The following is a 53,664-nucleotide window of genomic DNA, read 5'->3' on the forward strand; positions in this document are numbered from 1 at the left end:
TGCAAGCCGGGTTCTGTGAAGCCGCACAAGAAGTTCATGGCCGAAGCGTACATCCTGACGAAGGAAGAAGGCGGCCGTCATACGCCGTTCTTCACGAACTACCGTCCGCAGTTCTACTTCCGCACGACGGATGTCACCGGCATTGTGACGCTTCCGGAAGGCACGGAAATGGTCATGCCGGGCGACAACGTCACGGTTGCCGTTGAGCTGATCGTGCCGATCGCGATGGAAGAAAAGCTGCGTTTCGCCATCCGCGAAGGCGGCCGTACCGTCGGCGCAGGCATCGTCGCATCCATCGTCGAATAATAAAGCAGGCGGCTGGGCCAAGGCCCGCAAATGAGTGATGGGGACGCCGGTGAATTCGGTGTCCCTCTCGATCTTTGAAACCGGTGGCCCGCCTCAGGTAACTAAAGCTAAAGACGTGTCTTTTAGAGAGACGCGCAGATAACAAACACAAGGATAAAGTCGAATGAACGGCCAGAATATCCGCATCCGCCTTAAGGCGTTCGATCATCGGATTCTCGACGCTTCCACGCGCGAGATCGTATCGACGGCTAAGCGCACCGGTGCCAGCGTCCGGGGCCCCGTTCCGCTTCCGACCCGTATCGAGAAGTTCACGGTTAACCGGTCCCCGCACATCGACAAGAAGAGCCGCGAGCAGTTCGAGATGCGCACGCACAAGCGCCTTCTCGACATCGTTGACCCGACCCCGCAGACGGTAGATGCGCTGATGAAGCTCGATCTCGCCGCCGGTGTCGATGTTGAGATCAAGCTCTGAGACCTTGGGTTCTCGAGCTGAATGAGAAGGATTGAACCGATGCGTTCAGGTGTGATTGCACAGAAGGTGGGAATGACGCGCGTCTACAATGACGCCGGCGAGCACGTCCCGGTTACCGTATTGCGTATGGAAAGCTGCCAGGTCGTGGCCCAGCGCACAGTTGAAAAGAATGGCTACACCGCAGTACAGCTCGGTGCCGGCCAGGCGAAAGTTAAGAACACGACGAAGGCCCTGCGCGGTCATTTCGCCGTCGCAAGTGTAGAGCCAAAGGCCAAGCTCGCAGAATTCCGTGTCACGGAAGACAATCTGCTCGACGTTGGCACCGAGCTCAGCGCGGGTCACTTCACGGCGGGTCAGCTCGTCGACGTGACCGGCACGACGGTCGGTAAGGGCTTTGCCGGCGCCATCAAGCGCCACGGTTTCGGCGGTCTGCGTGCCACGCACGGTGTGTCGGTTTCGCACCGCTCGCACGGTTCGACCGGCTCGCGCCAGGATCCGGGCAAGGTGTTCAAGAACAAGAAGATGGCTGGTCACATGGGCCAGACGCGCGTGACGACGCAGAACCTTGAAGTGGTATCGACCGATGAAGATCGCGGTCTGATCCTCGTCAAGGGCGCGGTTCCCGGCTCCAAGGGTGCCTGGATCATCGTGCGCGACGCCGTCAAGTCGGCATCGAAGTAAGGGAGCCAAACCAATGGAATTGAACGTCAAGACCCTCGAGGGCAAAGACGCTGGGAAGGTTTCCCTTTCTGATGCGATTTTCGGCCTCGAACCGCGTGAAGATATCATCGCACGCGTCATTCGCTGGCAGCTTGCCAAGAAGCGCCAGGGCACGCACAAGGCTAAGGGCCGCGCAGAAGTGTGGCGCACAGGCGCCAAGATGTACAAGCAGAAGGGTACGGGCCGCGCTCGTCACCATTCGGCTCGTGCTCCGCAGTTCCGCGGCGGTGGTAAGGCTCACGGCCCGGTCGTGCGCAGCCATGAACATGACCTGCCGAAGAAGGTTCGCGCCCTCGGCTTGCGTCTTGCTCTCTCCGCTAAGTTCAAGGCCGAGGATGTTATCATTCTCGACAGCCTCGTTGCAGCTGATGCCAAGACCAAGGTTCTGGCCGGCGCTTTCGAGACGCTGGGCCTGACCAATGCGCTCTTCATCGGTGGTGCCGAGCTCGACAGCAACTTCAAGCTCGCAGCCGCCAACATCCCGAATATCGATGTTCTGCCGGTTCAGGGCATCAATGTTTATGACATCCTGCGCCGCGGCAAGCTCGTCCTGTCCAAGGCTGCAGTTGAAGCTCTAGAGGAGCGATTCAAGTGACGGATCTTCGCCATTACGATGTGATCGTTTCTCCTGCGATCACCGAAAAGTCCACGCTGCTGTCGGACAATAACCAGGTTGTTTTCAACGTTGCCAAGACTGCGACGAAGCCAGAAATCAAGGCTGCCGTCGAAGCGCTGTTCGGCGTCAAGGTTACGGCCGTCAACACTCTGCTGCGCCTGGGCAAGACCAAGCGGTTTAAAGGTCTCGTCGGCAAGCAGAAGGACGTGAAGAAGGCTATCGTGACGCTCGCCGAAGGCCAGTCGATCGACGTCTCCACCGGTCTCTGAGGAATAAGAAAATGGCATTGAAAACATTCAATCCGACGACCCCGAGCCAGCGTCAGCTGGTCATCGTCGACCGGTCTTCGCTCTACAAGGGCAAGCCGGTCAAGGCCCTGACCGAAGGCCTGTCCTCCAAGGGCGGCCGCAACAACCTGGGCCGCATCACCGTGCGTTTCCAGGGCGGTGGTCACAAGCGCACCTATCGTCTGGTCGACTTCAAGCGTCGCAAGTTCGACGTCGAGGGCACGGTTGAGCGTATCGAATACGATCCGAACCGTACCGCTTACATCGCTCTGGTGAAGTACACGGACAGCGAACTGGCCTATATCATCGCTCCGCAGCGTCTCGCTGCCGGCGACAAGGTCATCGCTTCCGAGAAGGCCGTGGACGTGAAGCCGGGCAACACCATGCCGCTTCAGTTCATCCCGGTCGGCTCCATCATCCACAACGTGGAAATGAAGCCGGGCAAGGGCGGTCAGATCGCTCGCTCCGCCGGTTCCTACGCCCAGCTCGTTGGTCGTGACCAGGGCATGGCGATCCTTCGCCTGAACTCTGGCGAGCAGCGCCTGGTGCATGGCACTTGCCTTGCAACGATCGGCGCGGTTTCGAACCCGGACCACGGCAACATCAACGACGGCAAGGCCGGTCGTTCGCGTTGGCGCGGTAAGAAGCCGCACGTCCGCGGTGTCGTCATGAACCCGGTCGACCATCCGCACGGCGGCGGTGAAGGCCGCACCTCCGGTGGTCGCCATCCGGTGACCCCATGGGGTAAGCCGACCAAGGGCAAGCGTACGCGGTCGAACAAGTCGACCGACAAGATGATCATGCGCTCGCGCCATCAGCGCAAGAAGTAAGAGAGGAAGTCTCAAGTGGCTCGTTCAGTATGGAAAGGTCCGTTTGTTGACGGCTATCTTCTCAAGAAGGCTGAGAAGGTGCGTGAAGGCGGACGTAACGAAGTGATCAAGATGTGGAGCCGTCGCTCCACCATCATGCCGCAGTTCGTTGGTCTCACCTTTGGTGTTTACAACGGCAGCAAGCATATTCCGGTCAGCGTCAATGAAGACATGGTCGGACACAAGTTCGGCGAGTTCGCCCCGACCCGTACCTATTATGGTCACGGTGCGGACAAGAAGGCGAAGAGGAAGTAACAATGGGCAAGGCAAAAACCGAACGCCGGCTGAAGGACAACGAGGCGCAGGCAATTGCGCGTACGCTCCGTGTCAGCCCGCAGAAGCTCAACCTGGTCGCGGCTTCGATCCGTGGCAAGAAGGTTGATCGCGCGCTCGCAGAGCTGGAATTCTCCCGCAAGCGTATCGCAGGCGCCGTCAAGAAGACGCTTGAATCTGCGATCGCCAATGCAGAGAACAACCACGATCTCGACGTTGACTCGCTCGTCGTAGCGGAAGCTTACGTCGGCAAGTCGATCGTCATGAAGCGTTTCCACGCTCGTGGCCGTGGCCGCGCGTCTCGCATCGAGCGTCCGTTCGCGCATCTGACGATTGTCGTTCGTGAAGTGGAAGCTCAAGGGGAGGTCGCATAATGGGTCAGAAAATCAATCCAATCGGTTTTCGTCTTGGCATCAACCGTACCTGGGATAGCCGCTGGTTTGCGGACAATGCCGAGTATGGCCAGCTTCTCCACGAAGACCTGAAGATGCGCAAGTTCGTCATGAACGAACTGAAGCAGGCTGGTATCTCCAAGGTGGTCATCGAGCGTCCGCACAAGAAGTGCCGCGTCACGATCCACTCGGCTCGTCCGGGCCTGATCATCGGCAAGAAGGGCGCTGACATCGACAAGCTCCGCAAGAAGCTGTCGGACATGACGAATTCCGAAACGCACCTCAACATCGTTGAAGTGCGCAAGCCGGAAATCGACGCGACGCTGGTTGCTCAGTCGATCGCTCAGCAGCTCGAGCGCCGTGTTGCTTTCCGTCGCGCCATGAAGCGCGCCGTTCAGTCCGCGATGCGTCTTGGCGCCGAAGGCATCAAGATCACCTGCGCCGGCCGTCTCGGCGGTGCTGAAATCGCTCGTACGGAATGGTACCGCGAAGGTCGCGTGCCGCTGCATACGCTGCGCGCCGACATCGACTACGGTACGGCTGAAGCAGAAACCGCTTTCGGCATCTGCGGCATCAAGGTTTGGATCTTCAAGGGCGAAATCCTTGAGCATGATCCGATGGCCTCCGAACGCCGTGCGATGGAAGGCGACGCCCAGGGTCCGGCTAGCCGTGATCGCGATAGAGACCGTCGCCGCGACAACGCTTGATAGCGTGCGTGGCAGATAAGTTCGGAGAATAGGAAAATGTTGCAGCCAAAGCGTACGAAGTACCGCAAGCAATTCAAGGGCCGCATCAAGGGCGTTGCCAAGGGTGGTTCTGATCTGGCGTTCGGCGAATTCGGCCTGAAGTCGCAGGAGCCTAACCGCGTCAACGCTCGTGAGATCGAAGCGGCTCGCCGCGCGATCACCCGTCATATGAAGCGTGCCGGTCGTGTATGGATCCGCGTGTTCCCGGATGTTCCGGTAACCAAGAAGCCGACCGAAGTCCGTATGGGTAAGGGTAAGGGCTCCGTCGAATACTGGGCATGCAAGGTCAAGCCCGGCCGTATGATGTTCGAGATCGATGGTGTGAGCGAAGAAATCGCTCGTGAGGCTCTGCGCCTTGGTTCCGCCAAGCTCTCGGTCAAGACGCGCTTCGTGCAGCGCATTGCAGAGTAAGGAAGAAGCTCATGAAAGCCGCAGATGTTCGCGCCCTGAGCGCCGACCAACTCAAGGACGAGCTTGCCAAGCTGAAGAAGGAGCAGTTCAACCTGCGCTTTCAGAAGGCGACCGGCCAGCTTGAGAAGTCCTCGCGCATCAACGAAGTCCGCAAGGACATCGCTCGCGCAAAAACCATTGCCCGCCAGAAGGCGGCAGAAGCAAAGGCCTAAAGGAAAAATAACATGCCGAAGCGCATTCTGCAGGGCGTCGTGGTCAGCGACAAGAACGAGAAGACGGTAGTAGTCCGCGTTGAGCGTCGTTTCGCTCACCCGCTGCTCCAGAAGACTGTTCGTCGTTCCAAGAAGTACAAGGCTCACGACGAGAACAATCAGTACAAAATCGGTGACACCGTTTCCATCGAGGAATGCGCGCCGATCTCCAAGGACAAGACCTGGACGGTCGTTTCCGCCCAGGCCAAGTAACAGAATTTCGCTCAGGCCCTTGCGCTTGGGCGAAATATCTGTATGAAGCACGAGCTTGGAAGCAGGACGCTCGAGTACGAGCGTTCTTTTGCTTTATTGATGGCCGGCGAAGATGACCCTGGTGGTCCCGAGCGCTGGAGAAATCAGACAAGAGACTAGTCCATAAGCCGGGGTAGGGGGTCGTTAGGCCCAACCATTCCGGTAACAACAAGAAGGCGACCTGACATGATTCAGATGCAAACAAACCTCGACGTGGCGGATAATTCCGGCGCACGTCGTGTCATGTGCATCAAGGTGCTGGGCGGCTCGAAGCGCAAGTATGCCTCGATCGGCGACGTCATCGTCGTTTCGATCAAGGAAGCTATTCCGCGCGGCCGTGTGAAGAAGGGTGACGTGATGAAGGCGGTTGTCGTTCGCACCGCCAAGGACATCCGTCGTCCGGATGGCAGCGTCATCCGCTTCGATACCAACGCAGCAGTCCTCATCGACAACAAGAAAGAGCCGATCGGCACCCGTATCTTCGGACCGGTTCCGCGCGAACTTCGCGCCAAGAACCACATGAAGATCATCTCGCTGGCTCCAGAAGTACTGTAAGGAGCGGAGCGATGCAAAAGATCCGTAAAGGCGACAAGGTTGTCGTATTGGCCGGCAAGGACAAGGGCCGCACCGGCGAAGTCATTCAAGTAATGCCGAAGGAAGACCGTGCGGTCGTCCGTGGCGTCAACGTCATCAAGCGCCACCAGCGCCAGACGCAGACCCAGGAAGCTGGCATTATCAGCAAGGAAGCCTCGCTTCACCTGTCCAACCTGGCGATCGTCGACAAGGACGGTAAGCCGACCCGCGTCGGTTTCAAGGTTGTAGAAGGCAAGAAGGTCCGTGTGGCCAAGACCTCGGGAGAAGTGATCGATGGCTGAGGTAAAATACGAGCCGCGGCTCAAGAAGGAATACGGCACCCGCATCCGCGCGGCCATGCAGGAGAAGTTCTCCTACGCCAACGAGATGCAGATCCCGAAGCTTGATAAGATCGTGATCAACATGGGCGTGGGTGAGGCAACGGCTGATTCGAAGAAGCCGACCGTTGCTGCTGCCGACCTCGCGGCGATCGCCGGTCAGAAGCCGGTCATCACGCACGCGCGCAATTCCATCGCTGGCTTCAAGGTCCGCGAGAATATGCCGATCGGCGCCAAGGTGACGCTGCGCGGCGCCCGCATGTATGAGTTCCTGGATCGCCTGGTCAACATCGCGCTTCCGCGCGTTCGCGACTTCCGCGGCCTGAACCCGAAGAGCTTTGACGGTCGTGGCAATTTTGCCATGGGCATCAAGGAACACATTGTGTTCCCTGAGATCAACTACGACAAGGTTGATCAGATGTGGGGCATGGACATCATCGTTTGCACGACGGCGAACACGGACGACGAAGCGCGGGCTCTTTTGACAGAGTTCAACTTCCCGTTCCGTCAATAACCGTAACGACGAGCGTAGAAAAGGAACCCTGATATGGCGAAGACAAGCGCAGTTGAAAAGAACAAGCGCCGCCGCAATACGGTTGCCACCCAGGCCGCGAAGCGTGCTGCACTGAAGGCAATCATCATGAACCAGTCTCTTTCGATCGAAGACCGGTTCAAGGCCACACTGAAGCTGGCATCGCTCCCGCGCGATGGATCGAAGACCCGTATTCGCAATCGCTGCGAAGTGTCGGGCCGTCCGCGCGCCTACTACCGCAAACTGCGCATGTCGCGTATCGCGCTGCGTGAACTCGGCAATTTCGGCAAGGTGCCGGGCATTGTCAAGTCGAGCTGGTAAGGAGCAGATTAGATGACTATGACTGATCCTTTGGGCGATATGCTCACCCGCATCCGCAATGGCGCTTCGCGTCGCAAGTCGTCGGTTTCGACGCCTGCGTCCAAGCTCCGTGCACGCGTTCTCGATGTTCTGCAGGCTGAAGGCTACATCCGTGGCTACTCTGTCGTCGATTTCGGCAACGGCAAGTCTGAGCTCAGCATCGAGCTGAAATACTACGAAGGCACATCGGTGATCCGTGAGATCGGCCGTGTGTCCAAGCCGGGCCGCCGAGTTTATGTCTCGGTTAAGTCCATTCCGCAGGTCGCGAACGGTCTCGGCATCACCATCCTTTCGACTCCGAAGGGTGTGATGGCCGATCACCAGGCTCGTGAACAGAATGTTGGTGGCGAGGTTCTCTGCTCGGTCTTCTAAGATCGGACAGAGATCTCCTTCGAAACAGACAGGTTTGAACAAATGTCTCGTATCGGTAAAAAGCCCGTTCAGGTGCCTGCAGGGATCACGGCCTCGGTTGATGGCCAAAAAGTGACTGCCAAGGGCCCCAAGGGTGAGCTGTTTTTCGTCGCTAACGACGAAATCGGTCTCAAGCTGGAAAACAATGCAATCGTCGTAACGCCGATTAACGACTCGAAGGATGCTCGCGCAAAGTGGGGCATGTCCCGCACGATGATCGAGAACATCTTCAAGGGTGTTAAGGACGGCTACGAGCGCAAGCTCGAAATCAACGGCGTCGGCTACCGTGCCTCCATGCAGGGCAAGAACCTGCAGCTCGCGCTCGGCTTCAGCCACGACGTGGTTTATGAGCCGCCGCAGGGTATTTCGATCGCTGTGCCGAAGCCGACGGAAATCGTCGTCACCGGCATCAACAAGCAGCAGGTCGGCCAGGTTGCCGCAGAAATCCGCGAATACCGCGGTCCTGAGCCCTACAAGGGCAAGGGTGTTAAGTACGCTGACGAGCGGATCGTCCGCAAAGAAGGCAAGAAGAAGTAAGGATCACGCGAAATGGCTAGCAGGAAAGAAGCACTTGCGCGTCGCGCCAACCGCGTGCGCCGTCAAATCAAGGCGGTGGCCAATGGTCGTCCGCGCCTGTCGGTTCATCGCTCGTCAAAGAACATCTACGCCCAGGTCATCGATGACGCGGCTGGCAAGACCCTTGCGGCTGCCTCCACGCTCGACAAGGATCTGCGCGGTTCTCTGAAGACCGGTGCCGATACCGCCGCCGCAGCCCTGGTTGGCAAGCTCGTTGCCGAGCGCGCCTCCAAGGCCGGCGTGAAGGAAGTCGTGTTCGATCGCGGCGCCTTCATCTATCACGGCCGCATCAAGGCTCTCGCCGATGCGGCTCGCGAAGGCGGCCTGACCTTCTAATCAAGTTTCCGGCCGGTAGCCGATAGGGCGCCGGCCGGATTTCACCGGACCGCAAATCTCCGTTTGGAGGTTGATGCGGTCTTTGTTGTTTGCCGATTGCACCCGGAAAAGAAAAAGGAAGAGGACAATGGCACAGGAAAAGAGGGGCTCGCGGGATGACCGTCAGAGCCGTGACGAGCGCGATAGCGAATTCGTCGACAAGCTGGTCGCGATCAACCGCGTCGCCAAGGTTGTAAAGGGTGGCCGCCGCTTCGGTTTCGCCGCTCTCGTCGTCGTCGGTGACCAGAAGGGCCGCGTTGGCTTCGGTCATGGCAAGGCACGCGAAGTGCCGGAAGCCATCCGCAAGGCCACCGAAAGCGCCAAGCGCGACCTGATCTTCGTACCGCTGCGCGACGGTCGTACGCTGCATCACGACGTCCATGGCCGTCATGGCGCCGGCAAGGTTCTGCTGCGCTCGGCCAAGGTCGGTACCGGTATCATCGCCGGCGGTCCGATGCGCGCCGTTTTCGAAACGCTCGGCGTTCATGACGTCGTTGCCAAGTCGACCGGTTCGTCGAACCCGTACAACATGGTTCGCGCCACGTTCGACGCCCTGAAGCACCAGGTTCACCCGAAGGACATCGCAGCTCAGCGCGGCATCAAGTATGCCACCCTGCAGGCTCGTCGTACCGCTTCGGGCAACGCCTCCGAAGAATAAGGGAGTTTGACCTATGGCCAAGACGACCAAGAAGGCTGAAGCCAAGACCGTTACGGTCGAGCAGGTTGGCAGCCCGATCCGCCGTCCGGACGTTCAGCAGAAGACGCTGATCGGTCTCGGACTGAACAAGATGCACCGTCGCCGCACGCTGGAAGATACCCCGGCCGTTCGTGGCATGATCCGTGCTGTCCAGCATCTCGTTCGCGTTGTCGACGAGAAGTGAGCCGGAGGTAATTCGCTATGAAATTGAATGAGATCAAGGATAACGAAGGCTCGACCCACAGCCGCAAGCGCCTCGGCCGCGGCATCGGCTCCGGCTCCGGCAAGACCGGCGGTCGTGGTGTGAAGGGTCAGAAGTCCCGTTCGGGCGTTGCGATCAACGGCTTCGAAGGTGGTCAGATGCCCATCTATCGTCGCCTGCCGAAGCGCGGCTTCACCAACATCTTCGCCGCCGATTACGTTGTCGTATCGCTGGCTCGCATCCAGGCTGCCGTCGATGCCGGCAAGCTCGATGCCAAGAAGACCGTTGATGCCGCTGCCCTCAAGGCTGCGGGCGTGATTCGCCGCGTCAAGGATGGCGTTCGCGTTCTCTCGGACGGCGAGCTGAAGGCGAAGATTACGCTTGAAGTTGCAGGCGCTTCCAAGCCGGCGGTCGAAAAGATCGAAAAGGCTGGTGGCTCCATCAAGCTGCTCGCTTCTGCCGCAGAATAATATTATCAATAATCGCCCGGGGTGCTTCACTTCGGGCGATTTTGCTCCCATATGTGAGCCTCACGAACCTGAACGATGCGCCAGTATCTTTCCGGGGAATAACGGGAACCAAGGGTGAGGCGCCCGATTGCAATGCAATCCGTCCGAAGCCCGGCTTTTGAACAATTTACATACTGATTCCGGGCCCGGCCGATTATGCCGGAATTGGTAGTGCGGAGATTTGCATGGCTTCTGCAGCGGAACAATTGGCGTCCAATCTCAATTTTTCGACCTTCGCCAAAGCCGAGGATCTCAAGAAACGCTTGTGGTTCACGCTTGGCGCTCTTCTCGTCTACCGACTCGGCACCCACATTCCGCTTCCCGGCCTCAATCCTGCCGCTTACGCCCAGGCTTTCCAGAATCAGTCGGGCGGTATCCTTGGCCTGTTCAACATGTTCTCGGGCGGTGCCGTGCAGCGCATGGCGATCTTTGCGCTCGGCATCATGCCTTATATTTCGGCCTCGATCATCGTTCAGCTGATGACGTCGGTCGTGCCTTCGCTTGAGAACCTGAAGAAGGAAGGCGAACAGGGCCGTAAGATCATCAACCAGTACACCCGCTACGGTACGGTGCTGCTCGGCGCGTTGCAGGCTTATGGTATTGCGATCGGCCTTGAGCACGGCAACGGCGTCGTCATAGATCCAGGCTGGTTCTTCCGTCTTTCGACCGTCGTCACGCTGCTCGGCGGCACGATGTTCCTGATGTGGCTCGGCGAGCAGGTTACCTCGCGCGGCATCGGCAACGGTATTTCGCTGATCATCTTCGCGGGCATCGCAGCCGGTCTGCCGACGGCACTTGCCGGTACGCTCGAACTCGGCCGAACCGGCGCTCTGTCGACCGGTCTCATTCTCGCCGTGCTCGTCGTCGCCGTTCTGGTCATTGCGCTCATCGTTTTCGTCGAGCGTGCGCAGCGTCGTCTGCTGATCCAGTATCCGAAGCGACAGGTCGGCACGCGCATGTTCCAGGGCGATACGTCGCACCTGCCGCTGAAGCTGAACACATCTGGTGTTATCCCGGCGATCTTTGCCTCGTCGCTGCTGCTTTTGCCGGCAACCATCGCCGGTCTCGGCAACAACACGGCGCTGCCGACCTGGGTCACCTCGATCGTCGCGGCCCTCGGTCACGGCCAGCCGCTTTACATGGTGCTCTATGCCGGCCTGATCGCCTTCTTCGCCTTCTTCTATACCGCACTGGTCTTCAACCCGAAGGACACGGCGGACAACTTGAAGAAGCATGGTGGCTTCATTCCCGGAATTCGTCCGGGCGAGCGCACCGCCGAATATATCGATTACGTGCTGACCCGTATCACGGTCATCGGCGCGATCTACCTCGTCTTCGTCTGCATTCTGCCCGAAATTCTCGTGTCCCAGACCGGTATTCCCTTGTCGCTGGGTGGCACTTCGCTTCTGATCGTGGTTAGCGTAACGCTGGATACGGTGGCGCAGATTCAGGGTCACCTGATTGCACAGCAATATGAAGGCCTGATCAAGAAATCGAAGTTGCGTGGAGGAAAGAGGGGGCGATGAGACTCATACTTTTAGGGCCGCCGGGAGCAGGTAAGGGGACCCAGGCCCAGCGTATCGTGGAAAAGCACGGTATTCCGCAGCTTTCCACAGGCGATATGCTGCGGGCTGCGGTGGCGGCTGAGACTGAAGTTGGCAAGCGTGCCAAGGCCGTCATGGACGCCGGCAAGCTTGTTTCCGACGAGATTGTCAATGCCATCGTTTCCGAGCGCATCGATCAACCGGATTGCGCCAGGGGTTTCATTCTTGACGGTTTCCCGCGCACTCTGGTGCAAGCGGACGCCACCGAGCGGATGCTGCAGGCCAAGGGTCTGGAACTTTCCGTTGTCATCGAGCTCAAGGTTGATGATGCCGAACTGATTCGCCGCGTCTCCGGCCGTTATTCTTGCTCGAACTGCGGCAGTGTCTATCATGACACCGACAAGGTTCCGGCGACGGCTGGTGTCTGCGACAAATGCGGCTCGACGCATTTCAAGCGCCGGCCGGATGACAATGCCGAGACCATGGCAACCCGTCTCCAAGTCTACTACAAGGAGACCTCGCCGCTGATCGGCTACTACTACGCCAAGGGCAAGCTGCAGAGCATCGACGGCATGGCCGATATCGAGCATGTGACTGATAGCATCGAAGGTATCCTGGCTAAGCTTTAGATAGCTTAAAATAAACTTGCCGGAGCGGTTGCTTTTTTGCGCTGATTCCGCTAAACACCGCGCCAACTCGCGACATGCTATGCGATCGGCGCGGATTTCCATCGGGAAGTCCGGGTACGGTCGTTTTGACATGTTGCGGACTCAATCGAACAAGCAGCTCCCGGGCTGCATAACAAGACCCTTTGCCCTAAGGCAAAAGGAATGCAAGGAGAACAGGCGTGGCTCGTATCGCTGGCGTCAACATCCCGACTGCAAAGCGCGTAGTTATTGCGCTTCGTTACATTCACGGGATCGGACCGAAGTTTGCACAGGAAATCTGCGAGAAGGTCGGTATTCCGGCCGAGCGTCGCGTCAATCAGTTGACGGATGCTGAAGTTCTGCAGATCCGCGAAACCATCGACCGTGACTATCAGGTCGAAGGTGACCTGCGTCGCGACACCGCGATGAACATCAAGCGTCTGATGGACCTGGGCAGCTACCGCGGCCTGCGTCATCGTCGCGGCTTGCCGGTTCGCGGCCAGCGCACGCACACCAATGCTCGTACCCGTAAGGGTCCGGCAAAGGCGATTGCTGGTAAGAAGAAGTAATTTCCGGGCAACCGGATGTGGGAGGCTGGCGGTCCGCCGGCCTCTTTTGAGTTTGGAGCGGCGCCCCACGGGTGTCGCTTCGGTGTAGCCGCTGGGATTACGGCGGTGCAGAGATCCAAGAAAGGACTAACATGGCCAAGGAAGCCGTCCGCGTTCGCCGTCGCGAGCGCAAGAATATTTCGTCGGGCGTCGCACACGTCAACTCGACCTTCAACAACACGATGATCACCATCACCGACGCACAGGGCAACGCGATTGCCTGGTCGTCTGCTGGTGCCAAGGGCTTCAAGGGTTCGCGCAAGTCGACCCCGTTCGCTGCCCAGATCGCTGCTGAAGACTGCGCCAAGAAGGCTCAGGAACATGGCATGAAGTCGCTGGAAGTTGAAGTTTGCGGCCCGGGCTCCGGTCGTGAATCTGCTCTGCGCGCGCTCCAGGCTGCCGGTTTCATGATCACGTCCATCCGCGACGTGACCCCGATCCCGCACAATGGTTGCCGCCCGCGCAAGAAGCGTCGCGTCTGATCATCGCCACTCTCGACACCGGCCGGGGCAGATGCGCCCGGCCTGGTGTTTCTCAAGCTCGGTTGCCACGATTGGATGGTGGCAACGAACGGAAGGCAAAAACATGATTCAGAAAAACTGGCAGGAACTGATCAAGCCGAACAAGGTCGAGTTCACCTCGAGCGGCCGCACTAAGGCAACGCTCGTGGCCGAACCGCTGGAGCGTGGCTTCGGTCTCACCCTCGGCAACGCGCTTCGTCGCGTTCTGCTGTCCTCTCTGCGTGGCGCCGCTGTGACGGCCGTGCAGATCGACGGCGTGCTGCATGAGTTCTCCTCTATCCCGGGCGTCCGGGAAGACGTGACGGACATCGTGCTGAACATCAAGGAAATCGCCATCAAGATGGATGGCGATGATGCCAAGCGCATGGTCGTCCGCAAGCAGGGCCCAGGCGTAGTAACGGCTGGCGACATCCAGACGGTCGGCGATATCGAAATCCTCAACCCCGAGCATGTCATCTGCACGCTCGACGAGGGCGCCGAAATCCGCATGGAATTCACCGTCAACAACGGCAAGGGCTATGTCCCGGCCGAGCGCAATCGTGCGGAAGATGCTCCGATTGGTCTCATCCCGGTCGACAGCCTCTATTCGCCGGTCAAGAAGGTGTCCTACAAGGTTGAAAACACCCGTGAAGGACAGGTTCTCGACTACGACAAGCTGAGCATGTCGCTCGAAACCGATGGTTCGATCAGCGGTGAAGATGCTGTCGCTTTCGCGGCTCGCATCCTGCAGGATCAGCTTGGCGTGTTCGTCAACTTCGACGAGCCGCAGAAGGAAACCGAAGAGGAAGCAGTTACCGAACTCGCTTTCAACCCGGCTCTCCTCAAGAAGGTGGACGAACTGGAACTGTCCGTTCGCTCGGCAAATTGCCTGAAGAACGACAACATCGTCTATATCGGCGACCTCATTCAGAAGACCGAAGCAGAAATGCTCCGCACGCCGAATTTTGGTCGCAAGTCGCTGAACGAAATCAAGGAAGTTCTCGCTTCCATGGGTCTGCACCTCGGCATGGAAGTGCCGGCATGGCCGCCTGAGAACATCGAAGATCTCGCCAAGCGATACGAAGACCAATACTAAGGCCGCAAGCGCTCCTTGGAGCGCTTTAAGCTGGCCTTAGCATCTTTAAACAGCGCATGCACCTTTCGCTCCGCCGGGAATTGGAGCGGGGCATGCGCCCAACAAACTGCAGGTGAACGATGCCTGCAAGTGAAGGAGAATAGCAATGCGCCACGGTAAAGCCGGCCGCAAGCTGAACAGAACCGCTAGCCACCGTAAGGCGATGTTCGCCAACATGGCAGCTTCGCTCATCACCCATGAGCAGATCGTCACCACGCTTCCGAAGGCGAAGGAAATTCGTCCGATCGTTGAGAAGCTGGTTACCCTCGGCAAGCGCGGCGACCTGCACGCTCGTCGTCAGGCCATCTCGCAGATCCGCGACGCCGTTGTCGTCGCCAAGCTGTTCGATGCGATCGCAACGCGCTACGCCACCCGCAACGGCGGCTACCTGCGTATCATGAAGGCCGGCTTCCGCCAGGGCGACAATGCCGCTCTCGCAGTCGTCGAATTCGTCGATCGTGACACCTCTGCCAAGGGCGCAGCCGACAAGGCTCGCGTTGCTGCCGAGGAAGAAGCTGCAGCCGCTTAAGGCAAGCTTCGAATAAAAGATCGAGGGCCGGATGAGCGATCATCCGGCCTTTTGGCGTTTGGAGTTTTACCGGAAGCTGCGTCGCCCGACGGCTCATGCTCTTCAGCTGCAGGGATGACAATTCGACATGCGGCGGCAATTCATGCGCAGAAGGATTTCGCTGCTTCTGGCCCTGTTGCTGACAATCGCCAGCGGCCTTGCGCTCCGGCGATTTGGATATGCGGCCAATCTTCCCTTTGCCGTCGTCAAATATGGCGGTTCGATATTGTGGGGAGCGATGGTCTACTGGCTGCTGGCCACGATATTCGTCTCCAGCAGGCCATTCAGGATTGCCGCTGTGGCATTGATCCTGGCGGTGGCAGGCGAACTCTTCAGGCTCTGGCATACGCCCACACTTGACGCGTTTCGGTTGACCACTGCGGGGGCCCTGTTGCTGGGAAGGGTGTTCTCGCTTTGGAATATCGCGGCCTATGCCACGGGGATAGCGGCGGCTCTGGCGCTTGATCGCATCCTGTCGGCGTCGAAACGCACGATCTGATATTTTTGGCAAAACCTGACAACAGCGCGCGGCATCGCTGAGGCTGGATGAGCGATCATCCGGCGGTTTGCCGTTTGCCGCATGCGCGGAAGTTCAGGAGCGCAGCAGCTTCCGCTATTCCGCGGCCACGGTTTGTCGCCGCGAGGGTTCGCTGCGGTGAAGATAGACGGCGAATGTGTCCCAAGGTGGCGAGATGGAGAGCTGCGTCAGCAGCCGGCCAATCTCGCCCCTGTGATACCCTCCGTGAATGACGACCTGGGTGAGCATTTCCTGACGCGACATGCAGCCCCTATCTCCGTCGGTGAATACGAACGGCAGAGATTCTGCCAGCAGGTCGGAACTGACCGTTTCGAGATATCGCAGATACCATTGATCCGATGCAACGACTGCGGCGCGAAGTTCCGCCAGGGACGGCGTGTCGGGCGTATTATCAGCCGTGAAGCCATGCTCTTGCCCGGTGAGATGCGCCGCGAATATCCGGCCGACGACATGGGAATGGTTCATCAACCGTAACGCCATGTGGCGCTCCTTGCCATGCTGTACGGGATCGAGATGACCGATACTGTCGAGCAGTTCCTCATTCGCCCAGGCCTGATAGCTGAAAAGAGTGCTTAGCAACGACAGTTCGCTCATGATGAATCTACCCTTTGGTTGTCCCGGAAAATGCGAGTAATGTGTGCATATTTTCCGAGAGCAGGGCGTACATGTCTACTCGCATTAAAAAGCCGGGATCGCCGATGCGAAAAGAGCCGAGCCAGGCGCGTTCCCGGGCGACGGTCGAAGCAATCATCGAAGCAGGTGCTCGCGTTTTGGGCGACCGCGGATGGGCGGGGTTCACGACCAATACCGTCGCAGTGATCGCCGGGATAAGCATCGGCTCGCTCTACCAGTATTTTCCCGACAAGCTTTCTTTGGTCGAGGCCATTCGTCGTCACCACTTCGATGAGGTTCTGGCTGTCATGCGGAGGGCGACAGCTGGTGCACTGCCGTTGGCAGAGAGTGCCGAAGGACTCGTTCAAGGCATGATCGATGCTCATAACGTCAATCCCGAGCTTCACAGGGTGCTCCTGGATGAAGCGCCGGGGCATGATGGTTCGAGGTTGGCCCATGACGCCTTCCTGACGGAGTATCACAGTCATTACAGGAGTTTTGTCGCCGTGCATCGTAACGGCCACGGCGGTCCAGCCAACGATGTTCTTGCGCAGCTGCTGTCCGGTGCGGTCGAGGGTGTGATCCATAGTGCGGCCCGAAAGCGTGCGCTTGGGTCGCCGGAGCTGAAGCAGGAGTTGATCAGGATGATCTGTTCCTATCTGCGCAGCGCCGACTAGCCGCAGTATGATCCGCCCGTCGCTGCGCGCATAGCTGCGTTTCGCATTTGAGATGGCAATATGCGCCCATATGCTTTGAATACTAATTAGTTCAGTGCTAATAGATTGCTATGAAATCGTTTAGCGCCCTGCAACGCATCTTCACCGCAAACCTGCTGTCAACCGGCCGCCAATGGCGTCGGGTCGTCGACCTCGCGCTGAGTTCCTACGGCTTGTCGGAGGCCGCGGCGGCACCACTGTTGTGGATCGGCCGTCTGGGAGGAGGTATCCGGCAGGTGGTTCTCGCCACCTATGTCGGCATCGAGGGTCCGTCCTTGGTTCGGCTGCTTGATCAGCTCGAAAGCATGGGCCTCGTCATCCGCAAGGATGATCCGACGGATCGCCGCGCGAAAGGTCTGTGGCTGACAGCGGAAGGCGAGGCGCTTGCCTCCCGCATGGAGGACGCGCTCGACGAACTGCGTGGCAGAATCCTCGCCAATGTCGACCGGGCCGATATCGAAGCTGCCATCCGCGTCCTGAAGGCCTTCGAGGAGTTCGAGGCGCCGCGGACTGTCGATGCCGAGCAGGAGCGGGAGAAGGTCTTATGAGCATTCCATCCTGGCGGGACTGGCTATTTTCGGTCAAGGCGTTCATCGCGGCCATCATGGCGCTATTCATTGCGTTGTCGCTGGACCTTCCGCGCCCTTACTGGGCCATGGCTGCCGTCTACGTCGTTGCCAATCCTCTTGCGGGAGCAACGAGCTCGAAGGCGCTCTATCGCGCTCTAGGCACGCTTATCGGCGCCTGTGCCTCGGTGATCTTCGTTCCGCTCCTGGTCAATGCGCCGGAATTGCTCTCCGTCGTCGTGGCGCTCTGGACCGGGATCCTGTTGTTCATCGCGATGCTCGACCGTACGTCGCGCAGTTATGTCTTCATGCTCGCCGCCTATTCGCTGCCGCTGATCGCGCTGCCGACCGTCGGTTCGCCCGAAACCGTATTTGATGTAGCGCTTGCCCGCTCCGAGGAGATTATCATCGGCATCGTTTGCGCAAGCGTCGTCAGTTCCATCATCTTCCCGAGCAGTGTGGGAACCGTGCTGGGGCGGCGCATCAGCTCCTGGCTCGACGATGCCGGCACCTGGGCCGATGAAATCCTGCGCGGCGAGGGCGCTGCACCCGCGACCCCGCTGAAGCGGCAGAAACTTGCCGCCGACGTCTCCGGCCTCGACCTCGTCATCAGCCAGCTCAAATATGATGCGGGCAGCCGCGATATCGTCAGGCATTCCCGTGAGCTGCGCGGTCGCCTGTTGATGTTGCTGCCGCTCTTCTCGTCGCTTGCCGATCGCCTGCATGCGCTGAAGGCGGGCGAAAAGCCGCTGCCTCAGGAGCTTGTCACGGTCCTGAACGAAGTCGCCGATTGGCTGGGGCAGGGCGGCCGCGGCAAGGCCGACGATACCGCGGATGCCTTGTCCAAAAAGATCGAGGAGTTGCAGCAGAACGACCTTGATCTCGGCTGGGACGATCTCGTCCGGTCGAGCGCTCTGGCTCGGCTGAAGGAAATCGTCGATCTCTGGCAGGATTGCCTGACGTTGCGCGACCAGATCGTTTCAGGGCAGCAGGTCGGCACCTGGCGGCCCGCCTTCCGGCACCGCAACGTCGTCGGGCACAGCAGGCACTATGACTATGCCATGCTTGCCTTCTCGGCCGGTGCGGTCGTGGTCGGTATCGCCGTCGCCTGCTTCTTCTGGATCTATTCCGGATGGGAGGATGGCGCCGGTTTCGTCACCATGGCGGCCGTCGCCTGTTCGTTTTTTGCCTCGCTCGATCGTCCCGCGCCCTTCATTACCTCCATGTTCATCTGGAGCGCGATGAGCTTGGTGATCGCCTGCCTCTATATCTTCGCCATATTGCCCTCCATCTCCGGCTTCGAGATGCTGGTGCTGGTCTTCGCGCCGCCCTTCCTGGTGATGGGTCTTTTGATCCCACGGCCGCAGACGAACCTGCTTGCCATGCTGCTGGCGGTGAACGGCGCGACGTTCATAGCGTTACAGGATCGCTACACCGCCGATTTCGCCAGTTTTACCAACAGCGCCATCGCCGCCTTGGCAGGCATCGGCTTCGCGCTCGTCTGGACTCTGGTCACCCGTCCGTTCGGCTCCGAACTCACCGCATGGCGACTGGTGCGGGCCGGCTGGACCGACCTTGCCGAAACGGCGGCTGGCATTCGCCGCGCCGACCATGAGCGCCTGTCTGGCCGCATTCTCGATCGGCTCGGCCAGCTCGTGCCGCGCCTTGCCGGCATTGAGGACCGCGAGCTGAAGAAGGTCGACGGCTACGCCGATGTCCGGCTCGGCTTCAATGTGCTGATGCTGCAGAAGGAGCGTGTGCAACTGAATTCCGCCGCTGCCGCGTCCGTCAGCGAAGTCCTGATCGGCGTATCCGATTTCTATCGGTCGCGGCTGAAGGCCAAGCGTGCCATCGATCCGTCCGACGAGTTGCGCGTATCGATCGATCGCGGTCTCGAAGCGGTTGCGCAGAACAAGCGCGAGCTTGGCCGGGCCAGCCTCGATGCCCTCGTGGGACTTCGCCGCGCGCTCTTCCCGCATGCCGAGCCGCCGGCGAGCTGGCAACCGCCAATATCGGACACGTCTCAACCTCTTCCCATTGCCGCCGAGTAATATCATGCCCGCAGAATTCGATCTCTATGGCGTCTACATTCCACGCCTTCTCGTGCTCATGCTCGTGACGCTGTTTGTCGTCATCGTTCTTCGACGCCTGCTTGCATGGGCTGGAGCCTACACTCTGGTCTGGCATCGCGGCCTCTTCGATCTCGCGCTTTACGTCCTGCTGCTCGGCGCCGTCTCCTCTGTCTCCCGTTGGTACTTCACATGAACACGCTAAAACTCATCGGCCGTGTGGCCGTCACTCTCATCTTCGTCGTCGCTGCCGTCTATGTCGGCCGCCAGCTCTGGGGCCATTACATGGACGAGCCCTGGACGCGCGACGCGCGTCTGCGCGCCGATGTCGTCGGCATTGCGCCTGATGTTTCCGGTCTTGTCAGCGAGGTCATGGTCAAGGACAACCAGACCGTCAAGAAGGGCGATCTCCTCTTTCGCGTCGATCGTGATCGCTTCGCCATCGCGCTCGAACAAGCTGACGCGGCTCTGGCAAGCAGCAAGGCCGCTCTCGATCAGGCCAGCCGCGAAAGCCAACGGCAGGCGCGTCTCGGCGATGCGGCCTCGCTCCAGCAGAAGGAGCAGGCGCAGACGACCGAACAGCAGGACGAAGCCTCTCTCCGTCAGGCAACGGCCAATCGCGAGCTCGCCCAGCTCAACCTCGACCGCTCCGAAGTCCGCGCCACCGTCAACGGCACGATCTCGAACCTGAGCCTGCGTCCAGGTGACTATGTCTCGGCAGGGACCGCCAGGGTGGCGCTGATCGATACCGATTCTCTGCGGGTCGAAGGCTATTTCGAGGAAACCAAGCTGCCGCGCATCCATGTCGGCGATGAAGTCTCCATCCACCTGATGGGCCAGGCCGAGAAGCTGACCGGTCATGTCGAAAGCATCGCCTACGGCATCGAGGACCGCGAGCGCACCTCCGGCAGCCTGCTTGCCAATATCACCCCGACTTTCAGCTGGGTGCGCCTGGCGCAGCGCGTGCCGGTGCGCATCGCGCTCGACAAGGTGCCCGATGGCACGAAGCTGATTGCCGGCCTGACGGCAACCGTCGAGGTGCAGGAACAGGGCAAGGCCAAGATCGCCAGCGCTGCGGAATGAACATCGCGTGAAAGGGCAGGGCGGCCGAGTTCAGGCCGCTCTCGAGCTGGAAGCCGCAACCGGCCTGCGCGCGGCCCGGCGTTTTTCCATCATGATCGGCCTGTAGGATCTGTAGAGGATCATGGCGATCAGCAGGCCGATATAGATATATTGCTCCAGCGACAGGATCTTGGTCGAGAGCGCGAAGTGCAGCGCACCGCAGGCGGCGACGATATAGACCAGACGGTGAAGCCAGATCCATTTTTTGCCGAGACGTTTGATCGAGAAATTGTTTGACGTCACCGCCAGCGCCAGCAGCATGACGAGGCCTGCCATGCCGAACATGATGAAGGGTCGCTTCAGCACGTCGACGACGACAGCCTGCACGTCCAACGCCTGATCCAGCACCATATAGACGATCAGATGCATCAGCGCGTAGTAGAAGCAGAGCAGGCCGAGCGCTCGGCGATAGCGCAGATAATTCCAGCCGAAGAGATCTCTGAGCGGCGTGACCGCAAGCGTCAGCAGCAGGAAGCGGATCGCCCAGAGCCCCAGGAAAAGCTCGAAGGTCTTGACTGCATCGGCACCGAGCTGGTCCGTGGCGCCGAGATAGAATTCCCAGGCGGCCGGCAGCAGCCCGACGACGTAAAGCGCCCAGACGGAGGCGGGTTGCCAGCGCTTGGGCAGGGTCAACGAAAGAGCCATCAGAAGTTCACCCGAAGGTCCATGCCGGTGTAGAGGCTCGCAACCTGATCGGCATAGCCGTTGAAGGGCAGGGTGGGATGACGGTTGGAGCTGAAGAAGCCGCCTTCGCCGATGCGGCGCTCCGTTGCCTGGCTCCAGCGCGGATGGTCGACGGCCGGATTGACGTTGGCGTAGAAGCCGTATTCCTGGCTATTGGTCACCTGCCATGTGTTCAGCGGCTGCTTGTCGGTGAGCGTGATGCGCACGATCGACTTGATGCCCTTGAAGCCGTATTTCCACGGTACGACGAGGCGGATCGGCGCGCCGTTCTGGTTCGGCAAGGTCTCGCCGTAGAGACCGACGGCAAGCAGCGTCAACGGATTGCGCGCCTCGTCCAGCCGCAGGCCTTCGACATAGGGCCAGTCCAAGGATTGGAGAAGGCCTGACTGCCCCGGCATTTCCTCCGGCCTGACGACCGTCTCGAAGGCGACGAACTTGGCGCTGCCGAGCGGCTCCACCTTATCGAGCAGGGCCGAGAGCGGAAAACCATCCCAAGGTATGACCATCGACCATGCCTCGACACAGCGCATCCGATAGACACGCTCTTCCGGCGGAAACTCCTTGATCAGCGCGTCGATGTCGAAGGTACCGGGTTTGTTGACCATGCCGTCGACCTTGACAGTCCATGGCCGCGGCTTGAACTTGCCGGAAAGATTGGCCGGATCGGCCTTGTCGAGTCCGAATTCGTAGAAGTTGTTGTAGGTGGTGACATCCTTGATCGGCGTGAGCTTCTCGTCGACGGTGTAGTTGCTCTTCGTCGCGGTCAGCGCATCCGCCAGTGCGGCCTTGCCGCCGGCGGCAGTCATGCCGATGCCGGCCGCGGCAGCCGTCAGGAAGTCGCGGCGCTTTAGGTAGACTGAGCGCGGCGTGATCTCGGACGACGCAATTTTCGGCGGGCGGTAGGCAGCCATGACTATTCCTCTATGCAATCTCAGCTTCGATATGAGCTATACGCAGCAGGTGCGCATTTTGTTACACTCTTAGGCCGGTATTTCTTTGCGAGGGAAACCAACTTTTTGTGTGCACTTGTGATCGGGCTGCTTCGTTCCCAATTCTGATCGTATCGTTTGATCGCGATGAAGCGGAACGGTCGTCCCAACTCGCGTTTGCCTTGCAGCGTACCGGATTCGCTTGAGTTGATAGTGACAGTACCGCACGATTGGATTAGGACAATTCCAAAAAGCAGGACTGTCGGCGCTCCCTTCGGCGCAAAGCCCAGGCCGGCCGACGCTGCATAAATTCCAGGATGACGAGGAAGACACCATGCCAGCTTATCGTTCCAGAACCACGACCCACGGCCGCAACATGGCCGGCGCGCGCGGCCTTTGGCGCGCCACGGGTATGAAGGACAGCGATTTCGGCAAGCCGATCATTGCGGTGGTCAACTCCTTTACTCAGTTCGTGCCCGGTCACGTTCACTTGAAGGATCTCGGCCAGCTCGTGGCGCGCGAGATCGAAGCGGCAGGCGGCGTCGCAAAGGAATTCAACACCATCGCCGTCGACGACGGCATCGCCATGGGCCATGACGGCATGCTCTATTCGCTGCCGTCGCGCGAGCTCATCGCCGACAGCGTCGAATATATGGTCAACGCCCATTGCGCCGACGCCATGGTCTGCATCTCCAACTGCGACAAGATCACACCCGGCATGCTGATGGCGTCGCTGCGCCTCAACATCCCCACGGTCTTCGTCTCGGGCGGCCCGATGGAAGCCGGCAAGGTCGTCCTGCACGGCAAGAAGGTCGCGCTCGATCTGGTCGACGCCATGGTTGCGGCAGCCGACGACAAGATCAGCGACGAGGATGTCGCCACCATCGAACGTTCGGCCTGTCCGACGTGTGGCTCATGCTCCGGCATGTTTACCGCCAATTCGATGAACTGCCTGACCGAAGCACTCGGCCTGTCGCTGCCCGGCAACGGCTCGACGCTGGCGACCCATGGTGACCGTAAGCGCCTCTTTGTCGAGGCCGGTCACCTGATCGTCGATCTCGCCCGTCGCTACTACGAACAGGACGACAACAACGCCCTGCCGCGCACCATCGCCTCGAAGCAGGCTTTCGAGAATGCCATGGCGCTCGATATCGCCATGGGCGGCTCGACCAACACGGTTCTGCACATCCTGGCGGCGGCGCATGAAGGCGAAATCGATTTCACCCTGGCCGACATCGATGCCCTGTCGCGCCGAGTGCCCTGCCTATCGAAGGTAGCGCCGGCCAAGAGCGACGTTCACATGGAAGACGTGCATCGCGCCGGCGGCATCATGTCGATCCTCGGCGAGCTCGACAAGGGCGGCCTGATCAATCGCGATTGCCCGACCGTTCACGCTGAAACGCTCGGCGATGCCATCGATCGCTGGGACATCACCCGCACCAACAGCGAGAGCGTGCGCGAATTCTTCCGCGCTGCACCGGGCGGCGTCCCGACCCAGGTTGCCTTCAGCCAGAGCTCCCGCTGGGACGAGCTCGACACCGACCGCGAAAAGGGCGTCATCCGCTCTGTAGAGCATCCGTTCTCCAAGGATGGTGGACTGGCCGTTCTCAAGGGCAATCTGGCGCTCGACGGCTGCATCGTGAAGACGGCCGGCGTCGATGAATCGATCCTGAAATTCTCCGGCCCGGCCAAGGTCTTCGAAAGCCAGGATTCGGCCGTTAAGGGCATCCTCAGCAACGAGGTCAAGGCCGGCGACGTTGTCGTCATCCGCTATGAAGGCCCGAAGGGCGGCCCGGGCATGCAGGAAATGCTCTATCCGACGAGCTATCTGAAGTCGAAGGGTCTCGGCAAGGCTTGCGCGCTGATCACCGACGGCCGCTTCTCCGGCGGCACTTCGGGTCTCTCCATCGGCCACGCCTCGCCGGAAGCGGCAAACGGCGGCACGATCGGTCTGGTGCGCGAAGGCGACATGATCGACATCGATATCCCGAACCGCACCATCAGCCTGCGCGTCGACGACGCTGAACTCGCCGCTCGCCGCGAAGCCCAGAACGCCAAGGGCTGGCATCCGGCTGAGTTCCGCAAGCGCAACGTCACCACGGCGTTGAAGGCCTATGCGGCTTTTGCGACCAGTGCTGACCGCGGCGCGGTCAGGGATCTCGGCGGGAAGTAATTAAGCCCCTTTGCCCCGCAAGGCGGGGAGAAGGTGGACTCTCTCGGTCGCGCGGAGCGAGACCGAGAGAGGATGGATGAGGGGCCTTCTGGATATTCACGGCGATGGCAAAGCCCACCGCTCGTGCGGTAGCCCTCTCCCCGCAGGCGGGGAGAGGGGACGACAGCGCAGGATCTTCTGGCTCGTCATAGCGGTCGATTGATCTGCTTATACGTTTCGTTCAGCTCCTTCAGGCGATCCTGATAGGACGATGTCAGGCAGGCGACATCCGCGGCGCAAGTCTGCCGCTTCTTCAGCCATTCTGTCTGCTGGTCCTGCATCGCGCCGCGCGCGCCCATGGCGAGGAGCCCCGAGAGCAGGTCGAAAGTCGTCACCATCTTCACGTCTGCGTCGTTGAGCGCCCTGACGTCGCATATCGTCTTCTCATCCGGCTTCAGGTTCTGCGCCTCGCAATCGAAGCTGGCGGCATGGGAGGCGCCGGCTGCACTGAAGGAGATAATGAGGACGGCGGCGGCAAGGCTGTTCAATCGCATGATTCTGCTCCCTTTGACGATTCACAACGCAAAATGCATGACAGCATGTTTTTGTTCATCGAACCTGTTTTTTATCGCCGCAAACTTCCATTTATGCTTCATGCTTCCGCCCTCTTTTCTTTCTAGCGTCGGGCGCTACAACGTTGTTTCAAGAGCATTAAAAAAGGAAGTTTCCATGCATGTCCTCCTGAGGCGCACCACCGTTTCGATGATTGCCCTCATCATGGCGATGCCGCTTTCCGCTGAGGCGCAGACGGCGAAGTCGGTGCCGCAAAACCAGATGCAGATGCAGCTTTCCTTCGCACCGCTGGTCAAGCAGACGGCTGGAGCGGTGGTGAACGTCTATGCCGAGCGTATGGTGCAGCGGCAGTCCCCCTTCGCCGGCGATCCCTTCTTCGAGCAGTTCTTTGGCCAGCGCATGCCGAATCGCACCGAGAAGCAGTCTTCACTGGGCTCAGGCGTCATCGTGGAGGCGAACGGCACTGTTATCACCAACAATCATGTCGTCGACGGTGCCGATGATATCAAGATTGCGCTGTCGGACGGCCGGGAGTTTCCCTGCAAGGTCGTGCTGAAGGACGACAGGGTCGATCTCGCGGTCCTGAAGATTCAGTCGAAGAACGAGAGCTTCCCGATCCTCCCCCTTGCCAATTCCGATGCGGTCGAGGTCGGTGATCTCGTGCTGGCGATCGGCAACCCCTTCGGCGTCGGGCAGACGGTGACGAGCGGCATCGTTTCGGCGCTCGCCCGCAACCAGGTGAAGAACGAAGTCGGCTTCTTCATCCAGACCGATGCCTCGATCAATCCCGGCAACTCCGGCGGCGCGCTGGTGAATATGAGCGGCGAGCTGATTGCGCTTAACACCGCCATCTTCTCGCAGGGCGGCGGCTCGAACGGCATCGGCTTCGCTATCCCCGCCAACCTGGTCAAGGTCTTCCTTGCGGCATCCGATCGCGGCGATAAGTCTTTCGAGCGCCCCTATATCGGCGCCTCCTTCGAGCCTGTGACCTCTGATGTCGCCGAAGCGCTTGGCCTGGACAAGGTGCGCGGCGCTCTAGTGACCAAGGTCCTCGATGGCGGCCCGGCAGCCAAGGCCGGCTTGAAGCCAGGGGAAGTGATCACCGCTCTCAATAATATCCCGGTCGAGCATCCGGATGCGCTCGGCTATCGCCTGACGACGGCGGGCCTCGGCGCCACCGTGTCGTTGACGGTGCTGGACAATGGCAAGGAGCATGAGGCCAGCATGACGCTTGCCGCTGCGCCTGAATCCACGCCGCGAGATGAAAGGCTTATCCAGGGCAATAATCCCTTCGCCGGCGCAACCGTTGCCAATCTTTCACCGCGCGTTGCCGACGAATTGCATCTGCCGCCCGATTCGACCGGTGTCGTCATTGAAAGTCTGAAGTCGGATTCGCCCGCCGAGCGCCTCGGCTTCGCGCCGCGAGATATCGTTGTTTCCATCAATGGCGTCGCCGTGAACTCTACTGAAATATTGCAGCGTACTGTCGGCTCCAATCCGAGTTTTTGGCGCGTGGAGATCGATCGTGACGGCCAGCGTATCAGGCAGTTCTTCCGATGAATGACGACCTGTTTGCACCGCAGATACCGGAGGAGGTCGCCAACAAGCGACCGCTTGCCGATCGTCTGCGGCCGCAAACGCTGGCCGAAGTCACCGGCCAGCCGCATCTGACGGGCGAAGACGGCGTTCTGCGCCGGATGATCGAGGCGGGGTCGCTCGGCTCCATGATCTTCTGGGGCCCTCCCGGCACTGGCAAGACGACGGTCGCAAGGCTGCTTTCAGGCGAGGCCGGTCTTGCCTTCGAGCAGATCTCGGCGATCTTCTCCGGCGTCGCGGATCTGAAGAAGGTGTTCGAGGCCGCGCGGCTGCGCCGCATGGCTGGCCGCCAGACCCTGCTCTTCGTCGACGAGATCCATCGCTTCAATCGTGCGCAGCAGGATAGTTTCCTGCCCGTCATGGAAGACGGCACGGTCATTCTGGTCGGCGCCACGACGGAGAACCCATCCTTCGAGCTCAATGCCGCTCTTCTCTCCCGCGCCCGCGTCCTGACATTCCGCTCGCATGACGAGGAAAGCCTGGAAGAGTTATTGCGCCGGGCCGAGGCCGTGGAAGGCAAGCCGTTGCCGTTGACTGAAGATGCCCGCGCCAGCCTGATCGGCATGGCTGATGGCGACGGCCGCTCTGTGCTGACGCTTGCCGAGGAGGTCTGGCGCGCCGCGCGCAAGGACGAGCTTTTCGATCCCGATATGCTTGTCAAGATCGTGCAACGCCGGGCTCCGGTCTACGACAAGGCGCAGGACGGGCACTACAATCTCATTTCGGCCCTGCATAAATCCGTGCGCGGCTCCGATCCCGATGCGGCGCTTTACTATCTCGCCCGCATGTTCGATGCCGGCGAAGACCCGCTCTATCTCGGCCGCCGGCTGGTGCGTATGGCGGTCGAGGATATCGGGCTTGCCGATCCGCAAGCGTTGGTGATCTGCAACGCCGCCAAGGATGCCTATGACTATCTGGGGTCACCGGAGGGTGAGTTAGCGCTGGCGCAGGCCTGCGTCTATCTCGCCACCGCTCCGAAATCGAATGCGGTCTACACCGCCTTCAAGGCTGCCACGCAGGCAGCCAAGCAGAACGGCTCGCTGCTGCCCCCCAAGCATATCCTCAACGCGCCGACGAAACTGATGCGCACCGAGGGATATGGCGACGGCTATCATTATGATCACGACGAGCCGGATGCCTTTTCAGGCCAGAACTACTTTCCGGAGAAGATGGGCCGCCAGACCTTCTACGATCCGCCCGAACGCGGTTTCGAGCGCGAAATCCGCAAGCGGCTGGACTGGTGGGCGAAGCTTCGCAAAGAGCGCGGCGAGCGCTAGATTTCACCGGCCGGTGACGTCCTGCTGTGCCTTCTGGATACGCGGAGCAGCCGTTTTGTCGACCATCTTCACGCTCGATTCCGCCAGGCTTTTGTGGCCCTCCATGTCGACGACGAGATGCCAATGACCGGCTTCGGGAATGGTCAGCCGGATCGGCGATTTCTTGGCGACACCGCCGATGAACTGATGCTTGAGGGTTTCCATGAAGCGCTCGAAATTCGAGCTGTTCATCAGCCGCACGTTGGCGATGGCTGATAGTGTGATCTCGATCACCGTTCCGGCGCGTTGTTCCTTGAGATCGTAGTGGCTGTAGCGGAAGGCAGGCTTTGACATTTGCGTTTCTATTCTCTGGAACACCCGGCCAGAAATCCTACCCGAAGCCGGGTTAAGGAAACGTTGGGCCGGGTGTGCAGCTATCGAAGCCTGCGCTCAAGGGCAGGGCCTAATGAAGATTGGAAGAGGCGGCCGGGAAGCCATCCAGGTCGAGTACAACGCCTTCGGGCGCGTGGCAGATGTCCGCCGGGTTATGGTTGCACTCTTCCGCTGCGAAATGCAGGGCGGCAGCCTCGTTGCGGAATAGGCCGCCGACGAGGCCCTGCCGGTCCTGAACAATCCAGCTGCCGCGACGGTCACGGCCGACGATGAAGCGGGCCGGAGCCGGCAAGAGGGAGCTGTGAGCCGAGCGGCGTTGGATATGCTGTGCGTTTGCCATGTGATTTTCCTCGTGGATCTCTTCGATTACACTCAATGCCCGGCCCAATGCAGCAGCATCTGGAGGACGCCGGCGATGAGAAAGACAAGTCCGAGGCGCGGAGCGACGGCGTGAAGGCCGTCCAGCAACGCTTGTGAAGAGATGCGCCACCCGCTGGCTGCTAGGGTCGCAGCACGAGGGCGTTGGAGGGGATCGGCGGGTACGCCGGCATGCATAAAGCGTGACATCATAGTTCCTTTCCAGTGTCACCGGCACCTCTGGTCTGCTAAGACCGCTTCAGGTGCCACGCTGTTGAATCTATGAGTGAGCCGCTAGGATTTCCATTTGTCCGAAATGGCAAAAATATAAAAATCTCATAGGGATGGAGCGGTTTTACAATCCCAGCCGGAGGGCATGGCGGGACGCAAGCCGGCCGCTGCCGTCGAGCTGAAGCGGCGCGACGGCGGCCTGGATCGCCGCCGCGGTTTGACTTTCGACGGAGACCAGCGGCAGGCGTACGTCCGGTTCGAAATCTCTCATGAGTGACAAGGCGTGCTTGACCGTTGCGGGCTCCCTCTCCTGTCTCAGCGCGTTGAACAGCGGCCGCAAGCGATCATCGATTGATCGGGCGGCGGCCAGGTGGCCGCAGGCTGCTGAATGCTGCATGGAACGGAAGAGCCGGGGTACGATATTGGCGGCGTTGGAAAAACAGCCATGACCGCCCGCAATCGTAAAGGCGAGCGCGCTTGTGTCGCTGGATGTGTAGAAACCGAACCATTCCGGCAGCAGGGGACGCCAAAGATCCAGGCGCGTGATATCGCCGCTGCCATCAGCAATCCCTATGATGCCAGGAATTTCGGCCAACCGGGCGATCGTCGTCGGAGCGAGATCGATTGCGGTATGGGACGGCTGGTTATGGATGATAAGCGGCAGGTCGGTGCGCGCCGCAACCTGCTCGAAGTGGTGAAGGACACCCTTCTGCGTCGGCTTCGAATAGTAGGGCACCGTCACGAGTGCGGCGCCGGCGCCGAGCCGTTGCGCCTGCAGCGTCTCTTCCACGGTCGTCGCCGTGTCATTCGTGCCCGTCGCAACGATGACGGGCGTCCTAGCCTCTGAAAGCTCGACGCAGGTTTCTATGATGCGCACCCGTTCGGCATCGGTCAGCGTCGGCCCTTCGCCCGTCAGCGAGCAGGCGAGCAGCCCATCTACGCCGCTCAGCAATTGCCATTCGACATGTGCCGTCAGATTGACGGTATCGAGCGTACCGTCGCGAAATGGTGTTGCGAGAGCGGTGATCGCACCGCCGATGCGCCTCTGCAAGCTCGGCCTGCCCATGGTCGTGGCGCCTCAGAGATAGTGAAGCACGATGAAGAGCTCCAGGCCGCCGAGCAGCAGCCCGAAGGCGAACATCGCCTGAAAGGTGCGCTTCTCGCGAACCTGGCGATTACGAAGCCGGCGTCCGGGCTGGGGCTTTGCTGTTGAAGCTGACGGAGCGACGCGATGGTGTCTCTCGTCGCTGTCGTGAACGAGAACGCGGATGGATTCCGTCAGGCTGGGTGCGTGCGTGTCGAGCATGGCATAGGCCTCCATATTTCGACGCAAGCATAGTGCCGGGCAGCATAGGAAATCCATTCGCGGCGGGAGGCGAAGAAGTAAGGGAGATATAAAGAGCCGCGTTGCCGGGGCCTCAGCGGATATCGCGAAACTCTGTATCCGTTGAGGAATACGGCCGGCGAGACCCGCCGGCGAACCGCTATCCGGCCGCCTGCAGGTTCTTTCGGTCCAGCTGCGTCACCAATGCAAGGATCGTTGCTGAAGTCGGCGTCGGCACGCCCGTCAGCTTGCCGAGCGTGACGACGACGCCGACGAGGGGTGTGATTTCCAGTGCCTTGCCGGCAAGCAGATCCTGCAGCATCGAGGTGCGCACAGGCCCGATCTGGCGCGAACGCTCGAGACGTTCTTCGACCGATATCGCTATGCGCGATCCCAAAGCCCCGGCAACGGCCTTCACCTCGCTCATCACCTGGCCGACCATCGCGGAAAGAGCGGGATCGTCCATAATGTCGGACATCAACCCCCGCGTCAGCGCGCTGATCGGATTGAAGGCGGCGTTGCCCATCAGCTTACTCCAGATGTCGTCGCGAATGCGCGCCGAAATGGAGATGTTGATACCCGCCTTCTGCAGCAGCGCTGCGATGGCCTCTAAGTCCGCGGTCGTCTCGCCGGACGGTTCTCCGAGAATGAAGTGGCCGTTATTGCTGAGCTTGATCTCGCCGGGGCTGATGACCTCAGCGCCCTGATAGGCAACGCAGCCGATAACGCGCTCGGGGCCGATCAGCCGCCAGAGATCGCCGTTCGGATCCAGTTCCTCCATCTGGTGCTCGGCATGGCCGCTCTGTCGGTCCCGGTGAAAATACCACCACGGCACGCCGTTCAGGATCATCACGATGCGCGTGCCGGCACGCAGGAGCTTGGCGATGCCGGGAGCTGCCGCGCCGAGCTGGTGCCCCTTAAGCCCGGTGATGACGAGATCCTGCGGCGGCAGATCGCCCGCATCGTCGGTAGCCGTCATCCGGGCGACGAGGGGGCGATCCGCATCGGCCTCCCAAAGGCGTATGCCGCCAGCGCGAATGCCGTCCAGATGTGCTCCGCGCGCGATAACGGAGATGTGTACCTGCTCCTCTTGTGAGGAGGCCAGCTTTGCCGCAATAGCACCGCCAAGCGCGCCCGCGCCATAGATGCAGATGGTCTTGGGAGGGGAGGAAATCATGGCGTAGTGCTCCGAGTCGATCACGGTTGCTGCAAGGTAGGTCATATCAGCGATTTGGCGAATGGTTTATTAGTTCAGGCGCAATTGGAATTGAAATTCGTCGGGCCTTCATTCACATTACAGCCTTGTGGAAATTTCACCATTTCTTTGAACGGCTTGCTCGAGCTTGACTGAAACCAATCCGGCAAGGGACCACAGTTTCGGCTTGTCCCGCCAGTATTGGCTGATGCGGATTTCATGAACACAAATATGTTTTCGCTGCATACATTTGGTGGTTTGAAGCTTCTGGACAGTGATGGCCGCGAGATCGCGTTTCCTGAGAAGGGCCTGTTGATTCTGGCCTATCTGATGGTGGGGCCGGCGGAGCGCGCGCCGCGCAGCGCAATAGCCGAGCTTTTGTGGGGGCAGGACGATAACGGCAATGCCAAGGTCAATCTGCGCAAGCTGGTTTCGAGAATAAGAAGCCGCCAGGGCGAGCTGGGCAGGGCGTTTCTCCGGTTCAGCGAAACCGCCATCGAGCTTGAGCCGCCGCGACTGGCTTCCGATATTTCGCTTCTGGACGCTGATCGGGCCGATCCGGTTTTTACAAAGCTGAAACTGCTGTTGGAAACGCTCGAAGCGGAGTTCCTAGGCGGGATCAATTGCCAGAGCCCGATCTTCTTCCATTGGCGTGAGGCGCAGACGCATCGCCACGCGCAGGTGCTGAAGGAAACTTTGATGGTGGCCGCCGCACAGGCCAGCACGAAGGACGAGATCGCTCTGGTGAAAGAGGCCGCACTCCTGGTTTTTGGTGCCGATCCGGAGGATCCGGATATCCGGCGCATTCTGCTGCGGATATTCGACGCGGCCGGGGAGGTCGAGCACTTCAGGCGCATTTTCGAACGACGCGGCGCGCTGCTGGCGTCATTTTCGCGGTCGGAGGATAAGTCACCCACCCATGGTCAAAGTGCCGCCGGCTCGGCGGAAGGATCTGTGGATGCCGGGCAGAAGATAGGGATACCGCTGCGGATATTGCGTCCCTCCGACACACAAACCAGCGCTTATGACGCGTCGTCCCTCATGGACGACATCACCATAGGCTTCTGCGCGCTGAATAGCCTGGAGGCGAATGATCGCTGCACCGCTATCCGGATTGGCCGGCGAGACGAGGATGCGGCCTCCGGTCAGCAAGACCGGTCTTATGTTCTGCACATGCGTCTAAGCACGCAGAACCACAACACCCTGCTATTTTCACAGCTTGTCGAAACTGCCAGCAACGAGATCGTCTGGGCGGACCGCCTCAGCCTTGAGCAATCTCCCCACGAACAACAGAGGCAGAAGATCGCGCGTCATATCGTGTTGTCGCTGACGGGGCAGATCGAACGTCGGGAAATGATGCGGGCTCATTTCGACAGAAGTCCAGCGGCCTATCAACGCTATCTCTCCGGTCGACGCTACCTTGGTCGCTTGTCGCTGCCGAATCTGCAGAAGGCGCGAGCGGAGCTCGAGGCTGCATTGCGGAGTGGCGATCGTTTCGCCCCTGCCTTGAGCTCCATCGCCCGCACCTATTCCAGGCAATGGTTGTTGACCTCGGGCGGGGATGCAGCCCTGCTGAAGGAGGCTGAAGGCTATGCCATGCGGGCGATTGCGGCGCGGCGCGACATCGCGGACGGCTATCGCGAGTTCGGCGTTGCGAAAACCTTCCAGGGCGCGAGTGACGAAAGCCTCGAAGCGCTGGAATTGGCCGAGGCCTTGAACCCGAACCATGCCGGCATCATTGCCGACCAGGCGGAGGCGCTGATCTATTCGTCACGGCCGGATCTGGCCCTGCAAAAGATCGAAACTGCCATTGCGCTTCATCCGCTGAGCCCCGATTCCTATTTCTGGATCGCCTCGGCGGCCAGCTATATGCTCGGCAGCTTCGAGGCCGCCCTGGGCTATATCGACCGGATGGCGGATGCCCGCCTGGCGGACAGGATTTCGGCAGCGAGCTGGGCGATGCTCGGTGATAAGGAAAGGGCGGGTTTCTTCGTTCGGCGCGTTCATGACGCCAATCCCGGCTTCGATATCGACAAATGGCTTTCCGTGGTGCCGTTCAAGGAGCAATGGCAACACGACATCTATCGCGAGGGGCTGCGCAGAGCGGGCTTCTGGAAGAGCAGTTCAAATCCGGCCGGGGCGTAGTTCTTAAGGATACGCTGCCGTTCGAACCGCCAAGTCTGGTGCGGCCGGAACGGGCGTTTTCCGCTCACTGTTCCATCGGGCTAGTCTTTACCACAATCGCATCCTAACCTTGGCTAGATCGCTATGGACCGGGAACAACCGGTGCGGTATCGATCTATCGTTTGTCCTTTCTAAGTTGATGAATTCGCCGGGGAAGATCATTGCGTTTCGAAGCCTTAAACCGCCTTTGGGAAAGCGTTCGGGAGACCAGCCATGATTTCCGGGCCTCGACGGACGTCTTTCCCGTCGTCGATATCGACAAGCTCGGATCGACTCTCGACTTGAAAGAGAAAGGTGCCGCGGCGGGACGGTTGAACCGGCCAGGATCTGGCGCGCAATCATTCGACGAGACGGAGCAGCGGATCGTCACCTGGGTCGAAGCCGAGAAGAAGAGCTCCTATCAGGTCCTCGAGGATCAGCTCCAGACCTTCGACAGCCGCCTGCGAAATCTCGATTTCGAAGGACAGTTCGGGCTAATCCGCCAGGCGAACGCCTCGAGCCTATCGGATTTCAAGGCGGAGGTGGCAAGCGGCGTCGACGAGCTGCACGGCCTGCGCCGCAATCTGAAGACCGCCGAGGACGAAATGGTGGATTTCAAGGCCAGGCACAGGCTGCAGCGCGCGGCAAAGGTCTCCAGCAAGGCCGCCTGGGGCTTCAAGGTCGCGCTCATCATCTTTCTCGTTCTCATTGAAATGGTGATGAACGGCAGTTTCCTCGCCAAGGGGAGCGAGCAGGGCGTCGTCGGCGGCGTGACGGAAGCGGCTGCCTTCGCGTTTCTCAACATCGGCACGGCGCTGATGTTCTCTTTCTTCTGCGTCCGCTTCCTCCTGCATCGCTCCTATGCGCTGAAGCTGCTCGGCCTGCTCGGCCTCGTCGCCTATGTCGCCGTCGCCTTGGGGATCAACATCGCGCTGGCACATTACCGCGAGGTATCGGCCACCATTTTGAGCGGCGCCGGCGCCGAGGTGATACAGCGCTTGAAGAAGGCGCCGCTGGGGCTGCAGGAGCTGAACTCCTGGATGCTTTTCGCCGTCGGCCTGATGTTCTCGCTCGTGGCTTTTATCGACGGCTGCTATCTCACCGATCCCTATCCGGGTTTTGCCGGCGTGCAGAAACGCCTCGATGCGGCGAGAGACAATTATATCGACCGCAAGCTGGATCTGATCGACGACCTTCGCGAGATCCGCGACGAGCACAACAGCAAGATCGAGGAAATCATCCGCGACCTCTCGCTGCGCCGGCAGGAGACGGCTGCCATCATCGCCCATCGCGGCAGAACCGCCGGCCTTTTCGCCGAACACCAGAACCATCTCGAACGCGCCGCCAATGTGCTGCTCACCAGCTATCGCGATGCCAACAGGGCGGCACGCACCGAGCCGGAACCGTCCTATTTCGCATCCGCCTACAAAATGGAACGGTTGACGTCGGTGCTGCGCACAGAAGAAGAATGGGACGACAAGGTGCTTGGCGCGCGCATCCAGAGCGCACAGGCCGAGCTGTCGGAGCAGATCAAGCAGATTGGCGACGAATTCGAAAGCGCCATCGAGAAGTATCACAAGCTCGACAATCTTTTCCCGGAGAGCACCCTTGGCGCGACGCAAGCGGCGTAGTCGGCGCGGCGGCTCCGCCGGCCTCATCATCGCAACGGTTTGCCTTGCCGTCCTGTCTCTCGGGATCGTCGGCGCCTATGGCTGGCTGCGCTACAAGGCGAGCGGCAATGTCGCCGTCGATCAGGCGTCGCTCTGCCCGGTGGACGGACCTAAGGCGGAAACGGCCATATTGCTCGATGTCACCGATCCGATCTCGGATACGACGGCGCTCGATTTGCGCAACCAGTTCCAGAAGATCATCGCCGAAGTGCCGATCGGCGGCGCGGTCGATATCTACGCCCTGACGGAAAAGGAGGGCGAGCTCATCCAGACCTTCCACGGCTGCAATCCCGGAAGCGGGGCGAACGTCGACGAATGGACCAGCAATCCGCGCCTGGCGCAGGCGCGCTGGGAAAAGGGTTTCCAGAAGCCGCTTGCGGATATTGCCGGCAAGCTGAATGTTGGAGAATCCGGCACGCAATCGCCGATCATGGCGGCCATCCAGAAGATCAACCTGGAGGTCTTTGCCGGCGCGGCGGGCGGCATGCCGAAACGCCTGTTCGTCGCCTCCGACATGATCGAACACACGACAGCCTTCTCGAACTATCGTGATGGCGCTTCCTACCAAAAGTTCCTGCATAGCCCCGCCAACGATAGGTTCCGTACGTCACTGGACGGTGTCGCGGTCAAGATTCTTGCCTTTCAAAGGCCGAATATGAAGTTCAGCATGGAGGATCTCGCAAACTTCTGGGCGCAGTGGATCAAGGACAATAACGGCCATTTCGACGGGTTCGTGCGATTGGAGGGGATACGCTGATGGCCGGTACCGAGGCGAGATACGTCATTCGAGACTATGGGCCGATGCTCCTCTTCGCATCGGTCACCATCGGCGGCATGATCTTCATCTGGTCGTCGAAGCTCATGGGCTGGTCGCTGCCGATCGTGACAGGCGTGCCGCTGCTGCTGATGGGCATCTACTTCGTGGTATCGCTGGCCTTCGCCGGATTTCGGCTGCACAACGAGCAGGCCGGCGACAATCTCTATTACATGGGTTTCCTCTTCACCCTGTCGAGCCTGGGCGTTTCGCTCTATCTCTTCGCCGGCGAAACATCGATCGAGACCATCGTCCGCAATTTCGGCATCGCCGTGACCTCGACGATCGCCGGTGTGACGCTGCGCATCCTCTTCAACCAGATGCGGCGCGACCCGATCGACATAGAGCGCAGCGTGCGCCACGAGCTTGCCGAGATGACCCGGCGGGTGCGCACCGAACTCGACTCCTCGTCGCGCGAGTTCTCCCACTATCGGCGGGTCAGCAATCAGATGCTCTCGGAAGGGTTCGAGGAGATCGCGCACCAGGCCGAGCGCAACGGCCAGGAGATCAGCAAGATCCTGGAGGTGCTGGCGAAGCAGGCGGTGACCCCGATCAACGATGCGGCGGCACAGCTGACGGCAACGACGTCGCAGCTCTCCGATATCATCGGCAAGTTCGGCACCACTGTCGAAAGCGTCGGCAAAAAGCTGGAGGAGATCCGGTCGCCTGAGGATGTTGTCCGCGCCGAGCTGGCGCCGGCGATTGTCGCCATCAAGGAGATGTCCGAGGCGCAGCTGCAGCCGTTGCGCAATATCGAAGAAGCGCTCAATCGCATGGCGGAGGCGATGGGGCAAACGCCGTTGCCGAGGTTGAAAGCCGATGACGGCGGCACCGTATCGAAGGACGAAGCCGTGCCACGAAAACGCTGGTGGCGCCTATGGTAACGGAAGCCTCGGACAGCAGGCCGAAACTGGAGCACAAGGGCTATAATCGTGGCCTCATCCTCGGTCTGACGATGGCCGAATCCATGCTGCTTCTGGTCTTCTGCCTGCTGCTCGTTGCCGCCGCCATGATCTCGGCGGAGAGAAACCGCCGCTACGAGGTCGAGCGCAAGCTCGGGAAAGCCGAGCAGCAGATCGTCTTGCTGGAGAAGAAGCGGGCCGAGCAGGCAGCGCAGATCGTCCAGTTGCAGTCGAAGCTCGTCTCCGGCGATCTCTCGGCAGCTGACAAGGCAATCGTGGAGAAGCAATGGCGTGAGCTGGTGCTGGCGCGCGAGACGCTCGACAGCATAGCGAGCGAAGGTGCGACGTCAGCCGATCTGCAAGCGCTTTCCAAGGTTGCCGCTGTTTTGAAGGAACACGGCGTCTCGCTGACGGTCGCGCCCGATGAGGTCGACAAGCTGCTGGCCGGCAATGCAGGCGGGAAGGGTGCTCACGACTGGCCACCGATCATCAATCTCGACGATGCCAAGAAGAACTATTTCCAGTCCGGCAGCGCCGAGCTCACCAGCACTTTCGCGCGATTGCTGGACACGACGATCACCGACGAAATCGCCAGCAATCTGAGCCTCTATGGCGCCAATATCGTCGAAGTGATCGGCCACACGGACGAACAGCCGATAGCGCGCGAAAAATCCAATCTCGACGATACGCTGATCAGCGCGATGGACGGCAAGCTGCCGGTATCGGCTTTGCTGCCGGCCGACAATGCCGGGCTTGGGCTCGCCCGCGCCATCGCGGTCGCCAATGTTCTCAAGGCCAATCCCAAGCTGAAGGATGCCACCATCCTGCCGATGTCCGCAGCGCAATTGATCCTGCCCGGCGATACGATCACCTCAGGCCAGCGCGGCGCCGTGGAGTCGCGCCGCCGCATCGAGATCCGCGTGCGCGGCAGAACGATGCCCGTTGCCGTCATCAATGCCGGAACCGCACTGCCTGCAGAGGTGCACTGACGCCGGCTTTGCAGGGGTGTCAGCTATGCAGGCCGGGCGCTTCGTGGCCGGTGCGCGCCACATATTCCGTATAGCCGCCGCCATATTGGTGAACGCCCTCGGGCGTCAGTTCCAGCACGCGATTGGAGAGCGCTGCGAGGAAATGCCGGTCGTGCGAGACGAACAGCATGGTGCCCTCGTATTGCGACAGTGCCTTGATGAGCATTTCCTTCGTGTCGAGATCCAGATGGTTCGTGGGCTCGTCCAGCACGAGGAGGTTCGGCGGGTTGAAGAGCATGATCGCCATGACAAGCCGCGCCTTCTCGCCACCCGACAGCACGCGGCATCTCTTCTCGACATCGTCGCCGGAGAAGCCGAAGCATCCGGCGAGTGCGCGCAGCGGCCCTTGGCCCGCCTGCGGGAAATCGTGTTCGAGCTGCTGAAACACTGTGCGCTCGCCATCGAGAAGATCCATGGCGTGCTGCGCGAAATAACCCATCTTGACGCTGGCGCCCAAGGCGACGCTGCCTTCGTCCGGCTGCGTCGAGCCTGCCACCAGCTTCAGCAGGGTGGACTTGCCGGCGCCGTTGATGCCCATGATGCACCAGCGCTCTTTACGCCGCACCATGAAATCAAGCCCTTCATAGATGATGCGGCTGCCGTATTTCTTATGGACGTTTTTCAGGTTGACCACGTCTTCGCCGGAGCGCGGCGCTGGCTGGAATTCGAAGGCGACCGTCTGTCGCCGTTTCGGCGGCTCGACGCGATCGATCTTCTCCAGCTTCTTCACGCGACTCTGCACCTGCGACGCGTGCGAGGCGCGCGCCTTGAAGCGCTCGATGAACTTGATTTCCTTGGCAAGCATCGCCTGCTGGCGCTCGAACTGCGCCTGCTGCTGCTTCTCGTTCTGGGCGCGCTGCTGCTCATAGAACTCATAGTCACCCGAATAGCTGGTGAGGTTGCCGCCATCGATTTCGATGATCTTGGTGACGATGCGGTTCATGAACTCGCGGTCGTGCGAGGTCATCAGCAATGCGCCCTCGTAGCCCTTCAGGAAGGACTCCAGCCAGATCAGGCTTTCGAGATCCAGATGGTTGCTCGGTTCGTCGAGCAACATGACGTCGGGGCGCATCAGGAGAATGCGGGCCAGCGCCACGCGCATCTTCCAGCCGCCCGAAAGCGCGCCGACATCGCCTTCCATCATTTCCTGGCTGAAGCTCAAGCCATCAAGCACTTCGCGGGCGCGGCCTTCCAGCGCATAGCCGTCAAGCTCCTCGTAGCGCGCCTGCACCTCGCCATAGCGTTCGATGATCCTGTCCATATCGTCGGCCTGATCGGGATCGACCATGGCTGCTTCGAGCTCGCGCAATTCTGCGGCGACAATGCTCACAGGCCCGGCTCCTTCCATTACTTCGGCGACGGCGCTGCGGCCTGCCATCTCGCCGACATCCTGGTTGAAGTAACCGATGGTGACGCCCTTATCGGCCGAGACTTGCCCCTCATCGGGCTGTTCCTGTCCGGTGATCATCCGAAAAAGCGTCGTCTTGCCGGCGCCATTGGGGCCGACGAGCCCGACACTCTCGCCCCGGTTGAGCGCGGCGGACGCCTCGATGAAGAGGATGCGATGGCTGTTCTGCTTACTGATGTTTTCTATACGGATCATGTCTACGAGAGGCCCAAAGAATAAGTTTCGGGGCCTTATGCCACGGGTTGGCGGCTCTGTCGCAGGTTTTTAGCCATGTGATCGCAGGATGTGTGCCCGCGCAGCGGCTGCGTAATGAAATTCACGCCCGATCAACGATCCGCCAGCGACCTTCTCTACATCTCTGCGACGAATGGAGCTCCTGCGGGCGTTCCATCTGCCGTAAACGGCGTGGTGCCCATGCAATACGACAGGACGAACCACAAGTTCTGGATAAATGACGGCGGCTGAGGGGTATCACCCTGAATTGACGTCATCCGGACGTGAAAGTGGCTGAGAGAAATATACAATGGGCCCCGCGACTTTCGTGCGGGGCCTATCAGACAACTAATTAAATCGAGGCGCTCAGCTGCAGCCGCTCGTCGCGCCACAAGTGTCGCACTTCTCGCAAGTCCCGTTCCGCACCATCGTGAAGTTCTGGCATTCCGTGCACATGTTGCCGGTGTAGCCCTGCATGATGGAGCGGGCGCGGCGTTCGGATTCGAGCTTCTTGGCTTCCGTCTTCGCAGCCGCTGCGTCGCTCGCAGCCTTGTCGGTGAAGAGGCCGGTGGATTCGGCGACTTCGCTGACAACTTCTTCCGCAATCTCTTCGGCCAGTTCCTTGGCGCGCTCCTCATAGTCGCGCTTGAAGGCGACGACTTCGGAGGTGGAGATGGCGGTCGCCGGTTCCAGCTTGCGCACCGTGTTGCCGGCAAAAGCCGTGACTGTCGCGAGCGAGGCGGCGCGTGCCGGGGCGGCTGTCGCCGCACCCTTCACCTCGGCTGCGGAGCGCTCGCCTGATGTTGGAACCAGCGTCGGCTTGTAGCCGCGGGTCAGGCCCTTGGAGAAGACATCGGCCTTGCCTTCCGATACGCCGCGGCCAAGTGCCGTGTTGTTGAAGTCGGACGTATCGACATGGGCGAGGTCGTGACGGCCGAGATAGGAGATGGCCAGTTCACGGAACACATAGTCGAGGATCGACGTGGCGTTCTTGATCGCGTCGTTGCCGGTGACGATGCCGGCCGGCTCGAACTTGGTGAAGGTGAAGGCGTCGACATATTCCTCGAGCGGCACGCCGTATTGCAGGCCGAGCGAGACCGAGATCGCGAAGTTGTTGATGAAGGCGCGCAGCGCCGAACCTTCCTTGTTCATGTCGAGGAAGATTTCGCCAAGGCGGCCGTCGTCATATTCGCCGGTGCGCAGGAAGATGGTGTGTCCGCCGATCTTGGCCTTCTGGGTGTAGCCCTTGCGGCGACCCGGCAGCTTCTCTTGCGTGCGTATGACCTTTTCGATCACGCGCTCGACGATCTTCTCGGTGATGGTGACGGCCTGGGCGGCAGCCGGAGCCTGCAGGAATTCCTCCATCGCATCCTCGTCGCTGTCGTCCTCGATCAGCGAGGCGTTCAGCGGCTGGCTGAGCTTGGAGCCGTCGCGATAGAGCGCGTTCGCCTTGAGGCCGAGCTTCCAGGACAGCATGTATGCGTTCTTGCAATCCTCGACGGTTGCTTCGTTCGCCATGTTGATCGTCTTGGAGATGGCGCCAGAGATGAAGGGCTGGGCAGCCGCCATCATGCGGATATGGCTTTCGACCGAAAGGTAGCGCTTGCCGATCTTGCCGCAGGGATTGGCGCAATCGAAGACGGCGAGGTGCTCGTTCTTCAGGAACGGGGCGCCTTCGAGCGTCATCGCACCGCAGACATGGATGTTGGCGGCCTCGATGTCCTTCTTGGAGAAGCCGAGATGGTCAAGCAGGCTGAAGCTGATGTCGGCCATCTGCTCGTCGGAAACCTTCAGCACGCCCTTCATGAAGTCGGCGCCGAGCGTCCACTGGTTGAAGACGAACTTGATGTCGAAGGCGCTCTTGAGGGCAGCGTTGACGGCGTCGATCTTCTCGTCTGTGAAGCCCTTGGCCTTCAGCGTCGAGGGGTTGACGGCCGGAGCCTGGTTCAGGTTGCCATGGCCGACGGCATAGGCCTCGATCTCGGCGAGCTGGCTTTCGGAATAGCCGAGTGCACGCAGCGCTTCCGGAACGGCACGGTTGATGATCTTGAAATAGCCGCCGCCGGCGAGCTTCTTGAACTTCACCAGCGCGAAGTCGGGCTCGATGCCGGTCGTGTCGCAATCCATGACGAGGCCGATCGTGCCGGTCGGCGCGATCACGGTCGCCTGGGCATTGCGGTAGCCATGCTTCTCGCCGAGTTCCAGCGCCTTGTCCCAGGCAGCCTTGGCATGGGCAACGAGATCCTTTTCCGGGTTCTCGGAGTGGATCAGCGCCACCGGATTGACCGACAGGCCCTCATAGCCTGAGGTCTCGCCGTAGGCGGCGCGACGGTGGTTGCGGATGACGCGCAGCATATTCTCGCGATTCGGCTTGAACATCGGGAATGTCCCGAGTTCGGAGGCCATTTCGGCCGAGGTCGCATAGGCGACGCCGGTCATGATCGCCGTCAGCGAGCCGGCGATGGCGCGGGCTTCGTCGCTATCATAGGGAATGCCCGACGACATCAGCAGGCCGCCGATGTTGGCGTAGCCTAGGCCGAGCGTGCGATATTCATAGGAAAGCTCGGCGATCCGGCGCGACGGGAACTGCGCCATCATCACGGAGACTTCGAGAACGACGGTCCAGAGGCGGACGGCATGTTCGTAATCGGCGATGTTGATGCGCTTCGTCGCCGCGTCCTTGAAGGTCATCAGGTTCAGCGAAGCAAGGTTGCAGGCGGTGTCGTCGAGGAACATGTATTCCGAGCACGGGTTGGATGCGCGGATCGGGCCGGCAGCCGGGCTGGTGTGCCAGTCGTTCATCGTCGTGTTGAAATGCAGGCCCGGGTCGGCCGATGCCCATGCGGCATAGGAGATCGATTCCCAGAGGTCGCGGGCCTTCAGCGTCTTGATGACCTTGCCGTCCTTGCGTGCCGTCAGGTTCCAGTCGCCATCGTTCTCGACGGCGCGCAGGAAGTCGTCCTTGATCGAGACTGAGTTGTTGGAGTTCTGGCCCGATACGGTGAGATAGGCTTCCGAATCCCAGTCGGTATCATAGGTCTTGAACTCGAGATCCTTGTAGCCCTGGCGAGCGAACTGGATGACGCGCTGGACGTAGTTTTCCGGAACCTGATCCTTCTTGGCGGCGCGGATTTCGCGCTTCAGGGCAGGGTTCTTGGCCGGATCGAAGCAATTGTCGCTGTCGCCTTCGCAATTGACCGTGGCCTTCATGATCGCCTTCAGGTGCTTGGCGACGATCTTCGAGCCGGTCACGAGAGCGGCAACCTTCTGCTCTTCCTTGACCTTCCAGTTGATGTATTCCTCGATATCCGGGTGGTCGATGTCGACGACGACCATCTTGGCGGCGCGGCGCGTCGTGCCGCCCGACTTGATGGCGCCTGCAGCGCGGTCGCCGATCTTCAAGAAGCTCATCAGGCCGGAGGAACGGCCGCCGCCGGACAGCTTTTCGCCTTCGCCGCGCAGCAGCGAGAAGTTCGAGCCGGTGCCGGAGCCGTATTTGAAGAGGCGGGCTTCGCGAACCCACAGGTCCATGATGCCACCTTCGTTGACGAGGTCGTCCTCGACGGACTGGATGAAGCAGGCATGTGGCTGCGGATGCTCATAGGCCGACTTGGACTTGGTGATCTTGCCGGTGAAGGGGTCGACATAGAAGTGGCCCTGGCCGGGGCCGTCGATGCCGTAGGCCCAGTGCATGCCGGTGTTGAACCACTGCGGAGAGTTCGGCGCGACGCGCTGGGTGGCAAGCATATAAGCGAGCTCGTCCTGGAAAGCGGAGGCGTCTTCCTCGGACGAGAAATAGCCGCCCTTCCAGCCCCAGTAGGTCCAGGTGCCGGCCAGACGGTCGAAAACCTGGCGCGCGTCGGTTTCGGAGCCGGTCTGGCTCTCCTTTGGAAGGTCCTTCATGGCAGCTTCATCGGGCACGGAACGCCACAGGAATGAAGGAACGTCGTTTTCCTCGACTCGTTTCAGCTTGGCGGGCACGCCGGCCTTGCGGAAGTACTTCTGCGCCAGAATGTCGGCGGCAACCTGCGAGAACTGTGCGGGCACATCGATATTCTCGAGGCGGAACACGATCGAGCCGTCGGGGTTCTTGATCTCGCTGGTCGCTTTGCGGAATTCGATATCCGCGTAGGGTGACTGACCGGCCTTCGTAAAGCGACGTTCGATGCGCATGGTCCCAATCCTCGTTCGTTGGCGCGCCCATGAGAGAGCAGGGCGCAAAAATCCTAATCCGGCCTCGCGATTTCAACGCGCAGCCAGTCTTCAATCCGCTTTCTGACAGGAGGTGTCATCCGGAGATGCTCTCCTGTATCTTGTGGTGATGGTGGCTGTAAACACTAAATATAGTATTAACAGCTTATTGCCGCCAGTCCCCGCACACATTTTTTGGCAGCATCGATATCGGCACAAAAACCCTCACGGCGGCCACCGATCATGGTGCATCGCCCTGAATCCAAATCCGATTTCGAGTTGAGGACCAGCCCTCGTAATTCCATCCGGTCCAGTCGCCGCCGCAACGTCGTCCATTAACTTTGAAAGACCCGATTTCGTCAAGGGGTGGTTTGAAATGGATTGTTAACCACAATATCTTGTGGGCTTGGCTGTGGAAACTGGGGAAATGTCAGGAGATCAAAGGATTCAACAACTTGGAGGCGGACGCTCGCCCATCGCTGGATCGGGGATGCGATGAAATCCGTTGCTGCAGGGGTCAAACGCGACAATATTGTGACCGTGACCCTGAAACCATTGGCGACGAGGCAAAAGCATGCCGTGGTGTCTTATGATTCGCTGGGAAAGCCTTGAATCGCACATGTTCTCATCGTCTGGCCTCCACTAAATATAGTGGGCGCCGCAGCGCCCACCTCTATTACCACAGGTCGAGTCCCGCTTTTGTCCAGCGGACAGAATCATTGCTGATTCGCGCGGCTCGCGATGGAATTCAGCCGCGATGACCCTTGGCGATCGGCTCCTGATAGGTGAAGCCCATGTCCCAGGGGAAGTAGATCCAGGTGTCCTGACTTACCTCGGTGATGAAGGTGTCGATGGTCGGCACGCCCTTGGGCTTGGCGTAGACGCAGGCGAAATGCGCCTTCGGCAGCATGGCGCGGACTTCGACGGCCGTCTTGCCGGTATCGGTCAGATCGTCGATGACGAGGACTGCTTCGCCGCCGTCGACCGCCAGTTCCGGCGCAACGCCCTTGAGAAGGTTCATCTCCCCCTGGCTTGTGTAGTCGTGATAGGAGGCGACGCAGACGGTCTCTATCACGCGGATATTGAGTTCGCGCGAGATGATGGCGGCCGGGACGAGGCCGCCGCGGGTGATACAGACGATCGCCTTGAATTCGCGATTGAGGCCGGCAAGCCGCCAGGCAAGCGCGCGGGCATCGCGATGGAACTGATCCCAGGATACGGGAAAGGCTTTATCGGGCAGGGACATGGCAGCAGGCTCCGGGCATGGAATAACGACGCGCCGGCGCTACCGGCGACCCTGAGCAGACTCCCGCGGCGGGCGCGGACCATGAACCAAATCCGGAACGCGATTCGCTTGATATCGACTTGAACAGGATTTCATCCAGAAAAGAGCGATATGCCTTTCGGGATCATGTTCCATGGACCGCGCGAACGGTTCCCTGACGGGAATTCTGTCATCGGTCGCTGCTTTCTGCTGGATTTGCGGTCAAAAGGCAATAGCCGCCATGCAGCGAAGCGGTGCAGTTTCCAGTGGAGAACCCTTCGGTTTAAGCTGCAAAGCCGATCAGCGGGCCAGAAGCGTCATCGCCGTCATGGATTGCAGCAATGTCCGCGTCGTGCCGCCGAAGATCATCTGCCAGAGCCAGGAATGCGTATAGGCGCCCATGACGAGCAGATCGATGCTGTTGTCGGCAAGGCGATTTTCGATGACTTGCGATGGCGTGGACTTGCCGGTGCAGGCCGCCGTTTCGAATTTGGCGCGAACGCCGTGACGCGTCAGCGCCGCCGCAATCTGAACGCCGCTTTCCTTCGAGGGGTGGGTCTCTCTCTCGGATGTGCTGACCGAAAGAATTTCCACGGAATCGGCCGCCTTCAGGAAAGGCAGGGCATCGAAGGTGGCGCGCGCCGCCTCCTTGGAGCCGTTCCAGGCGATTAGCACGCGACGCACGGGTTTCGGAGTGCGCAGGATATAGGGGATCAACAGTACCGGGCGGCCGCTATCGAAAAGGAAGGTTTCGACATCGACCTGGTTGTCGGAATATTTCGCCGGGTCCGGTTGCACGGCAACCAGCAGGTCGGCGCTGCGGGCACTTTCGATCAAGGGCTCGGTGCCGTAGCCAACGGTGCTGGTAAAGCTGCGCCATTCATAGTCGAGGCCGGCCCCCTCCATTTTCGTGCGAAACAGCCGCTCGATTTCGACCGCCTGGCTATGGGCGACATCCTGAAGCGCCTGCACGGCGACGGGATCCGGGATTTCCATCGGCGCCACGAGCGGCACGGTCGAGATGATTTCCGCATGCAGGCCAACAATGTGGGCGCCATACTCCTTGGCGAACGCCGCCGCAAAATCAGCGGCGATGCGCGTGTTGTCGGGATTGTCGAGAACGGTCACCAGGGTTTTATAAGACATGACGTGATCTCCCATGCGGAGGGTTGGATCGCTTCATTATATCAGCATTCCGCATCGAAATAATGCGCTGAACCCGTTCCTGGTTCCCCGATAAAATGCACGCCATCGTTGAACGTCATGCCTGGGCGGACTGATTATCCTTGGCTTTCGACTGTCGGATAGCCTCGATCATCGCGCGCACTTCCGCCGCGACATTTTCAACCAGCTCGGCGGAGCGGGCTCTAACGACAATTTCGGTCGAGAAGGACTGGCCGACATAGCGCGGATAGGAACCGATGCTGGTATCCGGATGGGCTTTCTGGATGATGCCGAGCGGCGTGCCGATCTCACCTTCGCCGTAAGGGCAGGCAATCGCCGTCGAAAGCATGCGCACGCCGGTCCGAAGCGTCGGTATGACATTGTCGAGCATCGCCTGGAAAACCTGCGGCACGCCGGCCATCACATAGACGTTCCCGATGTTGAAGCCCGGTGCCGTCGAGACCGGATTGGCGATGTGTTTCGATCCGACAGGCATGCGCGCCATGCGCTGGCGGGCCTCGGTGAATTCCATCTCGCGCTTGGCATACATCTCAGCCATCAGCCGCATGGCCTCGGCATCGTGCTCGCAGGGCACGCCGAAGGCCTTGGCGATGGCGTCGGCGGTAATATCGTCATGGGTCGGGCCGATGCCGCCTGAGGTGAAGACATAATCATACGTGCCGCGCAAAGCATTCAGCGCCGATACGATGGCGTCTTCATCATCGGCGACGATACGAACCTCCTTCAGATCGATGCCGGCAAGCAGCAGGATATCGGCGAGATGGCCGATATTCCTGTCCTTCGTCCGGCCGGAGAGCAGCTCGTCGCCGATGGCCAGCATGGCGGCGGTGACAATGGTTTCGTTTGTCATGAAAACATCCGTGAAATTGCGCAGCGGCGCGTTCGCAAAAGGTTCGAAATAGGTAGCGCCGTTTTTCGCGAATGCAAACCGTCGTTTTCACAGTCCCGGGTAGTCGCCTTGAGGCCGCGCAAGTGAATTTTCGTCTATAGAGGATGAACAGTGCGTTCCGGGCATGGGGGCTGCGCGCCCGTCTCATCGCTGATAAAACTTGCTCCGATACTTAACGCGTCCAACAGACAGGAGACGTTCATGGCTAAGGTTCTGGTTCTTTATTATTCCGCTTACGGTCATATCGAGACGATGGCCTATGCCGTCGCGGAGGGCGCAAAGTCCGCCGGTGCCGAAGTCACCGTCAAGCGCGTGCCCGAACTGGTGCCGGAAGAGGTTGCAAAGGCCTCCTACTTCAAGGTCGACCAGGAAGCGCCGATCGCAACGCCGGACGAACTGGCCGAATATGATGCGATCATCGTCGGCGCCGGCACGCGTTTCGGCACGGTTGCCTCGCAGATGCGCAATTTCTGGGATCAGACCGGCGGCCTCTGGTTCGCCGGCAAGCTCGTCGGCAAGGTCGGCTCGGCCTTCACCTCGTCCGCCACCCAGCACGGTGGCCAGGAATCGACCATTCTCGGCTTCATCCCGACCTTTCTGCATCAGGGCATGGTTGTTGTCGGCCTTCCCTATGCCTTCCAGGGCCAGATGGGCACCGAGGAAGTCAAGGGCGGCTCACCCTACGGCGCTTCCACCATCACCAATGGCGACGGCTCGCGTCAGCCTTCCGAAATCGAGCTGGAAGCGGCAAAGTTCCAGGGTGCCCATGTCGCCAAGATCGCGGCCAAGCTTTTCGCTTAATTCGAGTTTTGTGCATTGAACAAAGGCGCGGCGAAAGCTGCGCCTTTTTCGTCGAGCATATAGGGGTTTATCTTTGGTGCGGACGACGGGGGTCGAACCCGTACAGCCAAAGGCCGAGGGATTTTAAGTCCCTTGCGTCTACCAGTTTCGCCACGTCCGCGTGTCTTTCCCCTTCAAGCACTTGAGCGATTCAGTCAAGGAAATGTTTTTGCAATGGCGGACCAACTTACATTGGTCCGCCGCCGCATAGGGATCATTCGGCGTCGATCAGCTTAGCGCCCCTTGAGAACGGCGACGAGCGCCGGGGTCACCTTTTTCTGCTGGAACATGGCTTTGAAATCGGCGTAGCTTATTCTTCCGGAAACTACGCCTGTCATCAGCCGCTGACAAAAGAGCCGCTTTGCTTCGCTTCTTTGCGATCTCACATAAAACGCGATTTGATCCAGCGTTTCCGGCGGTAGGTGCTGCGACAGGCATTTGGCGATGACTTGCGCACGGGCGCTCGGGCTTTCCTTCATGATCGGGATGCTCTTCTCGAAGGTTTGCTCCTGCGATGTGCAGGAAGCCAGCGCGGCGAGGGTGAAAGCAATGGAAAGCAAGCGGATAAAGCGCATGATGATGGTCTCCCTTGGATGAGGCCGGGATAAGCATCTTTTGCGCGATTTTTCAACTGTAAATGGAATTATTAGGTGAGTTCTGCACTGTGCCTAACAAGCGAAGCCCGCCGGAGCCGAGTGTCGGTACTAGGGCGGGCCTCTAACCATCATCATGATGGCTGTCCCGTATTGGAGACAGGCAAGTCCGCGCTGTCAATTCACAGATTTTGGGGGATATGACGGCAGGAGGCATATATCTTCGACGCCCGGTATCTCGGCAATATCGTGTCGGCAGGTCTGAAACCGCGATAAACAGGCTTTCTTGACTCATATTTCCTGTGTCATAGCGAAGGCGGATTGTGAAGAAGGACGGATAGCCGTGGACAAACAGACTGTTCTCGAAGCCACCGAGGCCATGCGTGGTCTCTTCCCCGTAACGCCGTTGCAACTGAACGAGCATCTTTCCGCTCGCTACGGCGCGGACATTTGGCTGAAACGCGAGGATCTGACGCCGGTGCGCTCCTACAAGATCCGCGGCGCCTTCAATTTCTTCCGCAAGGTGATTGCCGAAGGAGGAACGGGAAAGACCTTCGTCTGCGCGTCCGCCGGCAATCATGCCCAGGGCTTTGCCTTCGTCTGCCGGCATTTCGGCGTGCCGGGCGTGGTCTATATGCCTGTCACGACACCGCAGCAAAAGATCGACAAGACCCGCATATTCGGCGGCGAATTCATCACTATCAAGCTCTTCGGCGATTTCTTCGACCAATGCTATCAGGCGGCACGCGACCATGTCGAAAAGATCGACGGTGTCATGGTGCCGCCTTTCGATCATGTCGATATCATCGAGGGGCAGGCGACCGTCGCGGCCGAGATCGCCGAGCAACTGCCTGACGGCGTCGTGGCCGACCGCATTCTTCTGCCTGTCGGCGGCGGCGGTCTGGCCGCCGGCATCACCAGCTATTTTGCCGATCGGCTCGCCCGCGATGTCTTTGTCTTCGCCGAGCCCGCCGGCGCGCCAAGCCTCAGGCGCAGCATCGAGGCGGGGAAGGTGGTGACGCTGACCAAAGTCGACAATTTCGTCGATGGTGCCGCGGTCGGCCGTATCGGCGATCTGAACTTCGCCGCTTTGAAAGGGTTTGCTGCCGAGCAAGTCAAACTCATCGACGAAAACGCCATCTGCGTGACCATCACCGATATGCTGAACGTCGAAGGCGTCGTGCTGGAGCCCGCCGGCGCCTTGGCGATCACCGCGCTGGAGACCCTGGATCGTGAGAGCATCCGCGGCAAGACCATCGTCGCCGTCGTCTCCGGCGGCAATTTCGATTTCGAACGCCTGCCCGACGTCAAGGAGCGCGCCATGCGCTATGCCGGGCTGAAGAAATATTTCATCCTGCGTCTGGCGCAGCGCCCTGGCGCATTGAGGGATTTCCTCAACATGCTCGGGCCTGAAGATGATATCGCCCGCTTCGAATATCTAAAGAAGAGCGCCCGCAATTTCGGCTCTATCCTGATCGGCATCGAGACGAAGAATCCGGATAATTTCAAACAGCTTATCGCGAATTTCGAAAGTTCCGGCATGGGGTATGAAGACATCACCGAAAACGACATCCTGGCAAACCTGATCATTTGACTTTGCGACCCTGCAACCTTCATGCTAAAGGCGATCCATGGCTTCGTTCTTTTCAAATATCCTTTCGATCTTCACCGGCGGCGCGTCGCAGGCGGGCGCTGAAAAGTCTGCCAGCTCCACTGTCAGCGCCGAGCCCCAGGTGCATGCCGGCTGCACGATCTATGCCACGCCGCAGCGCGAGGGCAATCAGTTCCGGCTCATGGGCCGGATCGAGAAGGATGTGAACGGCGAGATCCTGGTGCGCAACTTCATCCGCGCCGACGTTTTCACCTCGTCGGACGATGCCGTGGAATCGACCTTCCGCAAGGCGCAGCAGATCATCGATCAGAACGGCGCATCGCTGTTCGGCGACGGCGAAAAGGTCCGACAAGTCTGATCGTGAGCGCCGTCGGTCCGTGCTAGCCGCGTATCGTAGTCGAAATCTCGATAGCAGCGCAGCGGGATCTCAAAGATCTTCGTCGAGCATCAGAATATACGGTATCAGTGAAGACCGTCTGGCAGCCAGCTTTCCAGATATTCTTCCATTTGCTTTCCCGACATGACAGTCGAAATCCAGGCGCGTCGCTCGAAGTCGATGGCCGCAAGTTCGTAAGCACAGGCCATAAGGTCGCTCTTTACATGCGAAAACTTCGGTTTTCCCGAATAGTCTGATTGGGCAGCGTATTGCATGCAAACGCATTCGTTCACCCACCATTGGGTCAATAAGGTCTTTGCGCTGCTCCCGTGATGAAGGACAACGAAGTCGACAGAGTAATGGGGCGTCCCGTTCATGCGGGCAAGATTGGCTTCAACGAAGGAGCGTGCCTCGTTGATCAATTCCGGCTGTAAAAGCTGTTCTCGTTTCGGGGCCTGTGCAGAGATTCCGTAAGCCTTGATGCTCCAACCCGACATTTGCCAGATGCCCAAACGTCCAAGATGTCGCGGCGTGTACATCGGAATTGGCATGTTTTCTCCGTATCCGCGTAGTCGCTGTGTGGTTGACGATGATTTTTGCCCGAGCGATGGAAGCTCTATGCCCTCAAACTTTCGACACTGGTGGACATCACCAGCGCCGAGGCTTCGACGCTATCCAGGATTTCGATCGTCTCATTGCCGGTTGTCGTAAAGCCATGTTTTCTATAGAAAACTATAGCAGCCGGGCTTGTAACGAGAACCCTGACTTCGATCTTTTCGGCGGTTTCGATTACGCCCGCCACCTTATGCAGCAACTGCGAACCGAGACCCTTCCGTTGCTGGCCGGGGTGAACATACATTCCCCACAGGTAGGCGAAACCTCGGCGTTCCGCGAAGATTGCACTTCCATGGATCTCATGATCTGACGCAATGCAGTAGCCGCGCTCTCCCGAACCCGGCAACATCGATGCGGTTCCCTTCTGCTCCAAGTTCTTTAGCATCGCTAACAACGTACTTTGGCCTAGGCTTGGGCCGTAAGTAGCGGTCCAGGCGTCTCGCCATAACCTTACCAAATCGGCCGCGTCGTCTGGGACTATCGCTCGGAAGTTTGGGGGCATTTCTTCATCCAACGGGTTTCAAGATAGGTTGAGGGATCTTCCAAAAAGAGACGCCGATGACAGGATTGCCGGCAGTTCCGTCAGCAGATCGGATGCGCCGCATCTGTTGTCTGGCACGTTGGTAAGCGCCGGGACACGGCCTTTCGGGTTGATCGCCAGATATTCCGGGTCTGCGTACTTTATCCCGAAGCGAGGAGCGGAGTTCCGGCTCATTGGGTGAACGGCGAGCGAGCAGGCGCCTGGCGAGTAATAGAGGCGATGCACGATGACTCCGATCATTGAAGAATGGTCATGAAGGCAAAACCTTCTCACCTTCGGAGCATTGCAAAACCCGCCTGCCGTGGCAATCGGAATCGGGGAAGCTTGTCTGGTCAAGCAAAGGCCGCCCTCCATATCTGTGTTGGGCGGCCAATAAGAAACATCGAAATCTACGGTCTTTCAGGTGTCGCAGGCTCAAGCCGTGCGGAATATCTTCGCGCCCGAAGGGGCGTTGACGGCGCCGCCATCGACCGTGATTTCGATCGCCGTGACGTTGGCGGAATCGTCCGATGCGAAATAGAGTGCGGCCTTGGCGATCTCATCGGCTTCGCTCATGCGGCCGAGCGGGCTCAGGCCGCCGAAACGGGCCTCCAGTGCGTCCATAGCTTCCGGCGTTGCCGCCCGCGAATTCCAGATCGGCGTCTTGGTCGCTCCCGGCGTGACCTGGTTGACGCGGATGCCGCGTGGAGCAAGCTCTGACGCCAGGTTGCGGGTCATGGCGCGAACGGCGCCCTTCGTGCCTGCATAGGCAGAATAGCCGGGAATGCCGAGCACGGCATGCACGGAGCCGTTCAGGATCACCGAACCACCATCGTTCAGATAGGGCAGCGCTGCCTGCACCGTGAAGAATACGCCGGTGAAATTGATGCGCACGATGGATTCGAACTGCTCGAGCGTGGTCTTGCCGAGCGCGGTCTCGCCTCCAATTCCGGCATTGGCGAAGACGATATCGAACTTGCCAAGCTTCTGTGCTGCCTCGGCGAAGGCCTTCTCCATCGCCGGGATGTCTGTCGTGTCGGCCTGCAGGGCCAGCACGTTGCCGCCAAGCTCCTCGGCGGCGGCTGCAAGGGTCTGCGGATTGCGGCCGGTGATGACGACCTTGGCACCTTCGGCGAGGAAGAGCCGGGCGGTGGCGAGGCCGATGCCGCTGTTCCCGCCGGTAACGACGGCGACCTTGTTCTTGAGACGCATGTTCATAGCTCCTGTTGGCTTTTCTCACGATCTGGATTATGATCGTTCTCTATAAGGATTATGCTCGTAATCCATTTTGTCAAGGCTAAGCGGAAAGGATTCTCGATGGGCCGTTCGCAATTGGAAAAGCAGAAGACGCACGAACGCATCGTCGCGCTTGCCGCTAAGCGGCTGCGGGAGGAAGGATTGGACGGGATCGGCGTCGCCGATCTGATGAAGGAAGCCGGGCTGACCGTCGGCGGCTTTTATAAGCACTTTGCTTCCCGCGACGAGTTGGTGGCGGAAGCGGTGGAATCGGCCGTTGGATCCTGGCGGAAGCATCAAGAGGAAAAAGGCATCGATCCGGCAAGTATTCCGCTGGACGCCTACGTGGACAATTATCTCAGCGAGCGTCATCGGGATCATTGCGGCGAGGGTTGCGCCTATGCCGCCCTGACGGCAGATATGGCCCGCAGCGGCGACGCCGTCCGCGCGATCGCGACGGAAGGGCTGCGGAAGAATTTCGAAGCGATGACCGCGCGCATGCCTGAGCCGGAAACACGCGAGGCGCGACAGAAGGCGATCATCGCATCCTGCCTCATGACCGGCGCGCTGGGGCTAGCGCGGGTGGCCAACGACGAGGCATTTTCGAAAGAAATTCTGGAGACCGTAAAGCAGTTCGTGAAGGATCTGCCGAACGGCGGGAC

Annotated in this window: 65 protein-coding genes and 1 tRNA gene (1 of these 66 only partly in view); 46 read left to right on the forward strand and 20 right to left on the reverse strand. The window is 59.9% G+C overall.

All coding sequences use genetic code 11. The annotated features are described in order from the left end of the window. From GA0061101_RS12100 to GA0061101_RS12240, 29 genes are all read left to right on the forward strand, one after another. On the forward strand, positions 1–306 hold a 306-nt coding region (locus GA0061101_RS12100; RefSeq protein ID WP_483426005.1), incomplete at its 5' end, for an elongation factor Tu. Positions 307–469: 163 nt separating this feature from the next. Continuing rightward, positions 470–778, forward strand: a complete 309-nt coding sequence (gene rpsJ, locus GA0061101_RS12105) for a 30S ribosomal protein S10 (RefSeq protein ID WP_003547547.1) — start codon at positions 470–472, stop codon at positions 776–778. A gap of 39 nt (positions 779–817) precedes the next feature. Then, positions 818–1,459: a 50S ribosomal protein L3 gene (gene rplC / locus GA0061101_RS12110; protein ID WP_037199976.1), complete on the forward strand. Its 642-nt coding sequence runs from the start codon at positions 818–820 to the stop codon at positions 1,457–1,459. Positions 1,460–1,472: 13 nt separating this feature from the next. Beyond that, positions 1,473–2,093 (forward strand): 50S ribosomal protein L4, encoded by a 621-nt coding sequence (rplD, locus tag GA0061101_RS12115; RefSeq protein ID WP_037199975.1) that lies wholly within the window; start codon positions 1,473–1,475, stop codon positions 2,091–2,093. After that, a complete protein-coding gene (locus tag GA0061101_RS12120; protein ID WP_007690755.1) occupies positions 2,090–2,383 on the forward strand; it encodes a 50S ribosomal protein L23 in 294 nt (97 codons plus the stop codon). The genes rplD and GA0061101_RS12120 overlap by 4 nt, the downstream gene beginning before the upstream one ends. A gap of 11 nt (positions 2,384–2,394) precedes the next feature. Further along, positions 2,395–3,231, forward strand: coding sequence for a 50S ribosomal protein L2 (gene rplB, locus GA0061101_RS12125; RefSeq protein ID WP_037199972.1), 837 nt, complete (start codon positions 2,395–2,397; stop codon positions 3,229–3,231). A gap of 15 nt (positions 3,232–3,246) precedes the next feature. Continuing rightward, on the forward strand, positions 3,247–3,525 hold the full coding sequence (gene rpsS / locus GA0061101_RS12130) for a 30S ribosomal protein S19 (protein WP_037199970.1): 279 nt from the start codon (positions 3,247–3,249) through the stop codon (positions 3,523–3,525). A 2-nt stretch (positions 3,526–3,527) separates the two neighbouring features. Further along, positions 3,528–3,917, forward strand: a complete 390-nt coding sequence (rplV, locus tag GA0061101_RS12135; RefSeq protein ID WP_034507393.1) for a 50S ribosomal protein L22 — start codon at positions 3,528–3,530, stop codon at positions 3,915–3,917. Beyond that, the gene (gene rpsC, locus GA0061101_RS12140; protein WP_034507390.1) at positions 3,917–4,642 is read left to right on the forward strand and encodes a 30S ribosomal protein S3; all 726 of its coding nucleotides are present in this window, start codon (positions 3,917–3,919) and stop codon (positions 4,640–4,642) included. Before rplV ends, rpsC begins: the two co-directional genes overlap by 1 nt. A gap of 36 nt (positions 4,643–4,678) precedes the next feature. Beyond that, positions 4,679–5,092: a 50S ribosomal protein L16 gene (rplP, locus tag GA0061101_RS12145; RefSeq protein WP_034507389.1), complete on the forward strand. Its 414-nt coding sequence runs from the start codon at positions 4,679–4,681 to the stop codon at positions 5,090–5,092. 11 nt (positions 5,093–5,103) lie between these two features. Beyond that, positions 5,104–5,304, forward strand: a complete 201-nt coding sequence (gene rpmC, locus GA0061101_RS12150) for a 50S ribosomal protein L29 (RefSeq protein ID WP_092573638.1) — start codon at positions 5,104–5,106, stop codon at positions 5,302–5,304. A 12-nt stretch (positions 5,305–5,316) separates the two neighbouring features. Continuing rightward, the gene (gene rpsQ / locus GA0061101_RS12155; protein ID WP_034507387.1) at positions 5,317–5,556 is read left to right on the forward strand and encodes a 30S ribosomal protein S17; all 240 of its coding nucleotides are present in this window, start codon (positions 5,317–5,319) and stop codon (positions 5,554–5,556) included. Positions 5,557–5,781: 225 nt separating this feature from the next. Continuing rightward, complete coding sequence (gene rplN, locus GA0061101_RS12160; protein ID WP_003573790.1) at positions 5,782–6,150, forward strand: 50S ribosomal protein L14; 369 nt, start codon at positions 5,782–5,784, stop codon at positions 6,148–6,150. A gap of 11 nt (positions 6,151–6,161) precedes the next feature. Then, positions 6,162–6,470: a 50S ribosomal protein L24 gene (gene rplX / locus GA0061101_RS12165; protein WP_007690770.1), complete on the forward strand. Its 309-nt coding sequence runs from the start codon at positions 6,162–6,164 to the stop codon at positions 6,468–6,470. After that, the gene (rplE, locus tag GA0061101_RS12170) at positions 6,463–7,020 is read left to right on the forward strand and encodes a 50S ribosomal protein L5 (RefSeq protein WP_037199965.1); all 558 of its coding nucleotides are present in this window, start codon (positions 6,463–6,465) and stop codon (positions 7,018–7,020) included. Before rplX ends, rplE begins: the two co-directional genes overlap by 8 nt. A gap of 33 nt (positions 7,021–7,053) precedes the next feature. Continuing rightward, positions 7,054–7,359, forward strand: a complete 306-nt coding sequence (gene rpsN / locus GA0061101_RS12175; RefSeq protein WP_034507383.1) for a 30S ribosomal protein S14 — start codon at positions 7,054–7,056, stop codon at positions 7,357–7,359. 12 nt (positions 7,360–7,371) lie between these two features. Beyond that, positions 7,372–7,770 (forward strand): 30S ribosomal protein S8, encoded by a 399-nt coding sequence (gene rpsH / locus GA0061101_RS12180; protein WP_034507380.1) that lies wholly within the window; start codon positions 7,372–7,374, stop codon positions 7,768–7,770. A gap of 42 nt (positions 7,771–7,812) precedes the next feature. Then, entirely contained in the window at positions 7,813–8,346 is a 534-nt protein-coding gene (rplF, locus tag GA0061101_RS12185) for a 50S ribosomal protein L6 (RefSeq protein WP_037199963.1), read from the forward strand. A 12-nt stretch (positions 8,347–8,358) separates the two neighbouring features. After that, a complete protein-coding gene (gene rplR, locus GA0061101_RS12190; protein ID WP_034507377.1) occupies positions 8,359–8,721 on the forward strand; it encodes a 50S ribosomal protein L18 in 363 nt (120 codons plus the stop codon). 127 nt (positions 8,722–8,848) lie between these two features. Beyond that, entirely contained in the window at positions 8,849–9,418 is a 570-nt protein-coding gene (gene rpsE / locus GA0061101_RS12195) for a 30S ribosomal protein S5 (RefSeq protein WP_034507374.1), read from the forward strand. A gap of 13 nt (positions 9,419–9,431) precedes the next feature. Beyond that, a complete protein-coding gene (gene rpmD / locus GA0061101_RS12200) occupies positions 9,432–9,641 on the forward strand; it encodes a 50S ribosomal protein L30 (RefSeq protein WP_034507370.1) in 210 nt (69 codons plus the stop codon). A 17-nt stretch (positions 9,642–9,658) separates the two neighbouring features. After that, on the forward strand, positions 9,659–10,129 hold the full coding sequence (gene rplO / locus GA0061101_RS12205; protein WP_034507368.1) for a 50S ribosomal protein L15: 471 nt from the start codon (positions 9,659–9,661) through the stop codon (positions 10,127–10,129). Positions 10,130–10,353: 224 nt separating this feature from the next. Further along, positions 10,354–11,694 (forward strand): preprotein translocase subunit SecY, encoded by a 1,341-nt coding sequence (secY, locus tag GA0061101_RS12210; RefSeq protein ID WP_034507365.1) that lies wholly within the window; start codon positions 10,354–10,356, stop codon positions 11,692–11,694. Beyond that, positions 11,691–12,341, forward strand: a complete 651-nt coding sequence (locus tag GA0061101_RS12215; protein ID WP_037199961.1) for an adenylate kinase — start codon at positions 11,691–11,693, stop codon at positions 12,339–12,341. Before secY ends, GA0061101_RS12215 begins: the two co-directional genes overlap by 4 nt. A 218-nt stretch (positions 12,342–12,559) precedes the next feature. Next, on the forward strand, positions 12,560–12,928 hold the full coding sequence (gene rpsM / locus GA0061101_RS12220; RefSeq protein WP_015339612.1) for a 30S ribosomal protein S13: 369 nt from the start codon (positions 12,560–12,562) through the stop codon (positions 12,926–12,928). A 131-nt stretch (positions 12,929–13,059) separates the two neighbouring features. Beyond that, positions 13,060–13,449: a 30S ribosomal protein S11 gene (rpsK, locus tag GA0061101_RS12225; RefSeq protein WP_003547577.1), complete on the forward strand. Its 390-nt coding sequence runs from the start codon at positions 13,060–13,062 to the stop codon at positions 13,447–13,449. Between the two features lie 103 nt (positions 13,450–13,552). Next, positions 13,553–14,563 (forward strand): DNA-directed RNA polymerase subunit alpha, encoded by a 1,011-nt coding sequence (locus GA0061101_RS12230; protein ID WP_034507362.1) that lies wholly within the window; start codon positions 13,553–13,555, stop codon positions 14,561–14,563. 145 nt (positions 14,564–14,708) lie between these two features. Continuing rightward, positions 14,709–15,131: a 50S ribosomal protein L17 gene (gene rplQ, locus GA0061101_RS12235; protein ID WP_007690793.1), complete on the forward strand. Its 423-nt coding sequence runs from the start codon at positions 14,709–14,711 to the stop codon at positions 15,129–15,131. A gap of 142 nt (positions 15,132–15,273) precedes the next feature. Continuing rightward, positions 15,274–15,669 (forward strand): ribosomal maturation YjgA family protein, encoded by a 396-nt coding sequence (locus tag GA0061101_RS12240; protein ID WP_245297470.1) that lies wholly within the window; start codon positions 15,274–15,276, stop codon positions 15,667–15,669. Positions 15,670–15,783: 114 nt separating this feature from the next. Here the strand turns inward: GA0061101_RS12240 and GA0061101_RS12245 are convergent, their stop codons facing one another. After that, a complete protein-coding gene (locus tag GA0061101_RS12245) occupies positions 15,784–16,302 on the reverse strand; it encodes a DinB family protein (protein WP_092573639.1) in 519 nt (172 codons plus the stop codon). A 71-nt stretch (positions 16,303–16,373) separates the two neighbouring features. Here GA0061101_RS12245 and GA0061101_RS12250 point away from each other — a divergent pair, with 71 nt between their 5' ends. The 5 genes from GA0061101_RS12250 (at position 16,374) to GA0061101_RS12270 (ending at position 20,754) form a co-directional block, all read left to right on the forward strand. Continuing rightward, positions 16,374–16,997: a TetR/AcrR family transcriptional regulator gene (locus GA0061101_RS12250; RefSeq protein ID WP_052224137.1), complete on the forward strand. Its 624-nt coding sequence runs from the start codon at positions 16,374–16,376 to the stop codon at positions 16,995–16,997. Positions 16,998–17,107: 110 nt separating this feature from the next. Continuing rightward, positions 17,108–17,584: a MarR family winged helix-turn-helix transcriptional regulator gene (locus tag GA0061101_RS12255; RefSeq protein ID WP_047637987.1), complete on the forward strand. Its 477-nt coding sequence runs from the start codon at positions 17,108–17,110 to the stop codon at positions 17,582–17,584. Next, positions 17,581–19,653, forward strand: a complete 2,073-nt coding sequence (locus GA0061101_RS12260; RefSeq protein ID WP_092573640.1) for an FUSC family protein — start codon at positions 17,581–17,583, stop codon at positions 19,651–19,653. The genes GA0061101_RS12255 and GA0061101_RS12260 overlap by 4 nt, the downstream gene beginning before the upstream one ends. A gap of 4 nt (positions 19,654–19,657) precedes the next feature. Beyond that, the gene (locus tag GA0061101_RS12265; protein WP_037199953.1) at positions 19,658–19,867 is read left to right on the forward strand and encodes a DUF1656 domain-containing protein; all 210 of its coding nucleotides are present in this window, start codon (positions 19,658–19,660) and stop codon (positions 19,865–19,867) included. Then, on the forward strand, positions 19,864–20,754 hold the full coding sequence (locus GA0061101_RS12270; RefSeq protein WP_092573641.1) for an efflux RND transporter periplasmic adaptor subunit: 891 nt from the start codon (positions 19,864–19,866) through the stop codon (positions 20,752–20,754). The genes GA0061101_RS12265 and GA0061101_RS12270 overlap by 4 nt, the downstream gene beginning before the upstream one ends. A 30-nt stretch (positions 20,755–20,784) precedes the next feature. Here GA0061101_RS12270 and msrQ read toward each other — a convergent pair whose 3' ends face one another. Both msrQ and msrP read right to left on the reverse strand, forming a co-directional pair. Further along, positions 20,785–21,438: a protein-methionine-sulfoxide reductase heme-binding subunit MsrQ gene (msrQ, locus tag GA0061101_RS12275; protein WP_425349994.1), complete on the reverse strand. Its 654-nt coding sequence runs from the start codon at positions 21,436–21,438 to the stop codon at positions 20,785–20,787. Beyond that, the gene (msrP, locus tag GA0061101_RS12280; RefSeq protein ID WP_047637993.1) at positions 21,438–22,388 is read right to left on the reverse strand and encodes a protein-methionine-sulfoxide reductase catalytic subunit MsrP; all 951 of its coding nucleotides are present in this window, start codon (positions 22,386–22,388) and stop codon (positions 21,438–21,440) included. Before msrP ends, msrQ begins: the two co-directional genes overlap by 1 nt. Positions 22,389–22,740: 352 nt before the next feature. Between msrP and ilvD the strand changes: the two genes are divergently transcribed. After that, positions 22,741–24,579, forward strand: a complete 1,839-nt coding sequence (gene ilvD / locus GA0061101_RS12285) for a dihydroxy-acid dehydratase (RefSeq protein ID WP_047557889.1) — start codon at positions 22,741–22,743, stop codon at positions 24,577–24,579. A gap of 185 nt (positions 24,580–24,764) precedes the next feature. Here the strand turns inward: ilvD and GA0061101_RS12290 are convergent, their stop codons facing one another. Then, positions 24,765–25,112, reverse strand: a complete 348-nt coding sequence (locus tag GA0061101_RS12290) for a lysozyme inhibitor LprI family protein (RefSeq protein WP_037199943.1) — start codon at positions 25,110–25,112, stop codon at positions 24,765–24,767. 175 nt (positions 25,113–25,287) lie between these two features. Here GA0061101_RS12290 and GA0061101_RS12295 point away from each other — a divergent pair, with 175 nt between their 5' ends. Then, positions 25,288–26,691 carry a DegQ family serine endoprotease gene (locus tag GA0061101_RS12295; protein ID WP_037199942.1) on the forward strand — a complete coding sequence of 468 codons (1,404 nt, stop codon included), beginning with the start codon at positions 25,288–25,290 and terminating at the stop codon, positions 26,689–26,691. Further along, on the forward strand, positions 26,688–28,004 hold the full coding sequence (locus tag GA0061101_RS12300) for a replication-associated recombination protein A (RefSeq protein WP_037199941.1): 1,317 nt from the start codon (positions 26,688–26,690) through the stop codon (positions 28,002–28,004). Before GA0061101_RS12295 ends, GA0061101_RS12300 begins: the two co-directional genes overlap by 4 nt. A gap of 3 nt (positions 28,005–28,007) precedes the next feature. Here GA0061101_RS12300 and GA0061101_RS12305 read toward each other — a convergent pair whose 3' ends face one another. The 6 genes from GA0061101_RS12305 to GA0061101_RS12330 form a co-directional block, all read right to left on the reverse strand. After that, positions 28,008–28,337 (reverse strand): DUF1883 domain-containing protein, encoded by a 330-nt coding sequence (locus GA0061101_RS12305; protein ID WP_092573643.1) that lies wholly within the window; start codon positions 28,335–28,337, stop codon positions 28,008–28,010. 109 nt (positions 28,338–28,446) lie between these two features. Next, positions 28,447–28,716, reverse strand: a complete 270-nt coding sequence (locus tag GA0061101_RS12310; RefSeq protein WP_047557883.1) for a hypothetical protein — start codon at positions 28,714–28,716, stop codon at positions 28,447–28,449. A gap of 32 nt (positions 28,717–28,748) precedes the next feature. Next, positions 28,749–28,946 carry a hypothetical protein gene (locus GA0061101_RS12315; RefSeq protein WP_092573644.1) on the reverse strand — a complete coding sequence of 66 codons (198 nt, stop codon included), beginning with the start codon at positions 28,944–28,946 and terminating at the stop codon, positions 28,749–28,751. Between the two features lie 142 nt (positions 28,947–29,088). After that, a complete protein-coding gene (gene dapA / locus GA0061101_RS12320) occupies positions 29,089–30,030 on the reverse strand; it encodes a 4-hydroxy-tetrahydrodipicolinate synthase (protein WP_092573645.1) in 942 nt (313 codons plus the stop codon). A 12-nt stretch (positions 30,031–30,042) separates the two neighbouring features. Then, complete coding sequence (locus tag GA0061101_RS12325; protein ID WP_131512087.1) at positions 30,043–30,270, reverse strand: hypothetical protein; 228 nt, start codon at positions 30,268–30,270, stop codon at positions 30,043–30,045. A gap of 178 nt (positions 30,271–30,448) precedes the next feature. Continuing rightward, a complete protein-coding gene (locus GA0061101_RS12330; RefSeq protein ID WP_092573849.1) occupies positions 30,449–31,465 on the reverse strand; it encodes a ketopantoate reductase family protein in 1,017 nt (338 codons plus the stop codon). Between the two features lie 237 nt (positions 31,466–31,702). Between GA0061101_RS12330 and GA0061101_RS12335 the strand changes: the two genes are divergently transcribed. The 5 genes from GA0061101_RS12335 to GA0061101_RS12355 all read left to right on the forward strand — a co-directional run bounded on the left by GA0061101_RS12335 (position 31,703) and on the right by GA0061101_RS12355 (position 38,021). Next, positions 31,703–33,628, forward strand: coding sequence for an AfsR/SARP family transcriptional regulator (locus tag GA0061101_RS12335; RefSeq protein ID WP_141694063.1), 1,926 nt, complete (start codon positions 31,703–31,705; stop codon positions 33,626–33,628). A 200-nt stretch (positions 33,629–33,828) separates the two neighbouring features. Further along, positions 33,829–35,277, forward strand: coding sequence for a hypothetical protein (locus GA0061101_RS12340; protein ID WP_092573647.1), 1,449 nt, complete (start codon positions 33,829–33,831; stop codon positions 35,275–35,277). Then, positions 35,255–36,073, forward strand: coding sequence for a hypothetical protein (locus tag GA0061101_RS12345; protein ID WP_092573648.1), 819 nt, complete (start codon positions 35,255–35,257; stop codon positions 36,071–36,073). The genes GA0061101_RS12340 and GA0061101_RS12345 overlap by 23 nt, the downstream gene beginning before the upstream one ends. After that, positions 36,073–37,014, forward strand: a complete 942-nt coding sequence (locus GA0061101_RS12350; RefSeq protein WP_037199930.1) for a methyl-accepting chemotaxis protein — start codon at positions 36,073–36,075, stop codon at positions 37,012–37,014. Before GA0061101_RS12345 ends, GA0061101_RS12350 begins: the two co-directional genes overlap by 1 nt. Then, positions 37,008–38,021 (forward strand): OmpA family protein, encoded by a 1,014-nt coding sequence (locus GA0061101_RS12355; protein WP_092573649.1) that lies wholly within the window; start codon positions 37,008–37,010, stop codon positions 38,019–38,021. The genes GA0061101_RS12350 and GA0061101_RS12355 overlap by 7 nt, the downstream gene beginning before the upstream one ends. 19 nt (positions 38,022–38,040) lie before the next feature. On the opposite strand, the gene GA0061101_RS12360 is transcribed toward GA0061101_RS12355, so the two are convergent. From GA0061101_RS12360 to GA0061101_RS12380, 5 genes are all read right to left on the reverse strand, one after another. Further along, positions 38,041–39,663, reverse strand: coding sequence for an ABC-F family ATP-binding cassette domain-containing protein (locus tag GA0061101_RS12360; protein ID WP_037199927.1), 1,623 nt, complete (start codon positions 39,661–39,663; stop codon positions 38,041–38,043). A 384-nt stretch (positions 39,664–40,047) separates the two neighbouring features. After that, positions 40,048–43,854, reverse strand: a complete 3,807-nt coding sequence (locus tag GA0061101_RS12365) for a vitamin B12-dependent ribonucleotide reductase (RefSeq protein ID WP_092573650.1) — start codon at positions 43,852–43,854, stop codon at positions 40,048–40,050. A gap of 766 nt (positions 43,855–44,620) precedes the next feature. After that, positions 44,621–45,118 (reverse strand): xanthine phosphoribosyltransferase, encoded by a 498-nt coding sequence (gpt, locus tag GA0061101_RS12370; protein WP_037199984.1) that lies wholly within the window; start codon positions 45,116–45,118, stop codon positions 44,621–44,623. Positions 45,119–45,436: 318 nt separating this feature from the next. Continuing rightward, the gene (locus GA0061101_RS12375) at positions 45,437–46,282 is read right to left on the reverse strand and encodes a universal stress protein (protein WP_047557873.1); all 846 of its coding nucleotides are present in this window, start codon (positions 46,280–46,282) and stop codon (positions 45,437–45,439) included. Positions 46,283–46,397: 115 nt separating this feature from the next. Further along, positions 46,398–47,171 carry a competence/damage-inducible protein A gene (locus GA0061101_RS12380; RefSeq protein ID WP_092573651.1) on the reverse strand — a complete coding sequence of 258 codons (774 nt, stop codon included), beginning with the start codon at positions 47,169–47,171 and terminating at the stop codon, positions 46,398–46,400. A gap of 240 nt (positions 47,172–47,411) precedes the next feature. Here GA0061101_RS12380 and wrbA point away from each other — a divergent pair, with 240 nt between their 5' ends. Continuing rightward, positions 47,412–48,011, forward strand: a complete 600-nt coding sequence (wrbA, locus tag GA0061101_RS12385; RefSeq protein WP_037199918.1) for an NAD(P)H:quinone oxidoreductase type IV — start codon at positions 47,412–47,414, stop codon at positions 48,009–48,011. 74 nt (positions 48,012–48,085) lie between these two features. Here wrbA and GA0061101_RS12390 read toward each other — a convergent pair. After that, positions 48,086–48,171: transfer RNA gene (locus tag GA0061101_RS12390), tRNA-Leu, on the reverse strand. 112 nt (positions 48,172–48,283) lie between these two features. Next, a complete protein-coding gene (locus GA0061101_RS12395; protein WP_092573652.1) occupies positions 48,284–48,625 on the reverse strand; it encodes a hypothetical protein in 342 nt (113 codons plus the stop codon). A 361-nt stretch (positions 48,626–48,986) separates the two neighbouring features. Here GA0061101_RS12395 and ilvA point away from each other — a divergent pair, with 361 nt between their 5' ends. Together ilvA and GA0061101_RS12405 are read left to right on the forward strand one after the other, a co-directional pair. Further along, positions 48,987–50,237 (forward strand): threonine ammonia-lyase, encoded by a 1,251-nt coding sequence (gene ilvA, locus GA0061101_RS12400; RefSeq protein WP_092573653.1) that lies wholly within the window; start codon positions 48,987–48,989, stop codon positions 50,235–50,237. 37 nt (positions 50,238–50,274) lie between these two features. Then, positions 50,275–50,613 carry an HlyU family transcriptional regulator gene (locus GA0061101_RS12405; RefSeq protein WP_037199911.1) on the forward strand — a complete coding sequence of 113 codons (339 nt, stop codon included), beginning with the start codon at positions 50,275–50,277 and terminating at the stop codon, positions 50,611–50,613. Positions 50,614–50,717: 104 nt separating this feature from the next. Here the strand turns inward: GA0061101_RS12405 and GA0061101_RS12410 are convergent, their stop codons facing one another. From GA0061101_RS12410 to GA0061101_RS12420, 3 genes are all read right to left on the reverse strand, one after another. Beyond that, the gene (locus GA0061101_RS12410) at positions 50,718–51,182 is read right to left on the reverse strand and encodes a hypothetical protein (protein ID WP_141694064.1); all 465 of its coding nucleotides are present in this window, start codon (positions 51,180–51,182) and stop codon (positions 50,718–50,720) included. Between the two features lie 65 nt (positions 51,183–51,247). Beyond that, entirely contained in the window at positions 51,248–51,631 is a 384-nt protein-coding gene (locus tag GA0061101_RS12415) for a GNAT family N-acetyltransferase (RefSeq protein ID WP_245297471.1), read from the reverse strand. 570 nt (positions 51,632–52,201) lie between these two features. Next, on the reverse strand, positions 52,202–52,978 hold the full coding sequence (locus GA0061101_RS12420; protein ID WP_092573850.1) for an SDR family NAD(P)-dependent oxidoreductase: 777 nt from the start codon (positions 52,976–52,978) through the stop codon (positions 52,202–52,204). Positions 52,979–53,083: 105 nt separating this feature from the next. On the opposite strand from GA0061101_RS12420, the gene GA0061101_RS12425 reads away from it, so the two are divergent. Next, positions 53,084–53,664 carry the 5' portion of a TetR/AcrR family transcriptional regulator gene (locus GA0061101_RS12425; protein WP_092573656.1) on the forward strand. It continues 7 nt past the right edge of the window, so the window shows 581 of its 588 coding nt (coding positions 1–581); its start codon is at positions 53,084–53,086; its stop codon lies beyond the right edge, outside the window.

Source organism: Martinezella lusitana, from assembly GCF_900094565.1.
Taxonomy (GTDB): Bacteria; Pseudomonadota; Alphaproteobacteria; order Rhizobiales; family Rhizobiaceae; genus Rhizobium; species Rhizobium lusitanum.

Excerpts from the sequence above, each read along its gene's own strand:
- rpsJ (WP_003547547.1), top strand. The coding sequence starts at position 470 with ATGAACGGCCAGAATATCCGCATCCGCCTTAAGGCGTTCGATCATCGG.
- rplC (WP_037199976.1), top strand. The coding sequence starts at position 818 with ATGCGTTCAGGTGTGATTGCACAGAAGGTGGGAATGACGCGCGTCTAC.
- rplD (WP_037199975.1), top strand. The coding sequence starts at position 1,473 with ATGGAATTGAACGTCAAGACCCTCGAGGGCAAAGACGCTGGGAAGGTT.
- rplB (WP_037199972.1), top strand. The coding sequence starts at position 2,395 with ATGGCATTGAAAACATTCAATCCGACGACCCCGAGCCAGCGTCAGCTG.
- rplV (WP_034507393.1), top strand. The coding sequence starts at position 3,528 with ATGGGCAAGGCAAAAACCGAACGCCGGCTGAAGGACAACGAGGCGCAG.
- rpsC (WP_034507390.1), top strand. The coding sequence starts at position 3,917 with ATGGGTCAGAAAATCAATCCAATCGGTTTTCGTCTTGGCATCAACCGT.
- rplP (WP_034507389.1), top strand. The coding sequence starts at position 4,679 with ATGTTGCAGCCAAAGCGTACGAAGTACCGCAAGCAATTCAAGGGCCGC.
- rpmC (WP_092573638.1), top strand. The coding sequence starts at position 5,104 with ATGAAAGCCGCAGATGTTCGCGCCCTGAGCGCCGACCAACTCAAGGAC.
- rpsQ (WP_034507387.1), top strand. The coding sequence starts at position 5,317 with ATGCCGAAGCGCATTCTGCAGGGCGTCGTGGTCAGCGACAAGAACGAG.
- rplN (WP_003573790.1), top strand. The coding sequence starts at position 5,782 with ATGATTCAGATGCAAACAAACCTCGACGTGGCGGATAATTCCGGCGCA.
- rplX (WP_007690770.1), top strand. The coding sequence starts at position 6,162 with ATGCAAAAGATCCGTAAAGGCGACAAGGTTGTCGTATTGGCCGGCAAG.
- rplE (WP_037199965.1), top strand. The coding sequence starts at position 6,463 with ATGGCTGAGGTAAAATACGAGCCGCGGCTCAAGAAGGAATACGGCACC.
- rpsN (WP_034507383.1), top strand. The coding sequence starts at position 7,054 with ATGGCGAAGACAAGCGCAGTTGAAAAGAACAAGCGCCGCCGCAATACG.
- rpsH (WP_034507380.1), top strand. The coding sequence starts at position 7,372 with ATGACTATGACTGATCCTTTGGGCGATATGCTCACCCGCATCCGCAAT.
- rplF (WP_037199963.1), top strand. The coding sequence starts at position 7,813 with ATGTCTCGTATCGGTAAAAAGCCCGTTCAGGTGCCTGCAGGGATCACG.
- rplR (WP_034507377.1), top strand. The coding sequence starts at position 8,359 with ATGGCTAGCAGGAAAGAAGCACTTGCGCGTCGCGCCAACCGCGTGCGC.
- rpsE (WP_034507374.1), top strand. The coding sequence starts at position 8,849 with ATGGCACAGGAAAAGAGGGGCTCGCGGGATGACCGTCAGAGCCGTGAC.
- rpmD (WP_034507370.1), top strand. The coding sequence starts at position 9,432 with ATGGCCAAGACGACCAAGAAGGCTGAAGCCAAGACCGTTACGGTCGAG.
- rplO (WP_034507368.1), top strand. The coding sequence starts at position 9,659 with ATGAAATTGAATGAGATCAAGGATAACGAAGGCTCGACCCACAGCCGC.
- secY (WP_034507365.1), top strand. The coding sequence starts at position 10,354 with ATGGCTTCTGCAGCGGAACAATTGGCGTCCAATCTCAATTTTTCGACC.
- GA0061101_RS12215 (WP_037199961.1), top strand. The coding sequence starts at position 11,691 with ATGAGACTCATACTTTTAGGGCCGCCGGGAGCAGGTAAGGGGACCCAG.
- rpsK (WP_003547577.1), top strand. The coding sequence starts at position 13,060 with ATGGCCAAGGAAGCCGTCCGCGTTCGCCGTCGCGAGCGCAAGAATATT.
- GA0061101_RS12230 (WP_034507362.1), top strand. The coding sequence starts at position 13,553 with ATGATTCAGAAAAACTGGCAGGAACTGATCAAGCCGAACAAGGTCGAG.
- rplQ (WP_007690793.1), top strand. The coding sequence starts at position 14,709 with ATGCGCCACGGTAAAGCCGGCCGCAAGCTGAACAGAACCGCTAGCCAC.
- GA0061101_RS12240 (WP_245297470.1), top strand. The coding sequence starts at position 15,274 with ATGCGCAGAAGGATTTCGCTGCTTCTGGCCCTGTTGCTGACAATCGCC.
- GA0061101_RS12245 (WP_092573639.1), bottom strand. The coding sequence starts at position 16,302 with ATGAGCGAACTGTCGTTGCTAAGCACTCTTTTCAGCTATCAGGCCTGG.
- GA0061101_RS12250 (WP_052224137.1), top strand. The coding sequence starts at position 16,374 with ATGTCTACTCGCATTAAAAAGCCGGGATCGCCGATGCGAAAAGAGCCG.
- GA0061101_RS12255 (WP_047637987.1), top strand. The coding sequence starts at position 17,108 with ATGAAATCGTTTAGCGCCCTGCAACGCATCTTCACCGCAAACCTGCTG.
- GA0061101_RS12260 (WP_092573640.1), top strand. The coding sequence starts at position 17,581 with ATGAGCATTCCATCCTGGCGGGACTGGCTATTTTCGGTCAAGGCGTTC.
- GA0061101_RS12265 (WP_037199953.1), top strand. The coding sequence starts at position 19,658 with ATGCCCGCAGAATTCGATCTCTATGGCGTCTACATTCCACGCCTTCTC.
- GA0061101_RS12270 (WP_092573641.1), top strand. The coding sequence starts at position 19,864 with ATGAACACGCTAAAACTCATCGGCCGTGTGGCCGTCACTCTCATCTTC.
- msrQ (WP_425349994.1), bottom strand. The coding sequence starts at position 21,438 with ATGGCTCTTTCGTTGACCCTGCCCAAGCGCTGGCAACCCGCCTCCGTC.
- msrP (WP_047637993.1), bottom strand. The coding sequence starts at position 22,388 with ATGGCTGCCTACCGCCCGCCGAAAATTGCGTCGTCCGAGATCACGCCG.
- ilvD (WP_047557889.1), top strand. The coding sequence starts at position 22,741 with ATGCCAGCTTATCGTTCCAGAACCACGACCCACGGCCGCAACATGGCC.
- GA0061101_RS12290 (WP_037199943.1), bottom strand. The coding sequence starts at position 25,112 with ATGCGATTGAACAGCCTTGCCGCCGCCGTCCTCATTATCTCCTTCAGT.
- GA0061101_RS12295 (WP_037199942.1), top strand. The coding sequence starts at position 25,288 with ATGCATGTCCTCCTGAGGCGCACCACCGTTTCGATGATTGCCCTCATC.
- GA0061101_RS12300 (WP_037199941.1), top strand. The coding sequence starts at position 26,688 with ATGAATGACGACCTGTTTGCACCGCAGATACCGGAGGAGGTCGCCAAC.
- GA0061101_RS12305 (WP_092573643.1), bottom strand. The coding sequence starts at position 28,337 with ATGTCAAAGCCTGCCTTCCGCTACAGCCACTACGATCTCAAGGAACAA.
- GA0061101_RS12310 (WP_047557883.1), bottom strand. The coding sequence starts at position 28,716 with ATGGCAAACGCACAGCATATCCAACGCCGCTCGGCTCACAGCTCCCTC.
- GA0061101_RS12315 (WP_092573644.1), bottom strand. The coding sequence starts at position 28,946 with ATGATGTCACGCTTTATGCATGCCGGCGTACCCGCCGATCCCCTCCAA.
- dapA (WP_092573645.1), bottom strand. The coding sequence starts at position 30,030 with ATGGGCAGGCCGAGCTTGCAGAGGCGCATCGGCGGTGCGATCACCGCT.
- GA0061101_RS12325 (WP_131512087.1), bottom strand. The coding sequence starts at position 30,270 with ATGCTCGACACGCACGCACCCAGCCTGACGGAATCCATCCGCGTTCTC.
- GA0061101_RS12330 (WP_092573849.1), bottom strand. The coding sequence starts at position 31,465 with ATGATTTCCTCCCCTCCCAAGACCATCTGCATCTATGGCGCGGGCGCG.
- GA0061101_RS12335 (WP_141694063.1), top strand. The coding sequence starts at position 31,703 with ATGAACACAAATATGTTTTCGCTGCATACATTTGGTGGTTTGAAGCTT.
- GA0061101_RS12350 (WP_037199930.1), top strand. The coding sequence starts at position 36,073 with ATGGCCGGTACCGAGGCGAGATACGTCATTCGAGACTATGGGCCGATG.
- GA0061101_RS12355 (WP_092573649.1), top strand. The coding sequence starts at position 37,008 with ATGGTAACGGAAGCCTCGGACAGCAGGCCGAAACTGGAGCACAAGGGC.
- GA0061101_RS12360 (WP_037199927.1), bottom strand. The coding sequence starts at position 39,663 with ATGATCCGTATAGAAAACATCAGTAAGCAGAACAGCCATCGCATCCTC.
- GA0061101_RS12365 (WP_092573650.1), bottom strand. The coding sequence starts at position 43,854 with ATGCGCATCGAACGTCGCTTTACGAAGGCCGGTCAGTCACCCTACGCG.
- gpt (WP_037199984.1), bottom strand. The coding sequence starts at position 45,118 with ATGTCCCTGCCCGATAAAGCCTTTCCCGTATCCTGGGATCAGTTCCAT.
- GA0061101_RS12375 (WP_047557873.1), bottom strand. The coding sequence starts at position 46,282 with ATGTCTTATAAAACCCTGGTGACCGTTCTCGACAATCCCGACAACACG.
- GA0061101_RS12380 (WP_092573651.1), bottom strand. The coding sequence starts at position 47,171 with ATGACAAACGAAACCATTGTCACCGCCGCCATGCTGGCCATCGGCGAC.
- wrbA (WP_037199918.1), top strand. The coding sequence starts at position 47,412 with ATGGCTAAGGTTCTGGTTCTTTATTATTCCGCTTACGGTCATATCGAG.
- GA0061101_RS12395 (WP_092573652.1), bottom strand. The coding sequence starts at position 48,625 with ATGCGCTTTATCCGCTTGCTTTCCATTGCTTTCACCCTCGCCGCGCTG.
- GA0061101_RS12405 (WP_037199911.1), top strand. The coding sequence starts at position 50,275 with ATGGCTTCGTTCTTTTCAAATATCCTTTCGATCTTCACCGGCGGCGCG.
- GA0061101_RS12410 (WP_141694064.1), bottom strand. The coding sequence starts at position 51,182 with ATGCCAATTCCGATGTACACGCCGCGACATCTTGGACGTTTGGGCATC.
- GA0061101_RS12415 (WP_245297471.1), bottom strand. The coding sequence starts at position 51,631 with ATGCTAAAGAACTTGGAGCAGAAGGGAACCGCATCGATGTTGCCGGGT.
- GA0061101_RS12420 (WP_092573850.1), bottom strand. The coding sequence starts at position 52,978 with ATGCGTCTCAAGAACAAGGTCGCCGTCGTTACCGGCGGGAACAGCGGC.